This window comes from Caballeronia sp. Sq4a (genome assembly GCF_023170545.1).
GTDB lineage: Bacteria > Pseudomonadota > Gammaproteobacteria > Burkholderiales > Burkholderiaceae > Caballeronia.
Genome location: NZ_CP084250.1, coordinates 623203 through 679180, shown reverse-complemented (window position 1 = coordinate 679180; position 55978 = coordinate 623203). Strand labels below are relative to the sequence as shown.

53 protein-coding genes, 1 tRNA gene, 1 other RNA gene and 1 riboswitch (2 of these 56 running past the window's edge) are annotated in these 55978 nt (G+C 65.4%); of the genes, 22 read left to right on the top strand and 33 right to left on the bottom strand.

Features of this window, described 5'->3' with window-relative positions; genetic code table 11:
* The 9 genes from LDZ24_RS03135 to LDZ24_RS03095 all read right to left on the bottom strand — a co-directional run.
* On the bottom strand, positions 1 to 422 hold the beginning of the coding sequence (locus LDZ24_RS03135) for an MFS transporter (RefSeq protein WP_248321535.1). The gene continues 895 nt to the left of window position 1, outside the view; the window shows 422 of its 1317 coding nt (coding positions 1-422); it begins with the start codon at positions 420 to 422; its stop codon lies beyond the left edge, outside the window.
* Positions 423 to 436: 14 nt separating this feature from the next.
* A complete protein-coding gene (locus tag LDZ24_RS03130) occupies positions 437 to 1675 on the bottom strand; it encodes an MFS transporter (protein ID WP_248321533.1) in 1239 nt (412 codons plus the stop codon).
* Positions 1672 to 2946, bottom strand: coding sequence for an MFS transporter (locus LDZ24_RS03125; RefSeq protein ID WP_248321531.1), 1275 nt, complete (start codon positions 2944 to 2946; stop codon positions 1672 to 1674). Before LDZ24_RS03125 ends, LDZ24_RS03130 begins: the two co-directional genes overlap by 4 nt.
* A complete protein-coding gene (locus tag LDZ24_RS03120; protein ID WP_248321529.1) occupies positions 2943 to 4007 on the bottom strand; it encodes an amidohydrolase in 1065 nt (354 codons plus the stop codon). The genes LDZ24_RS03125 and LDZ24_RS03120 overlap by 4 nt, the downstream gene beginning before the upstream one ends.
* 13 nt (positions 4008 to 4020) lie before the next feature.
* Positions 4021 to 5172, bottom strand: coding sequence for a porin (locus tag LDZ24_RS03115; protein WP_371747381.1), 1152 nt, complete (start codon positions 5170 to 5172; stop codon positions 4021 to 4023).
* Positions 5173 to 5214: 42 nt separating this feature from the next.
* Positions 5215 to 6594: an MFS transporter gene (locus LDZ24_RS03110; RefSeq protein WP_248321525.1), complete on the bottom strand. Its 1380-nt coding sequence runs from the start codon at positions 6592 to 6594 to the stop codon at positions 5215 to 5217.
* An 84-nt stretch (positions 6595 to 6678) separates the two neighbouring features.
* On the bottom strand, positions 6679 to 7605 hold the full coding sequence (locus LDZ24_RS03105; RefSeq protein ID WP_248321523.1) for an SMP-30/gluconolactonase/LRE family protein: 927 nt from the start codon (positions 7603 to 7605) through the stop codon (positions 6679 to 6681).
* 20 nt (positions 7606 to 7625) lie between these two features.
* Entirely contained in the window at positions 7626 to 8573 is a 948-nt protein-coding gene (locus LDZ24_RS03100) for a hydroxyacid dehydrogenase (RefSeq protein ID WP_248321521.1), read from the bottom strand.
* On the bottom strand, positions 8573 to 9265 hold the full coding sequence (locus LDZ24_RS03095; RefSeq protein WP_248321519.1) for an RraA family protein: 693 nt from the start codon (positions 9263 to 9265) through the stop codon (positions 8573 to 8575). Before LDZ24_RS03095 ends, LDZ24_RS03100 begins: the two co-directional genes overlap by 1 nt.
* Before the next feature lie 166 nt (positions 9266 to 9431).
* Between LDZ24_RS03095 and LDZ24_RS03090 the strand changes: the two genes are divergently transcribed.
* The gene (locus tag LDZ24_RS03090; protein WP_206470315.1) at positions 9432 to 10160 is read left to right on the top strand and encodes an IclR family transcriptional regulator; all 729 of its coding nucleotides are present in this window, start codon (positions 9432 to 9434) and stop codon (positions 10158 to 10160) included.
* Between the two features lie 40 nt (positions 10161 to 10200).
* Here the strand turns inward: LDZ24_RS03090 and LDZ24_RS03085 are convergent, their stop codons facing one another.
* The 4 genes from LDZ24_RS03085 to LDZ24_RS03070 form a co-directional block, all read right to left on the bottom strand.
* Entirely contained in the window at positions 10201 to 10911 is a 711-nt protein-coding gene (locus LDZ24_RS03085; protein WP_248321517.1) for an IclR family transcriptional regulator, read from the bottom strand.
* Complete coding sequence (locus LDZ24_RS03080) at positions 10908 to 12140, bottom strand: alpha-hydroxy acid oxidase (protein ID WP_248321515.1); 1233 nt, start codon at positions 12138 to 12140, stop codon at positions 10908 to 10910. Before LDZ24_RS03080 ends, LDZ24_RS03085 begins: the two co-directional genes overlap by 4 nt.
* A gap of 380 nt (positions 12141 to 12520) precedes the next feature.
* Positions 12521 to 16627 carry a translocation/assembly module TamB domain-containing protein gene (locus LDZ24_RS03075; protein ID WP_248322260.1) on the bottom strand — a complete coding sequence of 1369 codons (4107 nt, stop codon included), beginning with the start codon at positions 16625 to 16627 and terminating at the stop codon, positions 12521 to 12523.
* Between the two features lie 34 nt (positions 16628 to 16661).
* Complete coding sequence (locus LDZ24_RS03070) at positions 16662 to 18389, bottom strand: autotransporter assembly complex family protein (RefSeq protein WP_371747405.1); 1728 nt, start codon at positions 18387 to 18389, stop codon at positions 16662 to 16664.
* 465 nt (positions 18390 to 18854) lie between these two features.
* Here LDZ24_RS03070 and LDZ24_RS03065 point away from each other — a divergent pair, with 465 nt between their 5' ends.
* From LDZ24_RS03065 to panD, 4 genes are all read left to right on the top strand, one after another.
* Entirely contained in the window at positions 18855 to 19043 is a 189-nt protein-coding gene (locus tag LDZ24_RS03065) for a DUF3460 family protein (RefSeq protein ID WP_175940608.1), read from the top strand.
* 83 nt (positions 19044 to 19126) lie between these two features.
* On the top strand, positions 19127 to 19954 hold the full coding sequence (locus tag LDZ24_RS03060; protein ID WP_175940607.1) for a ScpA family protein: 828 nt from the start codon (positions 19127 to 19129) through the stop codon (positions 19952 to 19954).
* A 72-nt stretch (positions 19955 to 20026) separates the two neighbouring features.
* On the top strand, positions 20027 to 20860 hold the full coding sequence (panC, locus tag LDZ24_RS03055; protein WP_248321513.1) for a pantoate--beta-alanine ligase: 834 nt from the start codon (positions 20027 to 20029) through the stop codon (positions 20858 to 20860).
* Positions 20861 to 20874: 14 nt separating this feature from the next.
* Positions 20875 to 21261: an aspartate 1-decarboxylase gene (gene panD / locus LDZ24_RS03050; protein ID WP_248321511.1), complete on the top strand. Its 387-nt coding sequence runs from the start codon at positions 20875 to 20877 to the stop codon at positions 21259 to 21261.
* Between the two features lie 57 nt (positions 21262 to 21318).
* Here the strand turns inward: panD and LDZ24_RS03045 are convergent, their stop codons facing one another.
* Entirely contained in the window at positions 21319 to 21945 is a 627-nt protein-coding gene (locus LDZ24_RS03045) for a ParA family protein (protein WP_248321509.1), read from the bottom strand.
* 177 nt (positions 21946 to 22122) lie between these two features.
* Here LDZ24_RS03045 and LDZ24_RS03040 point away from each other — a divergent pair, with 177 nt between their 5' ends.
* The gene (locus tag LDZ24_RS03040) at positions 22123 to 22539 is read left to right on the top strand and encodes a PaaI family thioesterase (RefSeq protein ID WP_248321508.1); all 417 of its coding nucleotides are present in this window, start codon (positions 22123 to 22125) and stop codon (positions 22537 to 22539) included.
* Between the two features lie 5 nt (positions 22540 to 22544).
* Here the strand turns inward: LDZ24_RS03040 and LDZ24_RS03035 are convergent, their stop codons facing one another.
* A complete protein-coding gene (locus LDZ24_RS03035) occupies positions 22545 to 24017 on the bottom strand; it encodes a cobyric acid synthase (RefSeq protein ID WP_248321506.1) in 1473 nt (490 codons plus the stop codon).
* A gap of 56 nt (positions 24018 to 24073) precedes the next feature.
* Between LDZ24_RS03035 and cobU the strand changes: the two genes are divergently transcribed.
* From cobU to LDZ24_RS03015, 4 genes are read left to right on the top strand one after another with little or no spacing between them, the layout of a single operon-like run.
* Complete coding sequence (cobU, locus tag LDZ24_RS03030) at positions 24074 to 24622, top strand: bifunctional adenosylcobinamide kinase/adenosylcobinamide-phosphate guanylyltransferase (RefSeq protein WP_248321504.1); 549 nt, start codon at positions 24074 to 24076, stop codon at positions 24620 to 24622.
* Positions 24623 to 24625: 3 nt separating this feature from the next.
* Positions 24626 to 25567, top strand: a complete 942-nt coding sequence (cbiB, locus tag LDZ24_RS03025) for an adenosylcobinamide-phosphate synthase CbiB (protein ID WP_248321502.1) — start codon at positions 24626 to 24628, stop codon at positions 25565 to 25567.
* On the top strand, positions 25560 to 26555 hold the full coding sequence (gene cobD / locus LDZ24_RS03020) for a threonine-phosphate decarboxylase CobD (protein WP_248321500.1): 996 nt from the start codon (positions 25560 to 25562) through the stop codon (positions 26553 to 26555). The genes cbiB and cobD overlap by 8 nt, the downstream gene beginning before the upstream one ends.
* Positions 26552 to 27445, top strand: a complete 894-nt coding sequence (locus LDZ24_RS03015) for a cobalamin-binding protein (protein ID WP_248321498.1) — start codon at positions 26552 to 26554, stop codon at positions 27443 to 27445. The genes cobD and LDZ24_RS03015 overlap by 4 nt, the downstream gene beginning before the upstream one ends.
* Positions 27446 to 27452: 7 nt before the next feature.
* Here LDZ24_RS03015 and cobC read toward each other — a convergent pair whose 3' ends face one another.
* From cobC to LDZ24_RS02985, 6 genes are read right to left on the bottom strand one after another with little or no spacing between them, the layout of a single operon-like run.
* The gene (gene cobC / locus LDZ24_RS03010; RefSeq protein WP_248321496.1) at positions 27453 to 28022 is read right to left on the bottom strand and encodes an alpha-ribazole phosphatase; all 570 of its coding nucleotides are present in this window, start codon (positions 28020 to 28022) and stop codon (positions 27453 to 27455) included.
* A complete protein-coding gene (locus LDZ24_RS03005; protein ID WP_248321494.1) occupies positions 28007 to 28768 on the bottom strand; it encodes an adenosylcobinamide-GDP ribazoletransferase in 762 nt (253 codons plus the stop codon). The genes cobC and LDZ24_RS03005 overlap by 16 nt, the downstream gene beginning before the upstream one ends.
* A gap of 1 nt (position 28769) precedes the next feature.
* Positions 28770 to 29822 (bottom strand): nicotinate-nucleotide--dimethylbenzimidazole phosphoribosyltransferase, encoded by a 1053-nt coding sequence (gene cobT / locus LDZ24_RS03000; protein ID WP_248321492.1) that lies wholly within the window; start codon positions 29820 to 29822, stop codon positions 28770 to 28772.
* Between the two features lie 12 nt (positions 29823 to 29834).
* Positions 29835 to 30614, bottom strand: coding sequence for an ABC transporter ATP-binding protein (locus LDZ24_RS02995; protein WP_248321490.1), 780 nt, complete (start codon positions 30612 to 30614; stop codon positions 29835 to 29837).
* Entirely contained in the window at positions 30611 to 31609 is a 999-nt protein-coding gene (locus LDZ24_RS02990) for a FecCD family ABC transporter permease (protein WP_371747404.1), read from the bottom strand. Before LDZ24_RS02990 ends, LDZ24_RS02995 begins: the two co-directional genes overlap by 4 nt.
* A gap of 35 nt (positions 31610 to 31644) precedes the next feature.
* Complete coding sequence (locus tag LDZ24_RS02985; protein ID WP_248321489.1) at positions 31645 to 33516, bottom strand: TonB-dependent receptor domain-containing protein; 1872 nt, start codon at positions 33514 to 33516, stop codon at positions 31645 to 31647.
* 84 nt (positions 33517 to 33600) lie between these two features.
* Positions 33601 to 33896: riboswitch (cobalamin riboswitch) on the bottom strand.
* 239 nt (positions 33897 to 34135) lie between these two features.
* On the opposite strand from LDZ24_RS02985, the gene LDZ24_RS02980 reads away from it, so the two are divergent.
* The 5 genes from LDZ24_RS02980 to LDZ24_RS02960 all read left to right on the top strand — a co-directional run bounded on the left by LDZ24_RS02980 (position 34136) and on the right by LDZ24_RS02960 (position 36479).
* Positions 34136 to 34525, top strand: coding sequence for an ATPase (locus LDZ24_RS02980; RefSeq protein WP_248321487.1), 390 nt, complete (start codon positions 34136 to 34138; stop codon positions 34523 to 34525).
* Complete coding sequence (locus LDZ24_RS02975; RefSeq protein ID WP_175939686.1) at positions 34522 to 34836, top strand: cell division protein ZapA; 315 nt, start codon at positions 34522 to 34524, stop codon at positions 34834 to 34836. The genes LDZ24_RS02980 and LDZ24_RS02975 overlap by 4 nt, the downstream gene beginning before the upstream one ends.
* Before the next feature lie 104 nt (positions 34837 to 34940).
* Positions 34941 to 35123, top strand: a non-coding RNA gene (gene ssrS / locus LDZ24_RS02970) — 6S RNA.
* Positions 35124 to 35215: 92 nt separating this feature from the next.
* Positions 35216 to 35674, top strand: coding sequence for an EVE domain-containing protein (locus tag LDZ24_RS02965; RefSeq protein WP_175939685.1), 459 nt, complete (start codon positions 35216 to 35218; stop codon positions 35672 to 35674).
* A gap of 79 nt (positions 35675 to 35753) precedes the next feature.
* On the top strand, positions 35754 to 36479 hold the full coding sequence (locus LDZ24_RS02960; RefSeq protein ID WP_248322257.1) for an SIMPL domain-containing protein: 726 nt from the start codon (positions 35754 to 35756) through the stop codon (positions 36477 to 36479).
* Between the two features lie 44 nt (positions 36480 to 36523).
* On the opposite strand, the gene lgt is transcribed toward LDZ24_RS02960, so the two are convergent.
* Together lgt and LDZ24_RS02950 are read right to left on the bottom strand one after the other, a co-directional pair.
* Entirely contained in the window at positions 36524 to 37420 is an 897-nt protein-coding gene (gene lgt / locus LDZ24_RS02955) for a prolipoprotein diacylglyceryl transferase (RefSeq protein ID WP_248321485.1), read from the bottom strand.
* Between the two features lie 36 nt (positions 37421 to 37456).
* Positions 37457 to 38413, bottom strand: a complete 957-nt coding sequence (locus LDZ24_RS02950) for a LysR family transcriptional regulator (RefSeq protein ID WP_175939683.1) — start codon at positions 38411 to 38413, stop codon at positions 37457 to 37459.
* Between the two features lie 106 nt (positions 38414 to 38519).
* Between LDZ24_RS02950 and ilvD the strand changes: the two genes are divergently transcribed.
* Positions 38520 to 40193 (top strand): dihydroxy-acid dehydratase, encoded by a 1674-nt coding sequence (ilvD, locus tag LDZ24_RS02945; protein ID WP_175939682.1) that lies wholly within the window; start codon positions 38520 to 38522, stop codon positions 40191 to 40193.
* A 79-nt stretch (positions 40194 to 40272) separates the two neighbouring features.
* Here ilvD and LDZ24_RS02940 read toward each other — a convergent pair whose 3' ends face one another.
* The 3 genes from LDZ24_RS02940 to LDZ24_RS02930 form a co-directional block, all read right to left on the bottom strand.
* Positions 40273 to 40623: a DUF2486 family protein gene (locus LDZ24_RS02940; RefSeq protein WP_248321483.1), complete on the bottom strand. Its 351-nt coding sequence runs from the start codon at positions 40621 to 40623 to the stop codon at positions 40273 to 40275.
* Positions 40624 to 40692: 69 nt separating this feature from the next.
* On the bottom strand, positions 40693 to 41109 hold the full coding sequence (locus LDZ24_RS02935; RefSeq protein WP_248321481.1) for a DNA polymerase III subunit chi: 417 nt from the start codon (positions 41107 to 41109) through the stop codon (positions 40693 to 40695).
* 7 nt (positions 41110 to 41116) lie between these two features.
* A complete protein-coding gene (locus LDZ24_RS02930; RefSeq protein ID WP_248321479.1) occupies positions 41117 to 42658 on the bottom strand; it encodes a leucyl aminopeptidase in 1542 nt (513 codons plus the stop codon).
* 160 nt (positions 42659 to 42818) lie between these two features.
* Between LDZ24_RS02930 and lptF the strand changes: the two genes are divergently transcribed.
* Genes lptF through LDZ24_RS02915 form a run of 3 tightly spaced genes read left to right on the top strand, consistent with a single transcriptional unit; the run spans position 42819 to position 45466 of the window.
* Positions 42819 to 43916 carry an LPS export ABC transporter permease LptF gene (gene lptF / locus LDZ24_RS02925; RefSeq protein ID WP_248321477.1) on the top strand — a complete coding sequence of 366 codons (1098 nt, stop codon included), beginning with the start codon at positions 42819 to 42821 and terminating at the stop codon, positions 43914 to 43916.
* Between the two features lie 4 nt (positions 43917 to 43920).
* Entirely contained in the window at positions 43921 to 45069 is a 1149-nt protein-coding gene (gene lptG, locus LDZ24_RS02920) for an LPS export ABC transporter permease LptG (protein ID WP_248321475.1), read from the top strand.
* A gap of 25 nt (positions 45070 to 45094) precedes the next feature.
* Positions 45095 to 45466, top strand: a complete 372-nt coding sequence (locus tag LDZ24_RS02915) for a sirohydrochlorin chelatase (protein WP_248321473.1) — start codon at positions 45095 to 45097, stop codon at positions 45464 to 45466.
* A gap of 63 nt (positions 45467 to 45529) precedes the next feature.
* Here LDZ24_RS02915 and cobA read toward each other — a convergent pair whose 3' ends face one another.
* The 6 genes from cobA to LDZ24_RS02885 all read right to left on the bottom strand — a co-directional run bounded on the left by cobA (position 45530) and on the right by LDZ24_RS02885 (position 51659).
* Complete coding sequence (gene cobA, locus LDZ24_RS02910) at positions 45530 to 46288, bottom strand: uroporphyrinogen-III C-methyltransferase (RefSeq protein ID WP_248321472.1); 759 nt, start codon at positions 46286 to 46288, stop codon at positions 45530 to 45532.
* 24 nt (positions 46289 to 46312) lie between these two features.
* Positions 46313 to 47626: a sulfate adenylyltransferase subunit 1 gene (locus tag LDZ24_RS02905; protein ID WP_371747380.1), complete on the bottom strand. Its 1314-nt coding sequence runs from the start codon at positions 47624 to 47626 to the stop codon at positions 46313 to 46315.
* A gap of 28 nt (positions 47627 to 47654) precedes the next feature.
* A complete protein-coding gene (gene cysD / locus LDZ24_RS02900; RefSeq protein WP_206467713.1) occupies positions 47655 to 48617 on the bottom strand; it encodes a sulfate adenylyltransferase subunit CysD in 963 nt (320 codons plus the stop codon).
* Positions 48618 to 48697: 80 nt separating this feature from the next.
* Positions 48698 to 49429 (bottom strand): phosphoadenylyl-sulfate reductase, encoded by a 732-nt coding sequence (locus LDZ24_RS02895; RefSeq protein ID WP_248321470.1) that lies wholly within the window; start codon positions 49427 to 49429, stop codon positions 48698 to 48700.
* Positions 49430 to 49432: 3 nt separating this feature from the next.
* The gene (locus LDZ24_RS02890; protein ID WP_248321469.1) at positions 49433 to 49972 is read right to left on the bottom strand and encodes a DUF934 domain-containing protein; all 540 of its coding nucleotides are present in this window, start codon (positions 49970 to 49972) and stop codon (positions 49433 to 49435) included.
* Between the two features lie 10 nt (positions 49973 to 49982).
* Positions 49983 to 51659, bottom strand: coding sequence for a nitrite/sulfite reductase (locus LDZ24_RS02885; protein WP_248321468.1), 1677 nt, complete (start codon positions 51657 to 51659; stop codon positions 49983 to 49985).
* Between the two features lie 217 nt (positions 51660 to 51876).
* On the opposite strand from LDZ24_RS02885, the gene LDZ24_RS02880 reads away from it, so the two are divergent.
* The 3 genes from LDZ24_RS02880 to LDZ24_RS02870 all read left to right on the top strand — a co-directional run bounded on the left by LDZ24_RS02880 (position 51877) and on the right by LDZ24_RS02870 (position 54198).
* Entirely contained in the window at positions 51877 to 52818 is a 942-nt protein-coding gene (locus tag LDZ24_RS02880) for a CysB family HTH-type transcriptional regulator (protein ID WP_175939669.1), read from the top strand.
* Between the two features lie 61 nt (positions 52819 to 52879).
* The gene (locus tag LDZ24_RS02875) at positions 52880 to 54049 is read left to right on the top strand and encodes an ABC transporter substrate-binding protein (RefSeq protein WP_248321466.1); all 1170 of its coding nucleotides are present in this window, start codon (positions 52880 to 52882) and stop codon (positions 54047 to 54049) included.
* Positions 54050 to 54113: 64 nt separating this feature from the next.
* Positions 54114 to 54198: transfer RNA gene (locus LDZ24_RS02870), tRNA-Leu, on the top strand.
* A gap of 1250 nt (positions 54199 to 55448) precedes the next feature.
* Here LDZ24_RS02870 and LDZ24_RS02865 read toward each other — a convergent pair.
* A protein-coding gene (locus LDZ24_RS02865; protein ID WP_248321464.1) for a hypothetical protein crosses the window boundary here: on the bottom strand, positions 55449 to 55978 show its 3' portion. 16 nt of this gene lie beyond the right edge of the window; 530 of the gene's 546 nt are visible here — the last part of the coding sequence; its start codon lies off the right edge, out of view — the gene reads right to left on this strand; its stop codon occupies positions 55449 to 55451.

The window sequence follows — 55978 nt, the reverse complement described above, 5'->3', positions numbered from 1 at the left end:
TACGCCTTCGGCACCCAGTACGACAGATAGAGCAGCACGCCCGGCGCAAAGCCGGCTTCGGCCGCGCCGAGCAGGAAGCGCAGGATATAGAACGTCGTGGCGTTGTGCACGAGCGCCGTCGCCGCCGAGACCAGTCCCCACGTAATCATGATCCGCGCGATCCAGACGCGCGCGCCGTACTTCTCAAGCGCGAGGTTGCTCGGCACTTCGCAGATGAAGTAGGACACGAAGAACAGACTCGCGCCGAAGCCGAACACCTTCGCGGACATGCCGATGTCGTGATTCATCTGAAGCGACGCCATGCCGACGTTGCCGCGATCGATGAACGCCATCAGATAACAGATCATCAGGAACGGCAGCAGCCGCCAGATGACCTTTCGCATCGTCTGCCGCTCGAGTGTCGTGGTGCTTGCAATTGACATGTTCGTCTCCGACTTTATGCGCCTTCGCGCTGTAGTTTGAATCGTTGCCACGCGACGATGGACAGGACGCCCACCGCGAGCACCACCGCCATCGCCGCGAATGTGTGGCGCACGCCGAGCGCCTCGGATATCGTGCCGACGAGCAGATAGCCGAACGGCATCGTCCCGTTGTAGGCCATGCCGTACATGCCGACGAGTCCCCCGCGAACGTGCTCGGGGCAGCGGCGCTGGATGGTCGCGTTCGTCGATGTCGCCGCGAATGTGAGGCTGAAGCCCAGCGCGTAGAACGCGGGCATCGATGCGCCTACCGCGCTCGTCGTGGCGAGCACCATCAGCGCGATGATCGCGGTCCACGGCGCCCATGCGATAAACCGCGCCGACGCGCGCGGACCCAGCGCCGACGAAAGCAGCACGGCCGAGCTCAGCGAACCCGCGCCCGCGCAGGCGAAGAACACGCCGGTGAAACGCGCGGCGTCGTGGAACGCGTGGTCCGCGAGAAGCGGCACGAGCGTCTGGTAGCTCGCCGCGAAAAGGCCGATGCATGCGAGGATCGGCAGATAGCGCGCGGAAAAGGCGTCCGACATCACATAGCCCACGGCGTCGCGCAAGCTGCTGTCCGCGCGAGAGGCGCGTGCCTCCGTGGACAGTCGAATGGACCGCACGCATATCGCCATGAAACACAGCGCGAGCGCGTAGATCGCAAACGATGCGCGCGGGCCGAGCGTCGGATAGACGAATCCCGCAATCGTCGGGCCGACCATGCGGCCGACGTTATAGACCATGGTGTTCATCGCGACCGCGTTCGATGTGAGGCTCGTATCGCGCAGGCTCGTCAGCAGCAACACCTGACGCGCGGGCACTTCGATCGCACTCGAAATGCCGATCGCCAGCGCATGCGCGAGAATCAGCGGCACATTCAGCAGATGCAATGCGGACAGCGTGATGAGACTGCCCGTCAAAATGAGCGACGCCGTGAGCACGCACAGCGTCACGCGACGCGCGTTCTCCGCGCGAATGCGCGATCCGGCGACGGGCGCGACGACCAGTTGCGGCCCGTACAACAGGAAGTTGAGCAGCGCGAGTATCGCCGCCGAACCCGACAGGTGATACACGAGCAGGTTCAGCGTCACGTTCTGCGTCCAGCTTCCCAGCACCGACGCGACCTGCCCGCTCAGATAGCGCCGCAGCGACGCTTCATTGAGGGCGGGAAAGAGCCTGCCGATCCATCCCGGCTGATTTGCGGCGGTCGTCATGCGAGCGTCTTGCCGCGCGTCTCGGGCGCGAAGAACACGACGATCGCGGCGGCGATGAACGCGACGATGGTCGTCGACAAGCCCAGCACGAAGCCGCCCGCAGTCGTTGCGAGTGTCCCGATGACGAGCGGCGCGATGAATCCGCCGAGCCGCCCGCCGTTGTACGCGAGACCCATGAGAAAGCCGCGCGATGCCGTATTGCCGATGATTTCCGCGAGAAACGGTCCCGCGCCCGCGAAGATGCCGTTCACGCTGAAGCCCGTGAAGAAGATGGCGACCATCAGCACGAGCGCATTCGACGACAGGATGTAGCCGAACACCGCCGCCGCGCCGACGAGCAGATACGCCATGAACATCGGCCGGCGGCCGAGGCGATCGACGAAAGCGGAAAACATCAGAAAGCCGGCGATTGCGCCGAATTGCAGCGCGAGCACGAACTTGAGGCTATGCACGAAGTCGAGTTGCTTCACCGTGACGAGGAACGTCGGCGTCCAGGTGAACACGCCCCAGTACAGGTATTGCAGAAAGAAGATGAACATGAACGCAGTGAGCAGACCGCGGACGTTCAGCTTCGCATCGACGGGAGCGGTCTTTGCCTGCGCCCTCGCGCGTTTGCGTTCGAGCCAGATGGGCGACTCGGGCGTCTTGCGCGCGACGAAGAACAGGATGAAGAACGGCAATGCGCCGATCAGGAACAGCACGCGCCATCCGTGGCCCGCGAGACCGTCGTTGACGCCGCTCACGATGCCCGAGATCGTGATCGCGAGAATCGCGCCGATGGGCAGTCCCATCTGCATCAGCGCGCCGCCCTTGCCGCGGCGGCTCGCGTGCCACGTTTCGGCAATGAGCGCCGCGCCCGCCGTCCACGTCCCGCCCATGCCGAGCGCGCCGAAGAAGCGGATCGTCGCGAACCAGTGCTCGTTCGGCGCAAACGCGAGCAGCCCCGAGAACAGCGAATAGATGCCGATGCAAAGCAGCGCCGTGCGCACGCGCCCCAGCCGGTCGGACACGTAGCCGAACAGGATGCCGCCGAGAATCTGCCCGGCGGCCGTGATGCTCGTGAAAAGCCCGAGCTGGGCTTTCGACAGACCGAATTGCAGCGCAAGCGTCGGCAGGAGAAGCGAGAGGAGGAACGAGTCATAGCTCTCGAACGTCCAGCCTAATCCCGCCAGCGACAGCGAGCGCCATTCGGCGCGCGTGATGTCCTTGTAACGCTTCCCTTCGGCGTCGCTCTCGATTGCGCCCGATGCAAGGCTCGCGCTGGTTTTCATGACTCGTCTCCTGGTAGCCGCAGGCAATACGTCGCCGCGGCGGTGCCGCTGAATAGCGCGGATTTCTCATCCGCTGACAATGACTGCGCCAGCCGCTTGAAGGCGTTCCACAGCACGCCGTAGCTGAACATGCCCTTGTCCACGGGGAAGTTGCTCTCGAACATGCAGCGCTTCGCGCCGAACAGTTCGATGCAGGTCTCGAAGTAAGGCCGCCACGCAGCGGCGAGTTCCTCCGACGAAGGCGGCGTTTCGCGCGACGCGAAGCCGAACCCGGAGCCGAACCCGAAGCCGAACACGGTCATGCCCGCGCCGCCGAGCTTCATGCGCGTGTTGGGCAGGCTCGCCAGCCGCGCGAGCCCCTGCCGCCATTCGGCGATGACCTGCTCGCGGCTGTTCGCGTGCGGTCCGACGCCGAGCGGGCCGCCGAAGTGATCGATGACCACGGTCACATCCGGCGCGGCGCGCGCGAGTTCGTACAGCTCCGCGAGTTGCGTGTGATAGACCCACGCGTCCAGCGACAGCCCGTAGCGCGCCAGCGTCTTCACGCCTCGCCGGAAGTCGGCGTTCGCCATCAGATCGCGCGGCGGCGTCACCGGGCTCGAAACCACGTCCGCGCTCGAATGCCACGCCAGCGGATTGCGGATGCCGCGCAAACGACCGCCCGTGACCTGAAGCATCGCTTCGAGCACGGGCGCGACCGCATCGCCCAGCGCGAGATCCGCGCCGCCGACGATTGCATCGCAGGCTCTCGTCCGTCCATACGCCCCGCTTGCGAACATCGCAGCGATGCCGTTGGCGAACTCCGCTTCGCCGACCGGCTTCATCGCTGCGGGACCGTGCTCGCGCAGCATCGAGCGGCATTGCACATACACGCTCGCTACGATGCGATGCCCGCTGCCGACATCGCGCGCGAACTCGTCGGTCAGATAGCGCCCGCTCTGCCGGTCCCACAGATGATGATGCGCATCGACGATGGGGAGATCCGGCTCCAGAATCGGCTCCTGACGGCGCGCGAGCCATTCTTCGCGGACGGGCAAATGAGGCGCATGGACGATCTGCACGGCGATTCCCTCGTCAGAACTTCTGGCGCAGGCCGACTGTGACGCCGGTCTGGTTGTACCCGGGCGCGACCGTGCCGTAGCCGTTCACGCCGAGCGCCGACTTGTCCTTGTTGTGCGCGTAGCCGACAGTCGCGTACAGGTCGGTGCGCTTCGACAGGAAGTAGTCGGCGTTGAGGACGGCCAGCCACGGATCGGCGCCGGTCGAATGAACGTCGTGGTAGTACCCGACCGCAGTCAGCTGAAACGACGGCGTGATCAGATATTGCGCGCCGAGCCAGTACAGGTTGGCGGCATTGGCGGCCGAACCGTTGGCGACGGCGATCGGATTGGCCGGCAGGAATGTGTTCGATGCCCGCAGATAGCGGTAGCCCGCATAAGCCGTCACCGGACCGAAGCTGTACGTCGCGGCGGCGAGCGCGCGGCGCTCGGTGCTCGTGTTCGTGGTCAGCGTGTTGCTGTTGCGCTGTTCGTAGACGGCGGTCGCCGCGATCGGGCCGCTCGCATAGGTCAACGCGCCGCTGAAGAACCGGCCGGTGATGAGCGCGCCCGGCACTTCCGAACCGTAGCCCGTGTCGTAGCGCGTGCTGTACATCGCCTGCGCGGTCAGCGGGCCGAACTTGCCCGTGTACTTCACCGAATTGTCGATGCGAGCGGCAAGCGCGTAGTCGAGCGACAGCGCCGAATACCGCGACGAGACGCCCATCGGATCGAACGTCACCGACTGTTCGTAGATCAGCGCGTTCTGGCGACCCAGCGTCAACTGCTGCCCTTTGTAACTGAGACCGACCCACGCCTGCCGGCCGAAGAGGCGCGAGGTCGTCGTCGGGTTCGTGCCGAGGCCGCGGGTCGACTGCGAGCTCGTTCCGTCGTTGATATTGAAGCCGGCCTCGAGGTTGAACAGCGCCTTCAGCCCGCCGCCCATGTCTTCGACGCCCTTCAGGCCCCAGCGTGAGCCGGAAAGATTGCCGGACACTTCTCTCACCTGAGATCCGCCGGCACTCGTGTTGTTCAGATACTCGACGCCGACATCGGCGATGCCGTACAGCGTCACGCTGCTTTGCGCGCGCGCCGCGCCGGACGCGAACGTCATGCTTGCGACTGCGACCGTCCCAAGCGCAAGACCGGTTCTAAGCTTGGCTTTCTTGTGAGCCTTCTTCACGGACATTTCGTCTCCGAACAGGGTTATGAATTTTGTTGTCGCAGCCTTTCACGACTTGCGCGCGGCGCTGGCTTCGCCGGCATTCGCGCCGGGATCGCCGAGCCATGCGATCGTCAGTGCGCCGATCAGCAGCACGGCGGACACGGCCAGCAGCGGCAGCGTGAAGCCGCCGGACATCTGCTTGAGCGCGCCGATCATCGACGGTCCCGCGAAGCCGCCGAGATTGCCGACAGACACGATGAGCGCGAGGCCGCCCGCCGCGGCGCGGCCGGTGAGAAAGCTGGAGGGAATCGCCCAGTACGTCGCCTGGAACGCGAGAATTCCGCTGACGGTGAAACACAGGGCGATGAGCTTGAGGAGCGGCACGTCGGTCAGCGCGCTGCATGCGAGCGCGGCGGCGGCGACCAGCAAAGCGCCGGCGACGTACGGCACGCGCTTTTGCGCCTTGTTCGCCACGCGCGCCCACCACAGCATCGCGAACGCGCCGATCAGGTAAGGAAGCGCCGTCAGCCAGCCGACGACCGAATGCGTGACGCCGAACTGCTTGATGATCTGCGGCATCCACAGGCCGACGCCCACCGATCCGACGATCCCGCAGAAGTTGATGAACGCGAGCACGAACACCCGCCAGTTGGTCATGGCGTCGCGCAACGTGCTGCCGTGCTTGCTGCCGATATCCTTCTGCTCCGCGGCGAGGCGCCGGGCGAGCGTGGCCTTCTCCTCGTCGCTGAGCCAGCTAGCCTTGTCGGGACGATCCGCGAGGATGAAGAGACACGCAACGCCGAGCAGCACGGCGGGCAGACCTTCGATCAGCAGAAGCCATTGCCAGCTTTTCAGGCCGTGCAATCCGCCCAACTGAAGCAGCGCGCCGGAGATCGGCGAGCCGATCATGTTCGCGACGGGAATGCCGACGAGGAACGCGGCCGTCACCTTGGCGCGCCAATTGCCGGGAAACCAGTGCGTGAAATACAGATAGATGCCGGGCGTGAATCCCGCTTCCGCGATGCCGAGCAGGAACCGCGCGCCGGCGAAGCTCTTCGGGCCGACGACGAACGCGGTCAGCATCGAGCACACGCCCCAGGTAATCATGATGCGCGCGATCCAGACCCGCGCCCCGACCTTCTGCATGATGAGATTGCTCGGAATCTCGAACAGGAAGTAGCCGATCGAGAACAGTCCGGCAGCCAGGCCGAACTGCTCGCCTGTGAGACCGAGGTCCTTGTTCATCGTCAGCGCGGCGAAGCCGACATTCGTCCGGTCGAGATAGCTGACGACGTAGCAGAGGAAGATGAACGGAAGAATGCGCCGGAACGCCTTCGCGAGCGTGCGTTCGCTGGCCGCGAAGTCTTCGCTGGCGAGCACGGTCCCGCTCGCCGCGTTCTTCGAACGCGCGCTGCGGGTTTCATCGATGGTTTGCGAGAGTTGCATGAGTGGCTCCTCCATCGCGCTGCTTGGGCGCAATGTCTCGACTTCTCGTCGCGCAGGCGTGCATGGCCCGTCGACGAGAAAGCCTCAGTGTTTTTTTGCTTGCTTGGGAAGCGGTCCGCAAACGCTCATGTCGGCCTTCAACACCAGACCGTTCGTCGATTCGGTCATGAAAAGCGTCTTCATGTCCGCGCCGCCGAAACACAGGTTCGTGAGCGACACGCCTTCCTGCGCGGTCAGAATCTCGACCGGCTCGGCGCGGCGATTGAGCACCCACACGCGGCCAAGCCCCGGATTCGCGATGAACAACCGGCCATCCGAGTCGATCGTGAGACCGTCGGGACCGCTCGGGCCGTAGGACGTGAAGAACTGCCCGACCTTGCTGACCGAGCCGTCCGCCTGCAACGGCACGCGCCACACGCAGTTGCCGCGCGTCATGCCGACGTAAAGCACCTTCTCGTCGGGCGACAGCACGAGTCCGTTCGGGCTCGGGCAATTACCGAGCAGCATGTCGAGCTTGCCGTCCGGCGACAGCCGATACACGCGGCCTGTCGGATCGTGAAGGCCGGACTGGCCCTGATCCGTGAAATACAGGTTGCCGTGCGAATCGAAGGTCAGGTCGTTCACGCCCTTGAAGCGCTCGGAGTTGCGGCGCTCGAGGTAAGGCTTCACTTCCCCGCGCTCGATGTCGAGCAACATGAGGCCGTTGCGATAGTCGGTGATGAGCAGGTGAGCGTCGTCGAACAGCTTCATCCCGTTGGGCTCGCCGTCGTACTGCGCGACGAGATCCCACTCGCCCGAAAGCGAAATGCGAAAGATGCGGCCGTAAGGAATGTCGGTCACGTAAAGGTGGCCGCGCGGGTCCCAGACAGGACCTTCGAGAAACGAATCGGTGGTCATGCCGCCGCGATTGGCGCGTGCCCAATCCGTTTGCACATCCGCCTTGCGGTACTTCTCCGGCATGCGCGTGAACACCTGCGCTTCGCGCACGTCGGGCGACGTGAGATAGAACATGCTCAGTATTCCTGCGAATGTCACGCCACCTTGCGGGCGTTTTCCTCGATGACCGCGAGCACGTTGGCCGCAGCGCCCTTGCCCATGTTCACGTAGGCCGCTTCGCTGACGCCGCCGACGTGCGGCGACAGAACTAGATTCGGCACGGACTGGAACGGGTGCGGATGCGTCATCGGCTCGACCGCGAAGCTATCGACGCCCGCCGAGCGCAACCGGCCGCTCGCGAGCGCCTCGACGAGCGCGGCTTCGTCGATCAGCCCGCCGCGCGCGGTGTTCACGAGAATCGCGCCCTGCTTCATGCAAGCAAGCGTGTCGCGATTGATCATGTTGCGGTTTTCGTCCGTCAGCGGGCAGTTGAGCGAGAGCACGTCGGACGCGGCGTAGATGTCGTCCATCGACGCGAGCGTCACGCCGTGCGGCGCTTCCTTCGCGAACGGATCGAAGGCGAGCACGTTCATGCCGAACGCGACGCCGATGGCCGCGACGCGCCGCCCGATCGAACCGAGCCCGACCACGCCAAGCGTGCGGCCGTCGAGTTCGAAGGACTTGTGCGTGGACTTGTCCCAGTGGCCGGCGCGCATGCGAACGTCGAGCTGCGGCACCGACTTCGCGCACGCAAGAATGAGCGCCCACGCGTGCTCCGCGACCGCCGCCGCGTTTGCGCCGACTGCCGCGCGCACCGCGATGCCGCGCGCGGCGGCGGCTTCCTGATCGATCACGTCGATGCCGCTGCCGTGCTTCGAGATGACCTGCAGGTCTTCCGCTGCATCCATGATGCGCGCGTTGATCTTGCCGTAACGGACGATGATCGCGACGGGCTTCGTCTTCTCGCACAGCGCGACGATGTCGTCTTCGGTCGGCTGCTTGCCGGCGAACACGACCTTGAACGCGTGCAGCATGTCGAGCGCTTGCGGCGCGAGATCGGCGGCCGTGACGAGAACGACGGGCTCCTGAGCAGTCGTGTTCATTACAGAACCTCGCCTTCGGCCAGCATGCCCGCCGCGCGCAGTTCCTTGTCGAGCCAGCCCGGACGCACATCGCCCTTGTGGATCGCCGCGATACGCGCCGTTTCCATATCCAGCTTCTTCTGCGCGAGTTCGACGATGCGCGCGACATCGGCGCGCGGAATCACGACGACGCCGTCGGCATCGCCGACCACGAGATCGCCGGGATTGACCGCCGTGCCGCCAGCGGAAATCGGATGGTTGACGAGACCGGCCACGCTCTTTGTCGGGCCGCACGGATTCAGGCCGGCGGAGAAGATCGGATAGTCGCCGTTCGCGAGTTCGTGCGCGTCGCGCACCGCTGCGTCGATGACGATGCCCGCGATGCCGCTGACTTTCGCCTGCGTCGCCATGATCTCGCCGAGCAGCGCGCAGCTCACGTCGCCCTTGCCGTCCACGACGATCACATCGCCCGGCTTCGCGACCGCCAGCGCGGCGTGGATCGCGAGGTTGTCGCCTTGTCGCACCTCGACGGTGATCGCCGGTCCCGCGACTTTCATCTTCGGCGACAGCGGCTTCACGCGGCCGTGCACGGTGCCGCGCCGGCCTGCGACGTCGGCGAGGATGGCGGCCTGGAACTTCGCCGCGGCTTGTACGAGTTCGGGTGAAACGCGGTCGATGTCGCGGATGATCGATTGATTCGTGTCGGTGCTCATGGACTAACCTCAGGGGAGAGTTGTACTGTGTGCAACAGTGGTGTACTAAGTGAAACCACTTTAACGCGCGCTCGATGTGCGAGCCAGTAGCGTTAACCCTTTTACGGTGCGCACCATCGTTTTACTGTGTACAATGCATCGAAACGACGAACGTCAAGGGGATGCGATGGGAAACGACGGTGTGGTCGCGGTCGAACGAGCGCTCGGCCTGCTCGACTGCTTCAGGCTCGGCAAGGAGAAACTCTCGCTTGCTGCGCTCGCAAGCGCGTCGGGCATGCACAAGACGACGGTTTATCGGCTAATGAACTCGCTCGAGCGCATGGGTTACGTCGTGCGTTCCGACGACGGCATGTACGGACTCGGCGCGCGCGTGCTTTATCTGGGCAAGCTGTATGAGCAGTCTTTTCATCTGTCGTCAGTGGTCGAGCCGATACTCTTCGCGCTCGCGGCGCAAACGAAGGAAAGCGCCTCGTATTACGTGCTCGAGAAAAACCAGCGTCTGTGCCTGTTCCGGGCGGAGCCGTCGGAGGGTCTGCGCGAGACCCGGCTCGCGGGAACATCGCTTCCGCTCGACGACACCGCAATCGGCCAGGTGATCCGTTACTGGGGACTGCGCGAACCCATCTTCTCCGAGCCGCCGCAGCTTCCGCTTTTCACATCGGGGGCGCGGGACGTGCATACGGCGGCATTCGCCACGCCGGTCTTCGGACCCGATGCCGAATTCATGGCCGCGTTGACGCTGTCCGGCCCGGCCTCGCGCTTGAACGAGGCGCGCGAAACAGGCGAGCTGATTGCGCCGCAACTTCAGGCTGCGTCCGATCTTTCACGACGGCTCGGGGCAAGCATGGCGTTTTGCGAGCGCATGTACGGCACGGGCGAGCGCCGTCAGGCTTGAGATCACGCAGCGGCCGACGCGGCAGATTCGTGACGCGGATTCACGGCGCCGCGCCAAGCAATGCGCTGGCAGCGAGCGCTTCGTCGAAGAGTTGCGAGCGGATACGCTCATCGTCCACATCGAAGTGACCGATCACGCCTGAAAGCGTCAGCACGCCGACGAACGCATCGGAGATACCGAAAAGCGGCGCGGCCATCGACGCGAGCAGCGGGTCACCGACGCCCGCCGACGAAACGATGCCCGCCACGCCGGCACTCGCGAATGCTTGCACGGTTTTGCGCTCGAAGTGTTTGAAAGCGAGACTCGACGCCGACTTGTCCATTGGACGCCGCGTGCCGGCGCGGATCGCCACGCGAACATCACGCTCGGGTTCCGCCCGCAGCAGACACAGGCGCGCGTCGCCGTCCCGCACATAGACTGACGCGCTCGCGCCGGTCTTGTCGCTGAGCCGCTGGACGACCGGCTGCAATGTCGTCACGAGCCCCACGCTGCTTTCGAATGCACGGCCGAGCTGGGCGGCCTTGTAGCCCAACCGGTACATGCCGTTTTGCTCCTTGTGCACGAAGCCGCGCGCTTCGAGCGAAAGCATGTATCGGAGAATGACGCTCTTGAAGAGCCCCGTTTGCTGTTCCAGATCCGACAGCGACCGGCCGCCAGGTTCGCCCAGAAACGCTTCGAGCAAGGAAAGCGTCCTGTCGACAGCGGCGACTGACCGGTCTATTTGTTCATCGTCTTTATTGCTGGACTTCATTGCCCGTACCTCTGGCTTGCAGCCACGCCTTCCGGCAACCTGATCAGGACGTCCGGCGTCAATTCGTCGATGCCGACGACGCCGAGCAAGCCGAGATTGCGTTGCACCTCTGCTTGCAGGATGGCGATTGCGTGCGCGACGCCCGCCTTGCCGGCCACCGAGGCGGCATAGTTGAACGGCCGGCCGACGAAGACGAAATCCGCGCCGAGCGCGAGCGCCTTCAGAACATCGGTACCCCGCCGGATGCCTCCGTCGATCATCACCGCGATGTCGTGACCGACTGCATTCGCGATTCCAGGCAGCACGCGAAGCGGCGCGGCGGTGCCGTCCAGCTGTCGCCCGCCGTGGTTCGAGATGATGATTCCATCGGCGCCATGATCTCGCGCGGCGATCGCGTCGTCGGTTGCCATGATGCCCTTGATCACCAGCTTTCCGGTCCATTGCGCCCGGATCTGACGCACATGGCTCCAGTTCAGATGGTCCTTCGCGCCGAAATCCCGCACCACGCGGCCCGAGAAGATGGGCGCGCCTCTCGTCGCATACGAGTTCTCGAAGTGCGGCATGCCGTGGTTGACGAGCGTTCTGAGCGCGGTGCCGAAGAGCCATCGGGGGCGCGTGACGCCGTCCCACGCGAGCCGCATGCTCGGCTTCAGCGGTGTCGAAAAGCCCGTGCGGATATTGTTCTCGCGATTGGCGAGCACGGCTGTGTCCACTGTCAGAACGAGCGTGTCGTAGCCGGCGCGTTCGACACGTTCGATCAGCGCGCGAATCTTCTCGGGCTCGCCGGGAAGATAGGCCTGGAACCATGTGCCGGACGCTTCCTTGGCCACTGTCTCAAGAGGAATGAGCGACGAGCCGCTCATGATCATCGGGATGCCGGCTTCGCGAGCGGCTTGTGCTTGCACGAGGTCGCCACGGTAAGCGGATAACGCGGAAATGCCCATCGGCGCGATGCCGAACGGAGCGCGATAGGTCTTGCCGAGCAGTGTCGTGGCTTGCGTGCGCCGGGACACGTCTCGAAGTACGCGCGTCACGAAGCGATATTCCGAATACGCCCGTTCGTTGTCGTCCAGCGATGCGTTGCGCTCGGCCGCACCCGAGATGTACCCGAATATGGGCCGCGGAAGATGCCGCCGCGCGGCGATCTCGAAGTCATCGAGCGACAAGTATCGCCGCAACGCCTTGGGAGCCGGCTGTGCCGGAGCTTGCTTGGTTGGTTCCGCTTTCATCGCCCGCCTCTCGGATGCACGCATGCCATCAGAGGCAAGACATCCATGCTGATTCGTGGACCGCTCCGCGTATTAATGACCGCGCCGTGGCTTTCGAAAAATCATAACGCCGTTATGAAAATCGAGCAACGACTCGCAGTCAGCGAAGCATTAGACGAAATGGGGTGATCAGCCGAAGCCACGTTTCAGGAAGCTGCGGCTGCTTGGTGGATCAACGATCACGAACATCGAGGCGATGGTCGTGTTTCGGTGGCAGGCGTGGGCGCCGCTGGGCAACTTGAGATGAGAGGGATGCGACTGAAAGTGGCCCGATAACCTGTCGCAAACGGTCCCCGGCGAATTCGCGGAGAGCTTCTTGTTCTCAGCGCGACGCGCGGCGCTCAATCCGAATCCACCGCCGTCGCCGATGCCCCGAACGGCGCCGACACGCCCGGCGCGCCCGATGCCGCCGAAGGCTGCTCCGCCGAACGCGAATCCGTCGAGCTCGACGCAAAGAGCCGCATCCACGAATTGAACCGCCGCGTGTACGACAGATCGACGCCCTGATACGTGCCGCCATACGCCGTCACGGACCAGAAGCGCGACAGGCTCAACGTCGCCTTGACCGCGTTGACCGCCGACTGCAGCCCCTGCTCGTAGCCGATCACGAGCCGCTCGTTGATCGCCTTCGAGACCAGCACGACCTGCTGATCCGTCAGCCCGACTTCGCTCGATCCGATGGAGAACTCGTCGAGCCCGAAGGTCTGCGCGATGCGCTTGCCGCTCGACCCGCCGAGGAGCGCGAGCGCGCTCGTCATCGCGCTTTGCTGGCCGATGTTGTTGCCCTGATCGGTGCCGTGGCCGAACAGCAGCCACGAGAGTTTTTCGTTGTCCGGCACGTTCGGCTCCGAGATGAGCTTCGCCACCGGGGACTGCACGGTGCCCGTCACCTGCACGCCCGCCTCGATTTCCTGATTGCGGCGCATCGCGAGAATATTGAGGCCGGGATTCGTCACCGGGCCGTTGAACGTGAAGAAGCCGTTCTCGATGTTCAGCTTGCGGCCGAACGCCGTGTAGGTCGATCCGGGCGTCACGCGCACGTTGCCGACCGCGCGCAGCGGCATATTCGGCGCGCTCATCGCGGTAATCGTGCCGGCGAGCCCGAGGTCGGCGCCCGCGCCCTTGAAACGGAACCGCTGCCCGAGGTCGATATCGATATTCGCGCGCGGCGTGAACGGCCCGACCGGCTTTTCCGTCGCGGCTTCGAACGACTTCGCGTTCTCGCCCTTCACAGTGCCGTCCGGACGCATGACCACGACGTCGTCGCCGAGCGCGGGCGCGGAGCTTTCCGGCAAGTCGAACAATCCGTGATCGACGGTGAACTTGCCGTTGATCGCCATGCCGCCCTGCAGGCCCGCATTCACGATGCTCGCGCTGCCCGAGAGCATGAGTTGCCGGTCCGGCGACGCGAAGAGTTCGAGCTTGTCCGCGATGATGCTCGCCGTCAGGTCGGGCTGCTGCTGGTCGAGCCGCACCTTGCCGGTCGCGCGCAAGGTGCCGCTCGCGCCGTGGAACTCCACTTGCCGGAAGTCGACGAGATTCTCCGACAGCGCAATCCGGATGATGCCGTCCTTCAACTGCACGCCCTGATCCACGACCGTCGCGGACACGTTGTCGCCCGTCAGCGAACCGGAGAGCGTCGGCTTCGCGACGATGCCCGCGATCGTCAGTTTCAGCGCGAGTCTGCCGCCGAGCAGATAGTTCGCGCCGAGCAGGCCGCCGGTCGTGCGCAGTTCGGGAATGTTTGCGTCGATGGCGCCGGTGAGCGGCGCTTCGTCCGCGACGGTGAGCGCGCCGTCGCGGGTGACGAGCGTCGTGTGCGCGTTCGCGTCGATCACGCCGATGCGGCTCGCCTGCGCATGCAGCGTCGCGTTCAGGCGATTGCCGCCGGTGAAATCCGCGCGCGCGACGATATCGGAAATGCCGAGCGCCGCGACGCCGCGCGTGCCGTCGATGGTCACGTCCCCGGCGCGGCGTTTGATCTGCGCGTAGCCGGTTGCCGTCGAGCCGAGCGAGAAGTTCCAGTCGCCGTCGAAAACGAGATCGGTGCGCAGCGACGATTCCTCGCCCGTCATCTCCCGCCGCACTTCCATCAAACGCGGCACCGAGAGATTCGTGAGCGTGCCGGCTGATTGCATGCGCCCGTTCTCCAGCGCGAACGACTTGAGATCGAGCACCGCGCCCTCCGCGACGAGCCGCGTCGCGCCGAGCACGATGCGCTTCGGCCCGTAGCTCACCGCGAGCGGCGCTTCGAGATTCACCGACGGCGTGCCCTTGTTCGACAGCTTCGTGATGGTGCCGTCCCAGTGCGGGCCGTCGGCGGCGTCGGTGAACTTGCCGTTCGCGCCGAGCGCCAGGTTCACGGCCTGACCCTGAACCTTGCCGGTGGCGGTGACAGCGAGCGTGTGCTGCATGCGCGTGCCGTTCAGATTGGCGTCGAGCGTCGCGACTTCGATGCCCGTCGTGCTCGCGTCGCGCGCCTTCAGCGTGAAGTTCAGCGCGCCGTTTGCGCCGTCGCGGATATCGGCGCGGCCTTCGGCGTGGCCGAGCCGATTCGCGCCGAACACCACGCCATCGGCCTGATAGTTCGCCGCGACATTTGGATGCGCGAGCGAGCCGGTGAGATCGCCGTCCGCCTTCACCGTGCCCGCGATGCCGAAGCCGAGCCGCTCCAGTTGCGGCGCGTCCACGCGAAAGCGCAGCCGGTCGCCGGGCGCGCCGAAACTGCCGTTCAGATCGACATCGTTGCCCGCAATCGAAAGCTGCGCCGTGCTCGGCAAGAGGCGCATGCCCGCCACCTGCAGCGTGCCCGCGCCGGTGAGCGGCAGGTTGTCGTATGTGCTGTCGTTCAGCTTGAACGTGGCTTTCGTCGTGAGCGTCGGCGCGAGCATGCCCGAGGCGGCGAGCGTGCCGTTCACGCGGGCCTCGATCACGCGCTGCGCCGGCGCTTTCTTCGCCGAGGGCTTCGGCTGAACGAGTTGCTGCGTCAGTTGCAGCGGATTGAAGTCGATGAACTTCGCTTTCACGTCGTAGCTTGAATTCGCGTCTTTCTTCAGCGCGCCGCTCGCCTCCACGCGGCCTTTCCCGACGATCAGCTTCACGTCGTCGAGCGTGGTCGCTTTCGGCTCGAGTTTCACCTTCGCCTGCGCGCGGATGGCGGCGCGTGGATCGTTGAGATCGGCGGTGACGGTTTGCGTATCGCCCGTCAGCACGACGCGCACCGGACCCGCGAAGTCCGTCGGCCGCACGCTCGGCTCGATGGCGTTCAGGTCGAGCTTCGCCACGTTCAGGTCGAACTGTCCGTTGCCGCCCGACAGCGCGCCGCCGCCCGTGATCGTCGCGTTCTTCAGAAGGCGCACGTTCAGATCCGCGATGCGCTGCGCCGACGCGTCGAGCCGCACGTTCGCCCGCGCGTCGATGAGCGGCAGCAGTTTCTTGTCGATGGAACCGGGCTTCGCGTTAACGATCGACACCGGCCCGCTCACCACGAAGGTTTTCGCGTCCGGCACCGGCTTCACTTCGGCGCGCACGGCGAGATCGGCGGCGGGCGCGCCCGCGCTGAACGCCTGCGGATTGATGTGATCCGCGGTGACGATGGCGAGCTTCAGCGGCACGTCGGCGAATGGCGTCGCTTCGACGTGCGCCTGGCCCGCGAGCTTCAGGCCGCTGGCATTCACGTCGGCGATGAGGTCTTCGAGCGAACCGGAAAGGCGCGCGCCGACCTGCACCGTCTCGCCGCTGACCTTGCCCGCGTAGGTCACGTCGCCCGTGAGCGGGAACGGCCGCGCGCCGCCGTCGAGCTTCGCGGCCGCCGTCACCGCGCCGAACGGCGTGTCGAGACGCTGCACCGCCGCCTCGTGATGCCGGCCGTCGCTGCGCCCGTTGAAGAGCAGACGCGAGAATTCGGTGGTCGTCGTCCCTTGATGCAGCCGCAGCTTTTCGACGCTCAGATCGCGGACCACGAGCTGGATCGGCAGGCGCAGGTCCTTCGGCAGTTCGGTCTTCTTGCTCGGCTCGTTCGATGGCACGATGCGCGCGTCGATGGTGCCGACATGCAGATAGTCGATCGTGAAGCGCAGCGGTTCGCGCGTGAGCGACCAGCGGCCCGACACGCTGTCGACGGCGATGTCGGTGCCCTTGCCGTCGAGACTCTTCCAGTGGACATCGCGCAGTTGCAGGCCCGTGGCGACCGCGCCGCCGTCCAGCTTGCCGGTGAGCCGGCCGCCGAGGAGCGAGGTCGCCGCCTGCCACAGATAGCGCGTGCCCGGCTCGGTCGTGAGCGCGAAAAACACCGTACCGAGCGCCAGCACGACGACGATCAGAACGACGAGCACCAGCGCCGCGAGCCAGCGCAGCGCGCGCCGACCGCCGCTGCGGCGCGGCGGCGTCTTCGGCGCTTCGCCGTTGCCGTTGCCATTGCCGGCTGCCTGCGCGTCGGGTTCCGTCATGCGTTCGTTGTCGGGAAGATCGCTCATGGCGTGCTCAGAACGCGATGCCGAGCGTCAGATACGGCTTGATGCTCTTGTTCTTCAGGCCGTAGGCGACGTCCACGTTGACCGGCCCGACCGGGCTGCGCCAGCGCGCGCCGACGCCCACGCCCGGCTGGAACACGCGCTCGTGCCACGTATCGGTCGCCGTGCCGATGTCGAAGAACACCGCGCCGCCCCAGTCGTGCGTGAACCAGTGCTGATATTCGCTGCTGCCCGTCACCATGTACTTGGTCGGCAACACCGAACCGGACACATTGTGGCCGATACCCAGATAGCTATAGCCACGGACCGAATTCGCGCCGCCCGCGCGGAACAGCAGCGACGCCGGCACGCCGCTCGACGGCCCGGTCGTGAACACGCCGCCGAACTCGGCGCGAAACACCAGCAAGTCGTTCTTGCCGAGCGGCAGGTATTGCTGCGCGTTCGTGTAGAGGCGCGCGAACGTCTGATCGGTCATGACGTTTTTCACGGCGAAGCCCGCTTCCGCCCGGATCACGTTGCCGCGGCGCGGGAACAGCGGATCGTCGACGTCGCGGCGCACCCACGTCCACGCGGGCACGAGCGCGCGCGCGGTCGACGGGTTCGGCTCGTTCTGCGTGAGACGGTCGTCGTAAAAGGTCAGCGAGTACGTGGTGTCGATGTTCTGCGTCGAACGCGAACGCTGCGCGCCGACACGCGCGCTGTAGATCTTCGTATCGGATACGTCCGTGATTGTGTACGAGCCGAACACCGCGTTGACCCAGCCGCGCGAATCCGGCGGCATGGCGAGCTGCACGCGGCCGTACTGCTGCGTCTGGTCGAGGCGTCCGGAGATGGTGAACGGATACGCCGCGCCGAACGTATTCAGATAGCTGTAAGCGCCCTGAATGTGGAAGCCCGTGTCCGTCGCATAGCCGACGCCGTAGCGCACGCTGTTGTACGGATACTCGCTCACCTTGATATGCAGCGGCGTCTCGATAGGTTTCGTGACGTCGTTGCTCGCGTCGATTGCGACGCTCGCGTAATACGGCGTGTTCTGCACCTGCCGCTGAAGCTCGTTCACGCGGGCGATGTCGTAGATTTCGCCTTCGTGGATCGGATTCACGTTTTCGATGATCTTCTGCGGATAACGCTTCGTGCCGCTGATATCGAGCTTGCCGAAGGTGAAGGTCGGGCCGCTGTCGAACGTCACCGAGAGATCCGCCATCTGCGTGCGCGGATTGATGCGCGCCTGCGAGCGCACGATGCGCGCGCCGAGATAGCGGCGCGATTGCAGCGCGCGCAGCGCCGCGCTCTTTGCGTCGTCCCAGGCGTGCTGGGAAAAGGCGTCGCCTTCGTTCACCGAAAACGCGAACCGCGCGGCGTTCTCCTGCTTGCGGTCTTCCGTCGTGACCGCGCCCGTGAACTTCAGGTCCACCGAAGCGACCTTCGTCTGCGGACCCGGATCGACGCTGACTTTCACCGAACGCTTCTCGCCCGCCGTGTTGACGTCCGTGCGCACGACCGGCGTGAAATAGCCCTCGGTCGCGACGAGATCGCGCACGTCTTTCGGCGTCGCGGTGACGAGGAACTGGAACTGGTCGTCGCTCACGTCGTCGCGCTTGGCGAACCGCGCGAGGTCGAGATGATCCTGCAGCAGCTTCTTGATGCTGCGCGGGGCGTCGATGTCCACGTCGTATTTCGCGAAGGCGGGCGTCGCGGCCGCAAGCAATGCAAGCACCGCGAGCGCAGCCGACGCCAGACGGAACCCGGCGACGGCGGCCGGGCGATTGCGGCCAGGAGGCGCAAACGGTTTCGCTGTGCGCGGTGTTGCGGCCAGGTTGCGCAACGCGCGCAGCGAATCAGACAAACGCCCCGCCAAACGTGACCTCCGGCATCGGGATGAGTGGGAATCGAAAGGTGAAGCGGTCCAGCGGGTGCGGCTTCGGTGCGGCTTCGATGCGGCTTCGGTGCGGCTCGCGCCGCACGGCGCAGGCGCTATTTCACCACATCGATGCGCGCGGGCGACGTAAAAAAGCACGGTACGGCGCGAGAGCCGTGCGCCGTTGGACGGCTCGAAGGCCCGGCGGGTTCCGTACGCGAGCGCAGCAAGCGCCGATATGCGTGGACCGCGCCTCTCCTTGCGGTAAAATCGCCGACGAACTCGCGCGCCCGTTTGCCCGGGCGCGCCGCCCTCATCGAACCGAATCGACTCAACGGAAGCCGGATCATGTATCAGTCGGACATCACCCAGTTCATCAATCAGCTGAAAGCGCAGAAACCCACGCTGGAAGACGAACAGCGCCGCGGCCGCGCGCTCTTGTGGGACAAACAGCCCGTCGATCTGGACGAGCGCGCGCGTCAGCAAACCTCGCGCGTGAAGCAGACGCCTTACGTGTACTACCAGAACTTCTGAACGTGAGCGCCGGCCAGGAGCCGCAAGCAGCGCGCGCCGGTAATCGGGAAGAGAGGCGGGAGGACGCACGCGAAACTCGCGACGTGGCGCTCGCCGCGCCCGCGACCGATTCGACGCCCGACACCATTGACGGCGTCGCGATCGCGCATCTGTACGGCGAGCCGCTCTGGAAGCTGCCGACGGATCTCTACATTCCGCCGGACGCGCTCGAAGTCTTTCTGGAAGCGTTCGAAGGCCCGCTGGACCTGCTGCTCTACCTGATCCGCAAGCAGAACTTCAACGTGCTCGACATTCCGATGGCGGATGTCACCGCGCAGTATCTCGGCTACGTGGACCAGATTCGCCAGTCGAATCTGGAACTGGCGTCGGAATATCTGCTGATGGCGGCCATGCTCATCGAGATCAAGTCGCGCATGCTGCTGCCGGTCAAGAAGGCCGACACCGGCGAGGACGCCGAAGACCCGCGCGCCGAACTCGTGCGCCGGCTGTTGGAGTACGAGCAGATGAAGCTCGCGGCGCAGCGCATCGACCAGTTGCCGCAACTCGGCCGCGACTTCCTGCGCGCGGAGGTGTATATCGAGCAGGCGTCGGTGCAACGCTTTCCGGATGTCGACATGAACGACCTGCGCGCCGCCTGGGCCGACGTCATCAAGCGCGCGAAGCTCGTGCAGCATCACAAGATTTCGCGCGAAGAGCTTTCGGTGCGCGAGCACATGAGCATCATCCTGCGCCGCCTGCAAACCGCGCGCTTCATGGAGTTCACGGAGCTTTTCGATACCTCGCGCGGCGTGCCGGTGGTCGTCGTGAACTTCATCGCGATGCTCGAGTTGTCGCGCGAATCGCTGCTCGAAATCACGCAGGCCGAGCCGTATGCGCCCATCTACGTCCGGCTGGCGTACTCTCCTGCCTAAGAACCCGCTTTTCTCCCACATTTGCCTCGGGGCAGCCGATTTTCACGCCGCCCGCCAGGAGACACCCGCTCGATGAAAGTCATCAGCTCGATCCATGAACTGCGCGACCAGTTGCGCGGCCAGAACCGAACCGCCTTCGTCCCGACGATGGGCAATCTTCACGAAGGCCATCTCTCGCTGATGCGGCTCGCGCGTCAGCATGGCGATCCCGTGGTCGCGAGCATCTTCGTGAACCGCCTGCAATTCGGGCCGAACGAAGACTTCGACAAGTATCCGCGCACGTTGCAGGACGACATCGAAAAGCTGCAGCGCGAGAACGTCTACGTGCTGTTCGCGCCGACCGAGAAGGACATGTACCCGGAGCCGCAGCAGTATCGCGTGCATCCGCCGCACAATCTCGGCGACATTCTCGAAGGCGAATTCCGCCCCGGCTTCTTTCATGGCGTGTGTACGGTCGTGATGAAGCTGATGTCGTGCGTGCAGCCGCGCGTCGCGGTGTTCGGCAAGAAGGACTACCAGCAGCTGATGATCGTGCGGCAGATGTGCCACCAGTTCGCGCTGCCGACGGAGATCGTCGCTGCCGAGACCGTGCGCGACGAAGACGGCCTCGCGCTGTCATCGCGCAACCGCTTTCTGTCGCCTGCTGAACGCGCGGAGGCGCCGCAGCTTGCCGCCCAACTGCAGCGCGTGCGCGAAGCCGTGCTGTCGGGCAATCGCGATATCGCCGCGCTGGAACGCGACGCCATGAACGCGCTGGCCGAGCGCGGCTGGAAGCCCGACTACGTGAGCGTGCGCAAGCGCGCCGACCTGCTCGCGCCGGGCGAGGCGGACGCCGATGCGCCGCTCGTCGTGCTTGCCGCCGCGAAGCTCGGCGCGACGCGCCTCATCGACAATCTGGAAATCTGAAGGAAGTCTGCAACATGCAACGCACCATGCTCAAATCGAAGATTCATCGCGCGACGGTCACGCACTGCGAGCTGCACTACGAAGGCTCGTGCGCCATCGACGAGGATCTGCTCGAAGCGGCGAATCTCCTGGAGAACGAGCAGATCGACATCTGGAACGTGAACAACGGCGAGCGCCTGACCACGTACGCGATCAAGGGCGAGCGCGGCAGCGGCATGATTTCGCTGAACGGGTCGGCGGCGCGGCGCGCGCAACTGGGCGATCTCGTCATCATCGCGGCATTCGCGCAGGTGGACGAAAAGGAGATCGCGGCGGGCTGGAAGCCGAATCTCGTGTTCGTCGATGAGGACAACCGCATCAAGGGCAGCCGCGACCACGTGCCGACGCAGAACTGGACGTAAATCGTCGGAGCTTTGCCCGCACGAAGCCGGCGCATCCGTCACGGAGCGCCGGCTTTTTCATTTCTTCTGCGCCCAGTCGATGATCGGCTGCCACTGCTCCAAGTCTTTCTCGACGCGGCTTTGCGCGACATCCCAGATGGTGAGACCGTGCGCGGCGAGTTGCACGTAGTTCTGCGTGTCGCGCAGAAACGCCAGCACCGGCAAATCGAGCCCTTCCACGAAACGATGCAACTGGTCCGCCGAGCGTGTGCGCGCATCGACCCGCATGCCGACCACGCCCACCTGTATCGAGCCTTTGCGCACCGCCTTTTCCTTCGCCAGCTTCGCGAGAAAATCCTGCGTCGCGAGAATGTCGAACATGGACGGCTGCAACGGCACGATGACCTTGTCGGCCAGTTGCAGCGCCAGCGCGAGCCGGTTGCCGTGCACGCCGGCCGGTGTATCGACGATGGCTTTTTCCAGACCTTTCGGCGGCTTCGCGGGCGCATCGGGATTCACGCCCCACTCCTCGATTTTCGGCAGCGTGTCGACGCGCAGCGAGAGCCAGCCGTGCGCCGAACGCTGTTTGTCGAGATCGGCGAGCGCGACCCATTCGCCGTTCGCGGCGAAATAGCCTGCCAGGTTCGTTGCGAGCGTGCTCTTGCCGACGCCGCCTTTCGGATTTGCCACCACGATCACGGTCATGGAATGTCCTGATATTTGTACGGCGCGCGAGAAAGCGCGGAAGCCGCGCGCACGGTTTCGTCGTTATAGAACGGATACATGATTCGAGCCGTTGATAATATCGGCAAACGACACGCGCGGCACGCTGGCCGGTTGGCCAATGGCGCGCGCTTTCTCTTCTCGACCGGATGACCGCTCATGCCCCTTCGCCCCGACGTCACGCTCGATTTCCTGCGCAACCGCCAAAAAGGCCGCCTGCCCGATCTGCTCGGCATCCAGTTGCTTTCGCTCGATGAAGGCGCGCTCACCGGCGAACTCGTGATCCGCCCGGAACTGCTCGCGCCGAACGGCTTTCTGCACGCGGCGACCGTCGTCGGGCTCGCGGATACGTGCTGCGGCTACGCATGCATCGCGCATCTGCCGGAGAAGGCGCACAACTTCACGACGCTCGAACTCAAGAGCAATCACGTTTCGACGGCGCGCGAGGGGAAGATCGTCGCGAAGGCGAGCGCCGTGCATCTCGGACGCAGCACGCACGTCTGGGACGCGACGGTGACGAACGGCGACGGCAAGCTGATCGCGATGTTTCGGTGTACGCAGATGATTTTGTACTGACGCGTCTAGGCGAACAACGCCGCGACCGCATCCATATCGAGCGACTTCGCGAACGCATCCGCGAGCCGTTCCAGCGACGCCTCGCGCAGCGCGGGATAGTCGAGCGGCGCGGCATCCTCGACGCCCGCCCACGCGAGCAGCGCGGCGCACGCTTCGGGCGTATCGAAGACGCCGTGCAGATACGTCGCGGCGATCTGTCCATCGTCCGATATCGCGCCATCGACGCGCCCCGAATCCAGCGCGACCAACGGCCGGTCCAGCGCCGAACCGCGCGTGCGGCCCATGTGAATCTCGTAGCCGCGCACGGGCGCGTTCATCGCGCCGATCAGGAGCCGTCCAGTGACGTTCTCCAGTTGCTTTTGCGGCGTGAGCACCGTGCACAGATCGAGCAAACCGAGACCCGCAACACGCCCCGCCGCGCTTTCCACGCCTTCCGGATCGTCGATCTCGCGGCCGAGCATCTGCATGCCGCCGCAAATGCCGAGCACTTTCCCGCCGTATCGAAGATGCCGGGTGATCGCGCGATCCCAGCCGTGCTCGCGCAGCCACGCGAGATCGCGCTGCACGCTTTTCGACCCCGGCAGCACGATCAGATCCGCAGGCGGCGGCGCGACGCCCGCGCGCACATACTCGAAATCGACTTGAGCATGCGCCCGCAGCGCGTCGAAGTCCGTGTGATTGCTGATGCGCGGCAACGCGGGCACGATCACTTTCAGCGCCGCGTTTTCGCTCGGCGTACGGGAATCACGCGGCAGCATGTCTTCGGCATCGAGCGTGAGGCCGTGCAGATACGGCAGCACGCCGAGCACGGGCTTGCCAGTCTGCGCTTCGAGCCAGTCGAGCCCCGGCTTCAAGAGGCCGATATCGCCGCGAAACCGGTTGATGACGAAGCCGCGCACGCGCGCCCGCTCGCTCTCCGACAGACACGCGAGCGTGCCGACGAGATGCGCGAACACGCCGCCGCGATCGATGTCCGCCACCAGCACCACCGGACAATCGACGCGCTCGGCGAAGCCCATGTTCGCGATATCGCGGTCGCGCAAATTGATCTCGGCGGGACTGCCCGCGCCTTCCACGATCACCGCGTCGAAGTCGGCCTGCAAGCGCGCGTACGACTGCAACACGGCATCGAAGGCAATGCTCTTGTACGCGTGATAAGCGCGCGCGTCGAGATTGGCATGCGCGTGGCCGTGGATGATGACCTGCGCGCCGCGATCGCTCGTCGGCTTGAGCAGCACCGGATTGAAGTCGATGCGCGCGGGCACGCCCGCCGCCACCGCCTGCAACGCCTGCGCGCGGCCGATCTCGCCGCCGTCGATCGTCACCGCGCTGTTGAGCGCCATGTTCTGCGGCTTGAACGGCGCGACGCGCGCGCCGCCGCGCCGCGCGAGACGGCACAGGCCCGCGACGAGCGTGCTCTTGCCGGCATCGGACGTGGTGCCCTGAATCATCAACGTGCCGCGCGGAGTGAAGGGCATCGGAGGATTCCCATGAAGAACGACGCGCTATCTTAGCCCGTCAGTACAATATTGCGATGATCCCCGACATCACGTTCATCCTCGGCGGCGCCCGCTCCGGCAAGAGCGCGCACGCCGAACGCCTCGCCGACGAAAGCGGCCTGCCCGTCACCTACATCGCGACGGCGCGTATCGGCGATGCCGAGTTCGCCGAGCGCGTGCGGCATCATCGCTTGCGCCGGCCCGCGCACTGGACGCTCGTCGAAGCGCCGCTCGACCTCGCGGGCGCGTTGCGCGAGGCGGATCGCGCGGGACACTGCGTGCTGATCGACTGCCTCACGCTCTGGCTCGCGAATCTGCTCTGCCCTTCCGATTCCACCTTCGAAGAGCCCGCCACGCTGCCGCCCGCCGCCATCGAAGCATTCGATGCCTTCGACCGCGCTCTCGCCGATGCGCGCGGCAAGGTCATCGTCGTGAGCAACGAGATCGGGCTCGGCGTGGTGCCGCTCGGCTCGGTCACGCGCCTTTACGTGGACGAGCTCGGCCGGCTGAACCAGCGCGTCGCGGCCGCCAGCACGCGCGCCATGTTGATGGTCGCGGGCCTGCCGCTCATCCTGAAGAACTGAAGCATGCTCCTTCTTTCCGTCTACGCGATGTCGCTGCTCGCCGTGCTCGGCGTGATCGTCGATCGCATCGTCGGCGAGCCGCGCGGGCGGCATCCGCTCGTCGCGTTCGGCCAGTTCGCGACGAGGCTCGAAGCGCGGCTCAACACGGGGCGTCGCGCGCGGCCGGCGGGGATTCTCGCGTGGATCGTCGCGGTCGCGCCGCCCGTTTGCATCGCGTGGCTCGTCGTGAGCGTGCTGCCGTTCGCGTATGCATGCATCGTTCACGTGATGCTGCTGTGGTTCGCGCTCGGCGCAAAGAGCCTGCGCGAACACATCGCGCCGATTGCGCGGGCGCTCAGTCTCGGCGATCTCGACAGCGCGAGAACGCTCACCTCGCGCATCGTGTCGCGCGATACGTCGCAGGCGGACGAGCTGGCGTTGTCGCGCGCGGCGGTCGAATCGGCGCTGGAGAACGGCAACGACGCGATCTTCGGCGCGCTCTTCTGGTTCGCGATCGCGGGCGGGCCGGGCGCGCTCGCGTTCCGGCTCGCGAACACGCTCGACGCGATGTGGGGTTATCGCACGCCGCGCTATCTGCGCTTCGGCTGGGCGGCGGCGCGCTTCGACGACGTGCTCAACTACCTGCCCGCGCGTCTCACGGCCGCGAGCTACGCGCTCACCGGCGACACCGGCATGGCGTGGCACTGCTGGCGCACGCAGGCGCGTTCGTGGGACAGTCCGAACGCCGGCCCGGTGATGGCCGCGGGCGCGGGCAGCCTGAACGTGCTGATCGGCGGCGCGGCGGTCTATCACGGCGTGCTCGAAGCGCGGCCGACGCTCGGCGCGGGCCACAACGCGACGCCCCGGCATGTCGTGGCGGCGCTGCGGCTCATCGACCGTTCGGTGCTGCTGTGGCTCGCCGTGTTTCTGGTCCTCGCCATCCTGAGTGTGACGACGAATGCCTGATCCGATTCCGCACGGCGGCAACTTGCGCTACGCCGCGCGCCGCTATTCGATACCGCTCGACGACTGGCTCGACCTCTCGACGGGCATCAATCCGCGCGGCTATCTGGTGCCGCCCGTGCCGCCGGACGCCTGGCGACGCCTGCCCGAAGACGACGACGGCCTCGCCGATTGCGCCGCGCGTTACTACGGCGCGCCGCTCGCGCTGCCGGTGGCGGGCTCGCAAGCGGCGATCCGCGCGCTGCCGTATCTGCTCGAGCGCGGCACGGTGGGCGTCGCGCCGCTGACGTACGGCGAATATGCGCCGGCGTTCGCGCGCGCGGGGCATCGCGTGGTGCCGCTCGATATCGCCTGCGCGGAGTTGCCTGCGTCGCTCGATCACGTGATCGTCGCCAATCCGAATAACCCGACGGCCGAGCGGCTCGACCGCGAAACACTGCTGCGCTGGCACGCGCGGCTGGCTTCGCGCGGCGGCACGCTCATCGTCGATGAAGCCTTCGCCGACGCCGATCCGGCCGCGTCGCTCGCCGATGAAAGCGCTCGCGATGGTCTCGTCGTGTTGCGTTCGGTCGGCAAGTTCTTCGGGCTGGCGGGCATCCGCGCGGGCTTCGTGCTCGCCGCGCCTGCGTTGCTCGACGCGTTGCGCGACATGCTGGGCGCGTGGACGGTCGGCGGGCCGGCGCGGCATGCGGTCATGGCCGCCTTTGCCGACCACGCGTGGCAGGCGGAGACGCGCGAGCGTTTGCAGTGCGACGGCGCGCGACTCGCTGCAATCCTCGCGCGACATGGGTTCGAGGTGCGCGGCACGCCGTTGTTCGCATGGACGCTAACGCCGCGGGCGCGGTCGCTGCAACAGGAACTGGCGACGCGCGGCATCTGGACGCGGCTGTTCGAGCGGTCCGATATGACGCCGAGTGTGCGCGTCGGTTTGCCGGGCAGCGAAGGCGATTGGGCGCGGCTCGAACGCGGGCTTGCGGAGATTGCGGGATGAACGTACGGCTCAATCTTTGCGCATGCGCCGCCCTCTTCGCGATGAATCACGCGCACGCGTCGCTGACCGTCACGGACGACGCCGGCGCTCCCGTCACGCTCACCGCGCCCGCGACGCGCGTCGTGAGCCTCGCGCCGCACGTCACGGAGTTGCTGTACGCGGCGGGCGGCGGCGCGCGCATCGTCGGCACGGTGAGCTATAGCGACTATCCGAAAGAAGCGCAGTCGATCCCGCGCGTCGGCGACAACAAGGCGCTCGATCTCGAGCGAATCGTCGCGCTGCATCCGGATTTGATCGTCGTGTGGCGGCACGGCAATGCGGCGCGTCAGACGGATAAGCTGAAGGCGCTCGGCATCCCGCTCTTCTTCAGCGAGCCGAAGCATCTCGCCGATATCCCCGCGAGCATCGACAAGCTGGGCGCGCTGCTCGGCACCGAAGACACGGCGCGGGCCGCTTCGACGGCTTTCACGCGCGATATCACGGCACTGCGCGCGCAGTACGCGCAACAGCCGCCGGTGCGCGTGTTCTATCAGGTCTGGGACGATCCGCTGATGACGCTCAATCGCGACAACGTGTTCAGCGAAGTGATCGGGCTATGCGGCGGCGTGAACGTGTTCGCTGCCGAAGCGCCGCGCGTGCCGACCGTCTCGACCGAAGCCGTGCTCGCCGCGAACCCCGAGGCGATCGTGACCGCGACGCCCGGCGCGACGAAGCCCGACCGCCCATTGCCCGCGCTCGACCGGTGGAAGCAGTGGACGTCGCTGACGGCGGTCGCGCGTGGCAATCTGTTCGGCATCGACGGCGATCTGATCAATCGACCGACGCCGCGTCTGGCGCTCGGGGCGGCGCAGCTTTGTCGTGATCTGGATTTGGCGCGGAAGCGGCGTTAGCGAAGCGCTACGCATTCCACCTCACGAGCCCCCACCCCGTACCGAACCGCCGAAGCTGCACGATCCCACCGAACGCGATCGGCCATTGCAACACGCTCGCCCGATCCACGCGCAGCAAATACGCGGCGAGCACCCGCACCACGCCCGCATGCGCGACCACATGCACCGCATTCGACGCGTTCGCGAACGTCTCATCGAACCACCCCGTCACACGCTCGCCGAACTGCGCGAGACTCTCGCCGCCGTGCGGACGCGCGTGCTCGATATCGGCGGCCCACGCGTCGATGAGCGCGCGGTCGATATCGTTCCACGCGCGGCCTTCCCATGCACCGAAATGCAGTTCGGAGAGCCGCGCGTCGATGCGGGCCGTGCCGAGCGCCTGGGCCAGCAAAGCGCATCGGCGCAAAGGACTCGTGTGCCATCCATCGACGCAAGCGGGAACATCGAGCGAACGCATGCGCGCGTCGATCTCATGCGCCGAAGCGCGCGCATCGCGGGCAAGCGGCACATCGGTCTGGCCGTAGCAGACGCCTTCATCGACGGCCACAGCCGGGTGACGTATCAGGACGAGGTCCATGCGAGCCCGACGAGATAGATCGCAATTTCGAAAACCTGCTGCGCGCAGCCGAGGCAATCGCCCGTATAACCGCCGATGCGCCGCACGAAGTAACGCCCGGCGACCACGCGCAGCAACGCGAGCAGGGAAATCGCGACGCAGGCGAACCTCCAGCCGAAGCAAAAGAGCCACGGCAAACCAAAGAGCATCGCGATCGCGAAGGACATCGCGCTCATGCGCTGCGCGACCGGCTTCGCCTTGCCTTCGGCGCGCACGTAATCGAGCGTCAGGAGATAGCTGATCGCGAACGCGCGGCTCGCAGCGTGCGCGGAAATCATCAGGACTACTGCGCGCATCGGCGGCAACGCGGCGAGGCTTTGCCACTTCAGCGCGAGCGCGATGACGAGCGCAATGGCCCCGAACGCGCCGATGCGCGAATCGTGCATGATGCGCAGCACGTCGTCGCGCGTGTAGCCGCCGCCGAAGGCATCGGCGCAATCGGCGAGTCCGTCTTCGTGGAACGCGCCGGTGAGCAGAAGCGTCGCGGCCATCGAAAGCAGCACCGCGATGCCTGCGGGAAACACGCGCAGCGCGGCGAGATAGACGAGCGCCGCGACGCCGCCGACCATCGCGCCGACGAGCGGAAAGTAGCGCGCCGCCGCGTTCAGATAGTCGCGCTCGAAGCCGACCCAGCGCGGCACCGGCACGCGCGTGAAATAGCCGAGCGCCGTGAAGAAATAGCGCACTTCGTCGAGCGGCCGGTTCATGTCAGGCTTGTTTGTTCGAGACGCCCGCCGCATCGAAGCTCGCCATTTCGTCGACGAAAGCCACGGCCGCGCGCAGGATCGGCAGCGCGAGCGCCGCGCCCGTGCCTTCGCCCAGACGCATGTCGAGTTGCAAGAGCGGCGCGGCGTCCAGATGCGCGAGCATGCGCTGATGCCCCGCTTCGTTCGATGCATGCGCGAACACGCAGTACTCGCGCACGTCCGGCGCGATTCGCGACGCGACGAGCAGCGCGGACGTCGCGATAAAGCCATCGACGAGAATGGTCATGCGCGCTTCTGCCGCCGCGAGATACGCGCCCGTCATCATCGCTATTTCGAAGCCGCCGAAGGTGGCGAGCGTGTCGATCGCGTCGCCGCTCGCCGCATGCGATGCCAGCGCGCGCCCGAGCACGGCGCGTTTATGCGCGAGGCCGCGATCGTCGAGGCCCGTGCCGCGCCCGACGCATTCGTCGATAGGCAGCGCGCACAAGCGGCTCATCAGACACGCCGCCGCCGATGTGTTCGCAATGCCCATTTCACCGAAGCCGATCACGTTCGTCCTGAGCGACGCGTGGTGTCGCACGCGCGCCGCGCCCCGCGCGATGCCTTCGAGCGCCGTCTCGCGCGACATCGCCGCCTCGCGCGCGAAGTTGCGCGTGCCGAGACCCAGCGACAGGCGCTCGTAACCGTGATCGACCGGAATGGGCGTCGCGACGCCCGCATCGACCACTTCGAGCGCCATGCCGACGGAGCGCGACAACGCATTGATCGCCGCGCCGCCCGCCAGAAAATTCGCGACCATCTGCGCCGTCACTTCCTGCGGATACGGGCTCACGCCTTCGGCCGCGATGCCGTGATCGCCCGCGAAGACGATCATCGCGGGACGCTCGATGCGCGGCTTCGTCGTCTGCTGGATCAGCCCGATTTGCAGCGCGAGCGTTTCGAGCCGGCCGAGGCTGCCGGGCGGCTTCGTCTTCATGTCGATGATGCGGCGCAGCTCCGGTTCGATGCTGCGGTCGAGCGGCCTAGGCTTGGGCAGCGCGTGGGCGGTGGACATCGGCGTTCCTCGTCAGAAAGTGTGAAGCGAAGGCACGAGCGCTTCGTGCTCGCCATCGCGGATCAGGACCAGCGGGTAGCCGAACGCCGCGCTCGCGCGCGCGGGCGTGAGCACGTCGGCGACAGCACCGACATGCGCGCCGCCCTGGCCGTCGAGTAGTAGCGCGTGCGTGGCGAAGCGGCGCGCGAGATTCAGGTCGTGGCACGAAAAGACGACGGCGCGTCCCTCGTCGCGCGCCGCGGCGGCGAGCGCATGCAGGCAGTCGATCTGATGATGCAGGTCCAGATGCGCGAGCGGTTCGTCGAGCAGCACGAGCGGCGCTTGCTGGCATAGCGCGGCGGCGAGCGCCACGCGCTGCCTTTCGCCGCCCGACAACGTGAGCACGTCGCGCGAAGCCAGGTCGGCGAGACCGAGCGCCGCGAGCGCGTCGTGCGCGGCGGCGCGGTCGTCTTCGCTTTCCCAGCCCCAGCCCGTCAGATACGGAAAGCGGTTGAGCAGGACGGTGTCGAGCACGGTCGCGCTGAAGGCGTCGTGCGTGCTTTGCGGCATCAGCGCGCGTTCGCGGGCGAGGTCCGCCGCGCGCCATGACGCGAGCGCGCGGCCGCCGAGCGTGATTGCGCCGGACGCCGGCTTCGCGAGTCCCGCCAGCACGCCGATGAGCGTGGTCTTGCCCGCGCCGTTCGGCCCGGCGATACACCACACTTCGCCCGCCGCGATGGTCGTAGAAAGGCCATCGACGAGCGTTCGGGCGCCCGCGCGCAAGACGAGATTGTCGACAGATAGCGGCTTCATCGCGGCCTTCGCAGCAGCATCCACAGGAACATGGGCACGCCGATCAGCGCCGTGACGACGCCCACCGGCAACTGCGCGGGCGCGATGACCGTGCGCGCGGCGAGGTCCGCGCTCATCACGGCGAGGCCGCCCGCGAGCGCGGCGGCGGGCACGAGCATGCGCTGATCGTTGCCGAACGCGAGCCGCAGCAGATGCGGCACCACGAGCCCGACGAAGCCGATGGTTCCCGCCGTCGTGACGGCCGCCGCAGCCGCGAGCGATGCCACGAGATACACGCGCAGCCGCACGCGTTCCACCGGCACGCCGAGCGAACGCGCCGTGGCTTCGCCGCGCAGCAGCACGTTCAACTGCGGCGCGCACGGCACGATCAACGCGAGCGCCACGCCGAGCGCGAGCATCGCGGGCCACGGCGTCGATGCGCCGTTGAGGTCGCCGGTCAGCCAGAAGATCATGCCGCGCAGCCGGTTCTCCGGCGCGATGCTGAGTATCAGCGTGATGAGCGCGCCCCAGCCCGCCGCGACCACGACGCCCGTGAGCAAGAGCCGTGGCGATGCGTCCTGTTCGCCGTGCCACACGTGCGTGCGAGCAAGGCCAAGCACCAGAACGATGGATGCGAGCGCGCCCGCGCACGCGGCGAGATCGACGCCCCACCACGGCATCGACGCGAGCATCGCGGAAAGCGCGAACGCCGCCGCGCCGCCGGATACACCGAGCACGTACGGTTCGGCGAGCGGATTGCGCAGCAGCACTTGCAGCAGCGCGCCGGCGAGCGCGAGCAGCGCGCCCGACGCGAAGCCCGCGAGCGCGCGCGGCAATCGCAGGTTCAGCACGATCTCATCGGCGATATCGGGCGTGGCCGCATGCGCATGCAGCAGCGCGGCGATGGCGCGCGATGGCGGCAGCGCGACGCTTCCGAGCGCTAGCGACGCCGCCAGCACGCCAAGAGCCGCCGCCGCGAGCGCGAGCCAGATCGCGGTGGCGCGCGTTGCGTGCATCGCCTTCATCGGGCGGCGCGCGTCAGCGGCGTGGCTCACGACGGATGCCAGCCGACCGTGACGTAAGCGCCGCGACGCGGCGTGTTGTACGAGTAAGCCAGTTCATAGTTGCGGTCGAACAGGTTATCGATGCGCGCATTCACGTACCACGACTTCGTGATGTCGTATTGCGCCGAAAGATTGACGACGCCGTAGCCCGCGAGCGTCGAATCGTAGTCGCTGCGCGCGCCGCTCACGATCCATTCGCCGCCCACGCGCCAGCGCCCGATCGAGCGATGCGCCGACAGCGACGCGAAGCGCCGCGCGCGACGCGTCAACTCTTCGTGATTCGTCTCGTCGACCGGATTCTGAAACGTCACACTCGCGCGCACGTCGGTTGCGCCCACGTGCCCCGCCCACGATCCCTCGACGCCCTGCACCTTCGCGCGCCCGACGTTCTGCGCGGTGTAGAAGCCGCTGCTGTCGCCCACGTAGTCGATCAGATTCGAATAGCGCGTCTCGAACGCCGTCACGCGCACCACGCCGATCTTGTCCGATGCGTACTGCAACGCGGCCTCGGCCGAATGGCTGCGCTCAGGCTGTATCGACGGATTGCCGCTGAACGGATAGTAGAGATCGTCGAAGCTCGGCGCGCGAAACGCCGCCGCGTAGCTCGCGCTCGCGCGCCAGTGCGAATCGAAGTTGTACGCGTAGCCCAGATAGTAGCTGTTCGCGCCGCCGAAGTCGGAATACTGGTCGCGGCGCACGTTGGCCTGCACTTCGCTCGGACCGAAGCGGCCGACATAGCCCGCGAAGACGGAGTTCACATGCCGGTCGGGCGCGCTGAACTGATCGGAGTCGAGCGATTGGTCGAGATGCTCGTAGCCGAATACGAGCTTGTGCGCCTCGGTGAGCCGAAAGTCGTTCTGCCACAGATACTGATGGTTCTCCGAGTCGAAGCGGCTCGTGTAGACGCCGTTGTGCTCGATGTTCGCGCGGTCTTGCCCCTGCGCGACGGTGAAGTGCGTCGTCCAGTTGTCGGTCAGCTTGCCGTTCGCGAACACCGACGCCGAGCGCACGCGATCATGCGATTCGTTGAGATCGGTCGGCACGCCGTAGGGATCGTCGAAGCTGTTCACGCCGTTCGATTGCAGAAAGCGCACGCCTGCGTCCCACTTGTCGCTGAACTTGTGGCGCAGCGTCGCGGCGACGCTTTCGTTCAGATAACCGTTCGCGTTCGGATTCGCGGCGGGCGCGCGCGCGGGATCGATCGACGAGAAGCCGTCGGTCTTCTCGCGCGACACGTTCAGGCTGAACGTGGTGCGGCCATCGGCATCGAGCGCGCCGTCGACGCCCGCCGACTGCCGCTGCGTGTGATAGCTGCCGTATTCGGCTTCGAAGTGAAAGCGCGGCGGATGTGCTTCGCCCTCCTTCGTGAAAATCTGCACGACGCCGCCGATTGCATTCGATCCATACAGCGCCGACACGTTGCCGTTGACCACTTCCACGCGGCCGGTCTGATCGAGCATCAGTTGCGACAACTGCGCCGCGCCGAGCGAGACCGATTCGACGCGCACGCCGTCGATCAGCACCAGTGATTGCGTCGACGACGCGCCGCGTATGAAGACGCCCGAGGTCGCGCCCGGCCCGCCGTTGCGCGTGATCTGCACGCCGGGCGCAAGCGCGATGAGCCCGAGCACATCGTTTGCATTGCTGTCGGCGATGTCTTGCGCGTCGAAGAGCGTTGCCTGCGGGATGGAATCGGCGAGCCGTTGCGCGCCGCGCGTCGCCGTGACGACGACGGGCGCGAGTGTCTGCGACGGAGAATCGGAATCGGCGTGCGCGGCCTGGACAAGCGGCGCACTCGCGGCGGCGCACATCACGACGCGCGCCGCGCGACGAATGAGGCCGGACGAAGGCAAAAGCATGTGTGGAGCGTTCCCGTTGGAGACTGGCGCGTGCCCCGCTCCCCGCGAGGTCTGTGCGCGACGCGCGCGCCGTCTTGCAAGGCATCGGCGCGCTGGACGATTGGCCGGTATCCGGGCTGGCGACGCATCGTCCCGCCTTCCCACGCATGAAAGCGCAGTGGCGCCGACACGTTTCTTGCAGTCGCGTCTCTGATGGCGAACGACCACGGAGCAACACGAAGAAACGCGCGAGGGACGACTTGCAACTTGCGTTGCGGTCGCTTACCGTTGCGGGGGCAGCACAGGTTGGCGAGCCGCGCGAGGCGAGACGACGCTTCCTGTTTCCCGTTTGACTGCGCCGCAAGAAAGGCGGCGCGAGCACCAAAAGTGCGGCAAGTGTAGGAGCGCGCATGGGGGCCGTCAAGAAGGCGCGCGCCCCGTCATCGCGAGGCTTGAGCGACGAGCGAGCGACGAGCAAGCGTCGTCAGCCGCGCATCCGAGTGCGTCACGCGCGGCCATTCCGCACATGAATACGCGGCGATGCGCGCAAGATCGCGTGTTGTTACGTCTCGAAACGAGACAATTATCGGAAGCACCGTTGAACCGCGCTAAAATGCCAGGTCTTTAGAGGACGCAGCACATGCTCAACGAACTCGAATCACTGTCAGGGAACATCGGCCGGCTGATCAAGATCAGCGAGCGCCACAATCAGGCGCGTCTCGCGCTCGAAGCACAAATCGAACAGCTGCGCGCCGATTACGCCAGCGTTCAGGCCGAACTCGCGCAGGTTCGCCACGAGCGCGACACGCTGCAAGGCGAACGCGATTCGCTGTCCGCGAAGATCGACGACGCGCAAGTGCGCCTCAACGCGATCCTCGAAAAGCTGCCGCGCGGCAAAGCGCATCATGCCGAAAGCGACAATCAGCTCGATCTTCTGAACGCCGAATCCAGCGCGTCGCGCGAAGCGCAGCACGAACATGCGCACGCGGAAGAAGTGCACGGCGAGCATCATCAAGGAGAGAAGGCATGACGACCACGCAGATCGAAGTATCCATTCTCGGCCAGCAGTATCGCCTCGCGTGCTCGCCGGAAACCGAGGCCGCGCTGCGCGAAGCCGTGGCCCGCGTCGATGCCGAAATGAACAAGGTACGCAACGCAAGCAGCGTGCGCGGCACGGACCGCATCGCGGTAATGGCCGCGCTTTCGCTGGCGTCCGAATTGCTCAAGCTGCAGGAAAGCGTGCGCCACGGCGAAGCGTTCCCCGCCGAGGAAATCCGCCGCACCATGCATTCGATGAACGAGCAGCTCGGCGCTGTCATTGCGCAATATGAAGCGCACTGACGGTCATGCGCTGATCTAATCAGCGTCGCGATATCCATCAAAAAAAGATACCGCGAGAAACGCAGGCAAGGGCTGCAAGGACCAAACGTTTGGTGTACAGTGAGGTCTCCCTGCCTGGTACGCCAAGGTCATATATTCCTTGAACCAATGCTACATTGGCACGGTTGCGGAACGTTGCAGCACGGGCGCGCGCGTCACTCTGTCTGATGTACCCGAAGTGTTGCTTACCGCGACCAATCTTGAACCCAGGTTCAGGATGCCGGCCTAGCGGCTGAGGCGGGGACCTTATTTCTGGAAGCACGAACGGCATCGGTTCTTACCGGTGCCGTTTTTGTTTGCATCGCCCAAAACCGCACGCACACTCCTTCACGCCGAACTCATGCGCTACTGGCTGATGAAGTCCGAACCGGACGAAGCGAGCATCGATCATCTCGCGCACGCGCCCAAGAAGACGCTGCCGTGGACCGGCGTGCGCAACTATCAGGCTCGCAACTTCATGCGCGACCAGATGCAAATCGGCGACGGCGTGCTCTTCTACCATTCGAGTTGCCCCGAGCCCGGTATCGCGGGAATCGCGAAGGTCTGCTCGACGGCGTATCCCGACCCCACGCAGTTCGATCCCAAGAGCGCCTACTACGATCCCAAATCCAAGCAGGACACGCCGCGCTGGATGCTCGTCGATGTGCGCTTCGTGAAGAAGACGCGGCTCATTCCGCTCGCCGAACTTCGCGAGCACGCGGAACTCGCCGGCATGCAAGTGCTCGCGCGCGGCAACCGGCTGTCGATCACGCCGGTCACCGAGGACGAATGGCGCTTTATTACCGAACGCCTCGTCTAGAGCAGGAACTAAGGGCTGGAGGCCGACGCCTAAGTGCGGTCGCGAATCACGCGACGCCTTGCGTTGGAGTCCTTCGATGATGAACAAGAAAACCGCCGCCGCCCTCGCCCTCGCGATGTCGAGCGCCACTCTCGCCTATTCCGCCTCGGCCGCTGCGCAGACGGTCATCGCCAATCCGCAGCCCGCGGGCGTGCTCTCGCTTTCGGCGCAGGCGAGCGCGCAGGTGCCGCAGGATGTGGTCACCATCACGCTCTTTTACGAGCAGGAAGCCGCCGATCCTTCCTCGCTCACCGCGACGCTCAATCAGCGCGCCGAAGCCGCATTGCGCGAAGCGAAGGGTGTCGATGGCGTGACCGCGAAAAGCGGCTCGTTCACGGTGTATCCGTCCACCGACCGCGACGGCAAGATATCCGCATGGCGCGGACGCACGGAGATCGTGCTCGAATCGCACGACTTCGCGGCGGCCTCGAAGCTCGCGGGCAAGATGAGTTCGTCGATGCAAGTTGGCAACGTCACGTTTTCGCTGTCGCCGGAAGCGCAGCGCGCCGCGGAGCAGAAGCTCTCGACGCAGGCCATCGATTCGTTCCGCAAGCAGGCGCAAGCCGCCTCGCAGGCGTTCGGCTACAGCAGCTATTCGATTCGCGAGGTGAACATCGGGCATAGCGGCGTGGCGCCGCGCCCGGTGATGATGATGCAATCGCGCGCCATGGGCGCGGATGCCAAGATGGCCGCGCCGATGGCGCTCGAAGCCGGCACGACGACGGTGACCGTCGATGTATCCGGCTCGGTGCAGATGGGCCGCTGATCGGCCGAGGTCAAGCGGGACCGCAAGCGCGGCCCCGCGCGAGATCACGCCGCGTTCGCCGCCACGCGACGATGCCGCTTGTACGCCCACACCATCATGATGACGCCGGCGACGATCATCGGCAGCGAAAGCCACTGGCCCATCGAAAGGCCGAGCGCGAGCAGGCCGAGATAGTCGTCCGGTTCGCGGGCGAATTCGACCGTGAAGCGCGCGAGCCCATAGCCGATCAGAAAGAGCGCGGAAATGGCGCCGACCGGGCGCGGCTTGCGCGAGAACGTCCAGATCACGATGAACAGCACGATGCCTTCCAGCGCAATCTCATACAACTGCGACGGATGGCGCGGCAGCATGTGATAACGCTGGAAGATCTCCATCAGATGCCACTTGGCGTCGAGTTGCGGGTTCTTCGCGAGCCAGATGGCGTCGTCGTTCGTCGAGTTTTGGAACAGCATCGCCCAGGGCGCGGCAGGATCGGTCACGCGGCCCCACAGTTCGCCGTTGATGAAGTTGCCGAGACGCCCCGCCGCGAGGCCGAGCGGCACCATCGGCGCGACGAAATCGGTCACTTGCAGCCACGTGCGTTTGCGCTGGTACGCGAACAGCACCATCGCGAAGGTCACGCCGAGAAAGCCGCCGTGAAACGACATGCCGCCTTCCCAGACCTTGAAGATATCGAGCGGATGCGCCGCGTAATAGCTCGCCTTGTAAAACAGCACATAGCCGATGCGCCCGCCGAGGATCGTGCCGAGCACGCCGTAGAACAGCATGTCGTCGATGTCCTTCGCGCTCCAGCCTTGAGCGGCCACGAACGGCAGCCGTAGCCGCAGCCGTCCGATGACGATGGCGGAAATGAACGCGACCAGATACATGAGGCCGTACCAGCGCACGGCGAGCGGTCCGAGATGAATCGCGACGGGATCGAAATTGGGGTGAATGAGCATCGTAGAGTTCTAGAGCCAAGCGAAGTCAGGCACGAATCATAAAGCAGAGACGGCGGCGGCCCGCGCGCGCACGATCTCGATGAAGCCGGCGAGCACCGGGCTCACCTCGGCCGCGCGCCACACGAGTCCAGTTTCGACGACGGGCGCATCCGCCACCGGCCGCAGCGGACGATACACCACGCCCGTGCGCCGCAAATGCCGCAGCGACTGCGGCACGAGCGCGACGCCCATGCCGGCGGACACGAGGCTCACGATGGTCTGCATCTGGATCGCCTCCTGCCCGATGCGCGGCGTGAGTCCCGCCGCGCCGTAGCAGCCCATAATGATGTCATACAAACCCGGCGCGAGACGCCTCGGAAACACGACGAGCGGCGCGGCGGCGAGATCGCGCAGATCGACGGGCGTGTCGGCCCATTCGGCCGTGCCCTGCTGCAATTGCTCGGCGGCGTCCGAGGACATGGCGACGACGAGCGGCTCGCGGGCAATCGCGAGATACGACAGCGACATCGCGTGGCGCGGCGGCAGCGGCGGAATGACGAGCCCCGCGTCCACGCGCCCGGCGACGAGTTCTTCGATCTGCACGTCGCTCGTCGCTTCGGTCAGTTGCAACCGCACGCCGGGATAGCGCGCGCCGAAATCGCGCAGCAGCGCGGGCAACAAGCCGTAGTCAGCGGTGGATACGAACGCGAGCGACAGCACGCCCGCCTCGCCGCGCGAAAGCGACTGCGCGAGCGGGCGTAGCGCATCGGCGGCGGCGAGAATGCGCCGCACTTCCGGCAGCAGATCCTTGCCGACCGGCGTCAATTCGACCGTGCGCTTCGTGCGCGCGAACAGCGCGACGCCGAGCGCGTCTTCGAGCGCGCGAATCGCCTGCGAAAGCGGCGGCTGCGTCATCGCGAGACGCGCGGCGGCGCGGCCGAAATGCATCTCTTCGGCCACGGTCACGAAATAGCGCAGCAGACGCAGTTCGATCGGCGCGTTTCGCTCGTCCATCAATATCTTCTCCGACCTAATAGACCTTGAATAATATATTGGACAGATACAAGCCGACGCTGCATTCTTGCGCCACTAGACAAAAGAATCTTCAAGGAGCCCCAACATGGCCTTCAATCGCCGCTCGAAAAACGTGACGCAGGGCGTCGCGCGTTCGCCCAATCGTTCGATGTACTACGCCCTCGGCTACAAGGAAGAGGATTTCGACAATCCGATGATCGGCGTCGCCAACGGCCACTCGACGATCACGCCGTGTAACGCCGGCCTGCAGCGCCTCGCCGATGCCGCCATCGCGGCGATCAAGCAGTCGAACGCTAATCCGCAGGTGTTCGGCACGCCGACGATCTCCGACGGCATGTCGATGGGCACCGAAGGCATGAAGTACTCGCTGGTGTCGCGCGAAGTGATCGCGGACTGTATCGAGACGGCCGTGCAGGGCCAGTGGATGGACGGCGTCGTCGTGATCGGCGGCTGCGACAAGAACATGCCGGGCGGCATGATCGGTCTCGCGCGCATGAACGTGCCGGGCATCTACGTCTACGGCGGCACCATTCGTCCGGGCAACTGGAAGGGCAAGGACCTGACCATCGTGTCGTCGTTCGAGGCGGTCGGCGAGTTCACGGCGGGGCGCATGTCGGAAGAAGACTTCAAGGGCGTCGAGAAGAACGCGTGCCCGTCCACCGGCTCCTGCGGCGGCATGTACACGGCCAACACCATGAGCTCGTCGTTCGAGGCGCTCGGCATGTCGCTCCTGTATTCGTCGACGATGGCGAACCCCGACGACGAGAAAGTGGACTCCGCCGCCGAATCGGCGCGCGTGCTCGTCGAAGCCGTGAAGAAGGACCTGAAGCCGCGCGACATCATCACGAAGAAGTCGATCGAGAACGCGGTCGCGCTCATCATGGCCACGGGCGGCTCGACCAACGCCGTGCTGCACTATCTCGCTATCGCGCACGCGGCGGAAGTGGAATGGAGCATCGACGACTTCGAGCGCATGCGCAAGAAAGTGCCGGTCATCTGCGATCTGAAGCCTTCGGGCCAGTATGTCGCGACGGACCTGCACAAGGCCGGCGGCATTCCGCAAGTGATGAAGATCCTGCTCGACGCGGGCCTGATGCACGGTGACTGCATCACGATCACGGGCCGCACGCTCGCGGAAGAACTCAAGGACGTGCCGAGCAAGCCGCGCGCGGATCAAAAGGTGATTTTCCCGATCGAGCAGGCGCTCTACAAGGAAGGCCACCTCGCCATTCTGCGCGGCAATCTTGCGGAAGACGGCGCGGTCGCGAAGATCACGGGCCTCAAGAACCCGGTGATCACCGGCCCGGCGCGCGTGTTCGACGACGAGCAAACCGCGATGGAAGCGATTCTCGCCGACAAGATCAAGGCCGGCGATGTCGTCGTGCTGCGCTATCTTGGCCCGCAGGGCGGCCCGGGCATGCCCGAGATGCTGGCGCCGACGTCGGCGATCATCGGCAAGGGGCTGGGCGAATCGGTCGGGCTCATCACCGACGGGCGTTTTTCCGGCGGAACGTGGGGCATGGTGGTCGGCCACGTCGCGCCCGAAGCGTACGCGGGAGGCACGATCGGACTGGTGCAGGAAGGCGACTCCATCACCATCGACGCGCACAAGCTGCTGCTTCAACTGAACGTGGACGACGCGGAAATCGCGCGCCGCCGCGCCGCCTGGAAGAAGCCCGCGCCGAAGTACACGCGCGGCGTGCTGGCAAAGTTCGCGGCGCTGGCGCTCCCGGCGAATCGTGGGGCGGTGACGGGCTGAAGCTGATCGACAGTCTTCGCTAATTAAAGCAAAAGGGGCGCTCGATGCGCCCCTTTTGTCGTTCCCGGCAACGCGAGACTCAGCCGCCCCGCTGCCGCTGCAACTCTTCCTCGACCGCAACGGCCACCCACTCGCGCATCTTGCTTTCGAGCGCCAGCGACACTTCGCGCGTGATCTCCTGCACCATCTTCGCCGAATGCTCGCGCAGCACGTCCTGACAACGCGCCTCGATGATCGCGCGGGCATCGCCGGTCAGAAACTGCGTGACACGGCCTTGCAGCCGCTCGCCGACGCGTTGCGCCTCGTAAGCGGCCGCCGCGTCGTTGACGCCCGGGGCGCGCGCGAACTCCGGCTTGCCGGGCACGACGACATCGGTGAGAACGGGAATGGACGAATCGAACGATTCGGGCGTGTGCGTGTTGTCGGTCATGATGTCGGATGGTCTCTCAGTGGTCTCCACCGCCGATGCTAACGCGGCGCGAGGTTACGCACTGTTCGCTCAACCGCCTTGTCTGTGCGTTTCGATGGCGTAGCCGCGATCGCGATAGAAGCGAAAGCGCTCGCGCCCCGCCGCGAGTTCGTCGGCGTCGTCGCCGATGATTTCCACCAGACGCTCGAAGCGCGCGAACTGCGCGGGCACCGGCGCGCCCAGATTCACGAGCACCTGATGATGCGGCACGTCGTCGAGATCGGCGGCGAGGACGACCGGCGTTTCCTGCGCGAGCGCGCTCTTCGCCATGCAATGCGGCACGAACTCGAGCGGCGCGAAGGTCCACAACTGTTCGTCGAACGCGGCGAGGCGCGCCGGGTCCGCGAGCACGACGACCGAGCGCCCGCTCGCATACGCCTTGCGCGCGAGGCGGCAGGCATAGGCGAGCGGATCGCCGACGTTCGTGTGAAAGTCGATGCGCGTCATGGCGCGATCACTGCCCCGCGCGGTCGATCAGGAACTGCGAGAGGAGCGGCACCGGACGGCCCGTCGCGCCCTTCGCCGCCCCGCTCTTCCACGCGGTCCCGGCGATATCCAGATGCGCCCACGGATAGTTCTGCGCGAAGCGCGACAGGAAGCACGCCGCCGTCACGCTGCCCGCCGGACGCCCGCCGATGTTCGCGACATCCGCGAAATTCGACTTCAGCTGATCCTGATATTCCTCGTCGAGCGGCAGACGCCATGCCGGATCGACCGCCTCGCGCGATGCGTCGAGCAGCTCGCCCGCGAGCGCGTCGTCTTTCGAGAAGAGGCCCGTGTTGTGATGGCCGAGCGCGATGATGCACGCGCCCGTCAGCGTGGCGATGTCGATCACCGCAGCCGGCTTGAAGCGCTCCGCGTAGGTGAGCGCGTCGCACAGAATGAGGCGGCCTTCGGCGTCCGTGTTCAGCACTTCGATGGTCGTGCCGTTCATTGCGGTGACGATGTCGCCCGGCTTCAGCGCATTGCCCGCGGGCATGTTCTCGCACGTCGGCACGATGCCAATCACGTTCAGCTTCAGGCCCATTTCCGCGACCGCGCGCAGCGTGCCGAAGACCGAGCCCGCGCCGCACATGTCGTACTTCATCTCGTCCATCGCCTCCCCGGGCTTGATCGAGATGCCGCCCGAGTCGAACGTGATGCCCTTGCCGACGAGCACGATCGGCGCGTTCTTGTTCTTGCCCTTGCCCGATTCGCTCGATGCCGCGCCCGCGCCCTGATACTGCATGACGATGAACTGCGGCGGCTGCACCGAGCCCTTCGCCACGGAAAGGAACGAGCCCATGTTGAGCGCTTCGATCTGCTTGAGGCCGAGCACGTCTACTTTCAGCTTCCAGTCGCGGCCGAGCTGCTTCGCGGTTTGGCCCAGATAGGTCGGCGTGCAGACGTTGGGCGGCAGATTGCCGAGATCGCGCGTCAGGTCCATGCCGTTCGCGATCGCGACGCTCTGCTTGATCGCGATGCGGCCGGCTTTCTCGTCCGCCGGGTCGATGCTGAAGACGATCTTCTTCAGCGAGCGCGCGCCGTTTTCGGGCTTGCTCTTCATCTGCGTGAACTTGTAGGTGAGCTCGCGCAGCGCGAGGATGGCGGCGCGCACCGCCCAGTCGCCGCTGCGCTCCTGGATAGGCAGTTGCGCGAGCGTGAAGGTGACTTGCGCGATCTTCGTGCCGAGAATGACGCGCCACGCCGCGCGCACGGCTTCGCCATACGCTTTCTGATTGAAGGCGTCCTGCTTGCCGAGGCCGACGAGCAGCACGCGCGCCGCGCCGATGCCCGTGACTTCCGGCACCAGCAGCGTGGTGCCCGCGCGACCGCTCATGTCGCCTGCCTTCACAATGCGCGAAATCAAGCCCTTCGTCGCGAGATCCAAGGCGAGGGCCGCGCCCGAGAGCGTCTGTGCTTCGAAGACGCCGAGCACCACGACATCGGCCTTTCCGGTCAGGAAACCATTTGACTCGCCTTTGCTCCAATCACAGGCTTTTATGCTAAAGTCCATCGCGCTTATCCTCGGTAAAATCCAGGCTGAAGGATGAAAGCCGCAATTATCCGCTATTTTTACCGCGGCGGTCACAGGCTCGCGGCGCCGGGGAACGAAGCTGCGTTTCCCGGGTCAGTCAACGCGTAGCCGCATCGCCGCCGGCCTCAAGCAGAAATCAATGATCTTCGAACGCTCCCTGCAGCGCGAACTCGCGTATACGGCCGGCGCCGTATTCATGGTGCTGCTCACGATCATGCTCACGACGATGATGATCCGCATCGTCGGCTTCGCGGCGCAAGGTCAGGTCGACCCGCGCGATGTCGTCGTGCTGATCGGGCTCACCGTCATCGGCTATCTCGCCGTCATGCTGATCGTGACGCTCTTCGTCTCGATTCTTTTCGTGCTCACGCGCTGGTATCGCGATTCGGAGATGGTGGTGTGGCTCGCCTCGGGCGTGAGCCAGACGCAGCTCATCAAGCCGATCGCCGTGTTCTCCACGCCGATCATCATTCTCATCATCTTCTTCGCGTTCATCGGCTGGCCGTGGTCGAACCAGCAAAGCAAGCTCATCAAGGCGCGTTTTCAGCAGCGCGACGAAGTGTCACTGCTCGCGCCCGGCCAGTTCCGCGAATCGCCGTCGAGCCACCGCGTGTTCTTCATCGAGAAGATGTCGCCGGATCAGGGGCACGTGGAGAACGTGTTCGTCACGAGCACCGAAGGCGGCAAGGTCAACGTCATCGTGTCGAAGAACGGCCACACGGAAACGCGCGCGGACGGCGACCGCTTCATCGTCTTGGAAGACGGGCGGCGCTACGACGGCACGCCCGGCCAGCCGAACTTCCGCATCATGGAGTTCGCGCGGTATGGCGTGAAGATCATGAGCCATCAGGTGGTCAATACGCCGACCACGACCGGCATCTCCACGCCCGACCTGCTTGCTAATCCGACCAAGGAAAATCTCGCGGAATTCGCCTGGCGCATGGGCCTGCCGCTCATCGCCATCAACCTGATGCTGCTTGCCATTCCGCTGTCTTATCAGAATCCGCGCCGCAGCCGGACCATCAACCTCGTGATGGCCGTGCTGATCTATCTCACATATTCGAACCTGCTGAACGTGGTGCAGTCGTGGATCGAACAGGGCAAGCTCTCGTTCGGCGTCGGCATCGTCGGACTGCATGTGCTGGTGCTCGCGCTCGTCGCATTTATTTTCTGGTTGCGCGTGCGCAACCGGCCGCTCTTCACGCGAGCGAGCTTCACGCGCTCGAAGGGAGCCTGAGCCCATGCGCATCTACGAACGATACTTCGCGCGCCAGATTTATATCGCCTTCATCTTCATTCTGTTCGCGTTCTCGGGCCTGTTCTTCTTCTTCGACCTGATCAACGAACTGAACACGGTCGGGCACGGCAACTACAAGTTCACGCTCGCGGTGTTGCGCGTGGCCTTGCAGACGCCTTCGCGCTTCTACGAAATTATTCCGGTCGCCGCGCTCATTTCCGCCATCTACGTGTTCGCGCAGATGGCGGCGGCCTCCGAGTTCACCATCTTTCGCGTGTCCGGGCTCTCGACCGGCGCGGCGCTGCGCTCGCTGCTGAAGATCGGCGTGCCGCTCGTGCTCGTGACGTACATCATCGGCGAAGTGGTCGGGCCTTACGCCGATCAATTGTCCGAGCGCGTGCGGCTGGAGGCGCTGGGCTCGTCGGTGTCGTCGAATTTCGAATCGGGCGTATGGGTGAAGGACACGCTCTCCGCGAAGGAAAACGGCGAACAGGTCACGCGCTTCGTCAATGTCGGCACCCTGAACCCGGACACGACGATCGCGAACGTGCGCATCTACGAATTCGATTCGAAGTTCCGGCTCTCGAGCGTGCGCATTGCGAAGAGCGGCGTGTACCAGCCGCCGGGCCACTGGAAGCTGACGGGCGTGACGGAGACGCAACTGGTCGATGCGCAGCCGCAGACCGCGAACTCCGCCGATGCGCTCAACCCCGTGTATCGCGCGAAAGAGACGACGCTGCCGCAGTTCTCGCTGCGCTCGGAGCTAACGCCGCAGATTCTTTCGGTGCTGCTGGTGTCGCCGGATCGTATGTCGATGTTCAATCTGTTCCGCTATATCCAGCACTTGACGGAGAATCATCAGGACACGCAGCGGTATCAGATCGCGTTCTGGCGCAAGATTCTGTATCCGTTCGCAGTGTTCGTGATGCTGGTGCTGTCGCTGCCGTTCGCGTATCTGCATACGCGCGCGGGCGTCGTGGGCGTGAAGGTGTTCGGCGGCATCATGATCGGCATGAGCTTCCAGTTGTTCAATACGCTGTTCTCGCATATCGGCACGTTGAACACATGGCCCGCGCCGATCACGGCGGCGGCGCCCGCGCTGGCTTATCTGGCAATCGGCTTGCTGGGTCTCAAATGGGTCGAGCGGCACTGACGGCCGCTTAGCGGAGGACAACGCGATGAGCAGACACGGCATCATCCTTTTCGGACACGGCGCACGCGATCCGCGCTGGGCCGAGCCGTTCGAACGGCTCGCCGCGAAGCTGCGCGCGTTGCGTGGCGATCCGGTGTCGCTCGCGTTTCTCGAACTGATGACGCCGGATTTGCCCGCAGCGGTCGCCGCGCAAGCCGCGGACGGCTGTGATGCGATCACCGTCGTTCCGGTGTTCTTCGGGCAAGGCGGACATGTGCGGCGGGATTTGCCCGAAGTGGTGGCGAAGTGCCGGGAGGCGCATCCGCATGTGGTCATCCACTGCGCGACGGCGGTCGGCGAGGATGATGCGGTGCTGGATGCGGTGGCCGCGTATTGCGTGCGGCAAACGGGCGATTAACGCGCATGAAAACAAAAAGCGCATCGTTTCCGATGCGCTTTTTTGTCTTCGCGAGCCTGAAAATCAAGCCGCCGCCTGCATCCCCTTAAGATGCACCTTCGGCTTTCCCGCCGACGCCCTTTCCTTGAACGCCTCGCCGATCATCAACAGACTCGGCTGCGACGGGTCCAGCCACGCCTGCGCCTCGCCGCGGGCCATGCGCGCGAGCGTCAGCGTGAGCGTGCGTTCGCGCGGCGTGCTGCACGCCTCCACGATCGCCACCGGCGTCGAGCCGGGCCGTCCCGCGTCGATCAACTGCTGCGCGATATCCGCCGCGCTGTCGCGGCCCATGTAGAAGACGAGCGAATCGGCCTTCGCCTGCTCGCGAATGTCCTCGCTGTCCGCCGCGCGGCTGTGCGTGGCGAGCGCGACACTGCGCGATACGCCGCGCAAGGTGAGCGAGCGCCGCAGCGTCGCGGCACTCGCGAGCGCCGCCGTGATGCCCGGCACCACTTCGTACTCGATGCCCGCCGCTTCCAACGCGCGCATTTCCTCGTCGGCGCGGCCGAACAGCATCGGATCGCCGCCCTTCAGCCGCACGACGACGCCATGCTCGCGCGCCGCATCGACGATCTGCTTGTTGATGAAATGCTGGGCGGTCGAACGCTGTCCGCAGCGCTTCCCGACCGCGATCCGCTTCGCGTTCGGCGCGTAGTCGAGCATCGCCGGCTCGATCAGCGCGTCGTGCAGCACGACATCCGCCTGTTCGAGCAAGCGCATGCCGCGCACGGTGATGAGATCCGCCGCGCCCGGTCCCGCTCCGATCAGATAGACCTTACCCATGTGCATTCCGTCCGTCATCAAGCTTTACGCCGCGATTTCGCGAATCATACCGGCCGCAACCGTGTGATGCGTCGCCTCGTCGATCAGCACGAACGCGCCGGTGCCCTGATGCGTATCGTACTCGTCCGCGACGATCGGCTTTTGCAGCGTGAGCGCCACGCGGCCGATGTCGTTCATCGCGAGCGTCGTGCGGTCCACCGAATGCGACAGCGTGTGCACGTCCAGCACCTCTTTCACCGCGCCGATGCGCGCGAACACGGTATTGGTCGTCTGCTTCAGCAGATACTTGCGCTGCGGCGAAAGCGGCTCTTCGTCGAACCAGCACAGATCGGCTTCGAGCTTCTTCGCCGGGGCCACCGTCGCCGTCGCCGGCACGAACGTATCGCCGCGCGACACGTCCACGTCTTCGGTCAGGCGAATGGTCACCGTCTGGCCCGCGAACGCGCGATTCACCGACGCGACGCCGCCCGGCACCGGCGCGATTATCTCCGCGACCGTCGCCTGGCGATTCGCCGGCAGCACGCTTATCGCATCGCCCACGCGCACCTCGCCCGCTTCGACGCGGCCCATGTAGCCGCGGAAGTCGTCGGCCTGCGAGCCGTCCTGACGCGCGACCCATTGCACCGGGAACCGCAGCGCCTGTTCGTTCGGCTGCGCGACCGGCAGCGATTCGAGCAGATCGAGCAGCGGCTCACCCGCGTACCACGGCATGCGCTCGCTCGCGCTCACGATGTTGTCGCCCTTCAGCGCCGACACCGGCACGAAGCGCACATGCTCGAGACCGAGTTGACGCGCGAGCGCGACATACGCATCGCGAATCTCGTTGAAGCGCGTCTCGCTGTACTCGACCAGATCCATCTTGTTGATCGCGACGATCACGTGCTGCAGGCCGAGCAGCTTCACGATGGCGCTGTGGCGCTTGGTCTGCGGCAGCAGTTGCGCTTCGCCGTTCTCGAACGTGACGCGCGTCGCGTCGACGAGAATGATCGCGGCGTGCGCCGTCGATGCGCCCGTCACCATGTTGCGCGTGTATTGCTCGTGGCCCGGCGTGTCCGCGATGATGAACTTGCGCTTGGCGGTCGCGAAGTAGCGATACGCGACGTCGATGGTGATGCCCTGCTCGCGCTCGGCTTCGAGACCGTCCGTGAGCAGCGACAGATCGATTTCATCGCCGACGGTGCGCTTGTTCTTCGCGCGCGAGATGGCCGACAACTGGTCGGACAGAACCGCCTTGCTGTCGTACAGCAGGCGGCCGATCAGCGTGCTCTTGCCGTCGTCGACGCTGCCCGCCGTGATGAAGCGCAACACGCCCAGGTCTTCCGCTTGATAGATGCTCATGATTCGTTGGTTCCTCGGAGCGTGATGCTTAGAAATAGCCTTGCTTCTTGCGCTGTTCCATCGCGGCTTCGGACGCTTGATCGTCCATGCGCGTGGCGCCACGCTCGGTAATCTCGGTCACGGCCGTTTCGGCGATGATCTTCTCGACGTCGTCGGCGTCGCTCGCCACCGGGCACGTGCAGCTGATATCGCCGACCGTGCGGAAACGCACCTGCGCAATCTCCGGCGTCTCGCCTTCGCGCACCGGCGTGAGCGGCGTCACCGGCACCAGCAGCCCATTACGGCGCACGATTTCGCGATCGTGCGCGTAGTAGATGGACGGCAGTTCCAGCTTCTCGCGCGCGATGTACTGCCACACGTCGAGCTCGGTCCAGTTCGAGATCGGGAACACACGCAGATGCTCGCCCGCATGCAGACGTGCGTTGTAGATGCTCCACAGTTCCGGGCGCTGCGCCTTCGGGTCCCACTGGCCGAATTCGTCGCGGAACGAGAAGATGCGCTCTTTCGCGCGCGCCTTCTCTTCGTCGCGGCGCGCGCCGCCGATCATCGCCGTGTAGCCGTATTGCTCGATGGTTTCGAGCAGCGTGACCGCTTGCGCGGCGTTGCGCGAATCCGTCTCGCGGCGCAGGCGCACGGTGCCCTTCTTGATCGAATCCTCGACGTGTCCGACGACCAGTTCCGCGCCGATTTCGGCCGCGCGACGGTCGCGGAAGTCGATCACTTCCTGGAAATTGTGGCCCGTGTCGATATGCACGAGCGGGAACGGCAGCACCGTCTTGCGGTTGCCGCCGAGGCCGAACGCCTTCAACGCGAGCGCCAGCACGACGACCGAATCCTTGCCGCCCGAGAACAGTAGCGCGGGCTTGCTGCACTCCGCGACGAGTTCGCGCAGGATGTGGATCGACTCGGCTTCGAGCCAGTCGAGGTGGTCCATCCGCGTCGCCTGATTGACGATCGGGGCGGTGACGTTGGGGTCGAGCGTGGTGCTCATGTTCGTCGATCCTTTTTTGTGCGGCATGGTTCGCCAAGCCGCGTTCAGTAACAGGGTTCAGGCGGCGTCTGTGCGCCTTGTCAGATCGCGGAGCTCGGCGCTTCCTGGACGATCTTGATGCTGCTGATGTTGGTCATGTGCAGGCCGCATTCCTTCGTATCGCGCGATTCCCACCACCAGCGGCCCGCGCGGCTGTCCTCGCCGGGACGCACGGCGCGCGTGCACGGCTCGCAGCCGATGCTCGGATAGCCGCGCGCATGCAGCGGGTTCACCGGCACGTCGAAGGCTTTCAGGTAGTCCCACACGTCCGCTTCGGTCCAGTCGGCGAGCGGATTGAACTTCGCGATGCCGCGCGGCGCGTCGTGCTCTTCTTCGTGCAGTTCGGCGCGCGTCACCGACTGCTCGCGGCGCTGGCCCGTGACCCACGCGGAGACATCGGCGAGCGCGCGGTTGAGCGGCTCGACCTTGCGGATATGGCAGCAGCCCTTGCGCAGGTCGATGCTCTCGTAGAACGCATTCAGGCCATGATCGCGCACGTATTCATCGACAGCGGCTTGCTGCGGATGAAACTGTTCGATGTCGTAGCCGTAGCGTTCCTTCACGCGGTCGATCATGCCGAGCGTTTCCGCGTGCAGACGCCCCGTGTTCAGCGAGAAGATGCCGATGCCGACCTTGCGCGAAAGAATGGCGTGCGTGAGCACCATGTCTTCGGCGGCGAGGCTGCTGGCTAGCTTGACGCGCTCGTGGCGCGCTGCGATCGAATCGAGCAGCGCGTCGAGGCGTTCAACCTTGGCTTGCAGTTCTGGCGTCATGCCTCAGGCTCCGAGCGTGGCGAGCACCGCGGCGCGGCGGCGGAAGAGCGGTTCCGGGTTGTCGGTCGCGCCTTGGTACAGCTCGCTGAATTCGTTGAACGCGTTGAGCGCGTCGTTGATGTCCTTGTCCGCGCGCACGGCGAACGCGTCGAAGCCGCAGCGGTAGTGGAAGAACACCTGATCGCGCAGCACGTCGCCGATGGCGCGCAACTCGCCCGTCCAGTGGTAGCGCTCGCGCAGCAGGCGGCCGATGGAAAAGCCGCGGCCATCGCGAAACACCGGGAAATCGACCGCTATCACCGCGATCTTGTCGAAATCCGGCGCGAGGTCGGCGGGTTCGTCGTCAGGCGCCAGCCACACGCCGAGCGACTCCTTCGCGCGCGATGCCACGAGCGCGTCCTTCGCGCCCTTCCACAGCGCGAAGGGCACGATCACCTTGCCTGCGGGAAGCGCATCGGCGGCCGGGAGCACGCCGTCTTCGCCCGCGCGCACGACGGTGAAATCGTCTTCGACGACCGCGCGGTTTTTTATAATCAACGTCATCTGCAGATCCTTAAGCGTGGGCTTGGCGCGATGCGTACACGCGCTCCTTGAACGGCGCGATGCCGATGCGGCCGAACGTCTCGATAAAACGCTCGCCTTCCAGGCGGTTCTCGACGAAGGTGTCGATCACGCTCGAGACGACGTCCGGCATTTCGTGCGCAGAGAACGACGGTCCGATGACCTTGCCGAGATGCGCGCCGGTCGCGCCCGAGCTTTGCTCGCCGCCGAGCGTCACTTGATACCACTCGGAGCCGTCCTTATCGACGCCCAGCACGCCGATGTTGCCGACGTGGTGATGACCGCACGCGTTCATGCAGCCCGAGATGTTGATCGACAGGTCGCCGAGGTCGTAGACATAGTCGGCGTTGTCGAAGCGTTCCTGAATGGCTTGCGCGATCGGAATCGACTTCGCATTCGCAAGCGAGCAGAAATCGCCGCCCGGGCACGAGATGATGTCCGTCAGCAGGCCGATGTTCGCCGCCGCGAGGCCGATCGCCTTCGCGCGCTCCCAGACGGCGTACAGATCGCGCTTCTTCACGTTCGCGAGAATCAGGTTCTGCTCGTGCGAGACGCGGATTTCGCCGTACGAGAACTCATCGGCCAGATTGGCGACTTCGTCCATCTGCTTGTCGGTGGCGTCGCCGGGCGCGACGCCCGTCGGCTTCAGCGACAGCGTGACCGCCGCGTAGCCGGCAATCTTGTGCGGGCGCACGTTGCGCTCGACCCAGCGCGCGAACGGCTTGCTTTCGATCAGATGCTTCTCATACGAGGCGTCCGTGTCCGGCAGCTTTTCATAGACGGGCGGCGCGAAGAACTTGGACACGCGGTCCACTTCGTCCTGCGTGAGCGTCGAGGGACCATCCTTCAGATGCGCCCACTCTTCTTCGACCTGCTTCGCGAACTTCTCGGGCGACAGCGCCTTCACGAGAATCTTGATGCGCGCCTTGTACATGTTGTCGCGGCGGCCGTAGCGGTTATAGACGCGCAGCACGGCTTCGCAGTACGTGAGCAAGTGCTGCCACGGCAGGTCTTCCTTGATGACCGCGCCGATGATCGGCGTGCGGCCGAGCCCGCCGCCCGCGAGAATGCTCGCGACGACTTCGCCCTGCGCGTTCTTCTTCAGATAGACGCCGAGATCGTGGATCTGCACGGCCGCGCGGTCTTCCGCCGAGCCGCAGACGGCGATCTTGAACTTGCGCGGCAGCCACGCGAATTCCGGGTGGAACGTGGACCACTGGCGCATGATTTCGGCCCACGGACGCGGATCGACGGTTTCGTCCGGCGCCACGCCCGCGAACTGGTCCGCCGTGATGTTGCGGATGCAGTTGCCCGACGTCTGGATCGCGTGCATCTGCACCGACGCCAGCTTGCGCAGGATTTCCGGCGTTTCTTCTAGCTCGATCCAGTTGAACTGGATGTTGGTGCGCGTCGAGAAGTGGCCGTAGCCGCGGTCGTGCTCCCGCGCGATGGTGGCGAGCATGCGCAACTGGTCGCTGCGCAGGTTGCCGTACGGAATCGCGATGCGGTGCATGTATGCGTGGCGCTGCATGTACAGGCCGTTTTGCAGCCGCAGCGGACGGAATTCTTCCTCGCTCAACTCGCCCGACAGACGCCGGCGAACCTGATCGGCGTACTGCGCGACTCGTTCGTCAACGATTCGCTGGTCGATCTGATCGTATTGGTACATTCGGGGGCCCCAAGTTTTTGTTTAGCCGCCGGCGCCCTAGGTTGCGCCGCGCGTCAGATATCCATTGATTCGCCGGCGCGCACAGCGTTCAGACGGAACGCTCATTTGCTAATGACGAAAACAGCTATCGATATTGGAAAAATTGGACTGATAGTAATAAACCTGCTATATATTGCAAACGACTGAAAAATTACTTTGATATGCGCGTGGGTTATAAATGAATCTGCATCAGTTCCGCTTCGTGCGGGAGGCCGTGCGGCAGAACTTCAACCTGACCGAAGCCGCGAAGGCGCTGTACACATCGCAGCCGGGCGTGTCGAAGGCGATCATCGAGCTGGAAGACGAGCTGGGCGTCGAAATCTTCACGCGGCACGGCAAGCGCGTCCGGTCGCTGACCGAGCCGGGGCGCATCATTCTCGCTTCCGTCGAGAAAATCCTGCAGGAAGTGGAAAGCCTCAAGCGCGTCGGCAAGGATTACGCGGCGCAGGATCAGGGCAATCTCGTGATCGCGGCGACCCACACGCAGGCGCGCTACTCGCTGCCGTCGGCCATCGCCGAATTCAAGAAACGCTTCCCGAAAGTGCATCTGTCCATTCTGCAAGGCAGCCCGACGCAGGTTGCCGAGATGGTCATTCACGATCAGGCGGACATCGCCATCGCCACCGAAGCCATCGCCAACTATAAGGAACTGGTCTCGCTGCCCTGCTTCCAGTGGCAGCATCTGGCGGTCATGCTGCCCGAGCATCCGCTCCTGGAACGCAAGCTTCTCACGCTCGACGATCTCGTGCAGTACCCGCTCATCACGTACGAAGCGGCGTTCGCCGGGCGCACGAAGATCAACCACGCGTTCCAGTTGCGCAATCTGACGCCGGATATCGTGCTCGAAGCCATCGACGCGGACGTTATCAAGACTTACGTCGAACTGGGGCTCGGCGTCGGGATCATGGCAGATATCGCGTTCAATCCCGAGCGCGACCGCCATTTGCGCGCGATGCCGGTCGGGCATCTGTTCGGCACGAACGTCACGCGGCTCGCGCTCAAGCAAGGCGCCTATCTGCGCAGCTATGTGTATACGCTCGTCGAGCTGCTTTCGCCCTCGATGAACCGGAAGCTGATCGAACAGGCGCTCTCCGGCGAGCACGAAAGCTACGAACTCTGACTCTGAAGGCGACGGCGCAACGCCGATCACAAAAACACGAACTTCCCTGGAGAGCTTTCCGATGACGTTGTCGAAAATTACGCGCCGGCTCGCCTGCGGCGCCGCGCTGGCTGTGCTGTCGGTGTTGCCCGCCGCCGCGCACGCGCAGATCAAGGTGGGCGTGGACTTGTCGAGCACGGGGCCTGCCGCCGCCATCGGCATCACGAGCAAGAACGCGATGCTGATGTGGCCGAAGACCATCGCGGGACAGGACGCGCAGTACATCATTCTCGACGACGGCTCGGACCCCGGCGCGGCAGTGCGCAATATCCGCAAGCTGATTACCGAGGACAAGGTCGACGTGATCGTCGGGCCGAACATCACGCCGGCCGCGCTCGCGGCGCTCGATCCCGTCGCCGAATATCAGACGCCGATGATTACGCTGATCGGCTCGGCGTCGGTGGTCGAACCGCAGGAAGGCAAGAAGGTCTGGGCGTTCAAGATGGCGCAGACCGACCGCGCGATGGCCGACGTGATGACGCGCTACATGTCCAACCACGGCGTGAAGACGGTCGGCTTCATCGGTTTCGCGGACAGCTACGGCGATAGCTGGCTGTCCGAATTCACGAAGTTCGCCGATCTTCGCCATATCAAGATAGTCGCGACCGAACGCTTCAACCGGACGGACGCGAGCGTCACCGGCCAGATTCTCAAGCTGATGGCCGCCAAGCCCGACGCCGTGCTGATCGCGGGCGCGGGCACGCCGACGGTGCTGCCGCAACGCACGCTCGTCGAGCGCGGCTACAAGGGCGCGATCTACCAGACGCACGGCATCGCGACGCCGGAGTTCATCAAGCTCGGCGGCAAAGATGTGGAAGGCACGCTCTTTCCGACGCAGCCGGTGGTCGTCGCGCGCACGCTGCCGGCCGATCACCCGTCGAAGAAGGCGGCGCTCGCATTCGTCGATGCTTACGAGGACAAGTACGGCAAGGGCACGGTGACGCAGTTCGCTGGCGACGCGGCGGGCGTTTATCCGCGCTTGCAGGACGCGGCGACGCGCGCGCTGAAGGCGGGCAAGCCGGGAACGAAGGAATTTCGCGTGGCGTTGCGCTCGGAACTGGAGCACGCGCATGAGCTGGTGGTGCCGAACGGCGTCGTCAATACGAGCGCGAGCGACCACGTCGGCCTCGATCAGCGCGCGAGCGTCATGGGCATCGTCCGCAACGGGGCGTTCACGTATCTGAGCCAGTAATTCGCGGACAACCGGCGCTGCTTGCCGAGCGCGCGGTTTTGGGTCATAATCGCCGACTCAGCATGCCCAGGTGGTGAAATTGGTAGACGCAGGGGACTCAAAATCCCCCGCCGCAAGGCGTGCCGGTTCGATTCCGGCCCTGGGCACCACGGATTTTTCGAAGAAGCCGCTCATCGAGCGGCTTTTTTGCGTTTGGGCCGCGCGTCTGGCCTTCGCGCTTTGTATCGCGGACACTCGGCGCACGGACGAAAGCGCCGAGCCCACGCTCACGTTGCCTTGCGCATTGCTTCGCGGTCCTTACCGATCCCGACACGTTCGATCTTCAGGCTGTCCGGTCCGGCACCGATCGACGGCGTTACCGCGCCTATCGCCCTATTGGCGCGCGGAGCCGTCCGACAAAGCACAGGCGTACTCATCGTTCCGCCCGCTCCCGAACGCACGACAGCACGTGCGTTCGTCGTGAGATGCCGAACGCACGCACCCCGCGTTTTCCCTGACGCGATGATGACGCGAATGTGCGCAATCGCTTAGACGCGTTGCCGCTTGCGTCGCAAGAATGGGCTCTGCATCGGCGTCGCGGCATCCCGGCGCGGGGCGTGTCACGAGGGCACGCGCCTGCGGGCAACCGGCTTTCGGTTGCAATGGATACACCGCTGCCGTGATCTCGCTTCGCGCGTTGCGCGAGCCATAACTCGAACGAGCGCGCCATGACGCAATCCGAATCTTCGCTGACGCTGGACGCCGTCATCTGCGGCCGCTGCCACGCCATTTCGCCTACCGGCGAGGCGACCTGCCCGTACTGCGGCGCGGATCGCCACGGTGCCGTCTTCACGACCGTCGCCGACGCGGCGGCCGTTGCGCCCATCGAGGAGACATACGATATCGTCGATCTGCGCAACACCAACTGGCTCACGCGGCTCGCGCGTCGAAAGATGGTGACGTCTTATCCGAGCCTCGTCGAGCCGGGCGACGAGCCTGCCGCCCCGGCGCGACGGCCGGCGCGCAAGATGCTGGCGGTGCTGGTGAGCGGCGTCGTCGCGGGCGCGGCGGCAGGCGGGTACTTCTATGCGCAGCAGGACGCGGACGTCGCGCCGGCGAAGTCGGCCAGCGCGGCGGGATTGGTCGGCGATCGAGCTTCGGAAGCGCACAGCCATGCCGACGCGGAGCGTCCGGCGCTGGAGCGTCGCGGGAGCGATGCATCGAGCGACGACGCGCCGGCGCACGCCGCGACTGGGAGCGCATCGCGCAGTGGATCGGCGGCGGATTCTCTCGGGCAAGGTCAAGCGTCGTTAAAGGGTGACACTGCGGCCGGACCCGTCGTTTCGCAGCGACGGTCGGCGGATGTTTCATCCGCGGCAGGTTCGCATGCACGCACGTTCGCGTCCGCGAGCGCGACGGCTCAACCTACGGTTGCGCCATCGACGGATAAAAGGGCTATGACGTCGGGATCGTCGACTTCGGCGCAAGCACGCGCTTCCGCGACGGTACCGCCCACAGTCGCGCGGTCGACGGACAGCGCCGCGACGTCGACGTCGGCGACTTCGGCGCAACCGCGCGCCTCCGCGTCTGCAAGCGCGGTCGCGCCGGCCGCACCCACAATCGCGCGATCAACTGACAACGCCACAGCATCGTCAACGTCGGCGACTTCGATGCAAGCGCGCGCTTCCGCCTCTGCAAACTCGGTCGGGTTAGCAGGCGCGGCGGTCCCGCCAGCAGCGTCGGCGACTGCTGCGCACGCGCGCACGTCTGCGCCTGCCAACGCGGTCGCGGCGGTCGGGCCTACGGTCGCGCCGTCGACGGACAATACTGCGTCGAAGAATGGCGCTGCGCCGCGCTCGTCGACGCCAACGGCGGTAGCCGATGCCACTGCAGCAGCCGGTGCAGGCTTCTCCGCGTCGGCAGCAGCAGCTCCGCTCACTGGCGCCGCGC

Excerpts from the sequence above, each read along its gene's own strand:
- LDZ24_RS03130 (WP_248321533.1), bottom strand. The coding sequence starts at position 1,675 with ATGACGACCGCCGCAAATCAGCCGGGATGGATCGGCAGGCTCTTTCCC.
- LDZ24_RS03125 (WP_248321531.1), bottom strand. The coding sequence starts at position 2,946 with ATGAAAACCAGCGCGAGCCTTGCATCGGGCGCAATCGAGAGCGACGCC.
- LDZ24_RS03115 (WP_371747381.1), bottom strand. The coding sequence starts at position 5,172 with ATGTCCGTGAAGAAGGCTCACAAGAAAGCCAAGCTTAGAACCGGTCTT.
- LDZ24_RS03110 (WP_248321525.1), bottom strand. The coding sequence starts at position 6,594 with ATGCAACTCTCGCAAACCATCGATGAAACCCGCAGCGCGCGTTCGAAG.
- LDZ24_RS03105 (WP_248321523.1), bottom strand. The coding sequence starts at position 7,605 with ATGTTCTATCTCACGTCGCCCGACGTGCGCGAAGCGCAGGTGTTCACG.
- LDZ24_RS03100 (WP_248321521.1), bottom strand. The coding sequence starts at position 8,573 with ATGAACACGACTGCTCAGGAGCCCGTCGTTCTCGTCACGGCCGCCGAT.
- LDZ24_RS03095 (WP_248321519.1), bottom strand. The coding sequence starts at position 9,265 with ATGAGCACCGACACGAATCAATCGATCATCCGCGACATCGACCGCGTT.
- LDZ24_RS03090 (WP_206470315.1), top strand. The coding sequence starts at position 9,432 with ATGGGAAACGACGGTGTGGTCGCGGTCGAACGAGCGCTCGGCCTGCTC.
- LDZ24_RS03085 (WP_248321517.1), bottom strand. The coding sequence starts at position 10,911 with ATGAAGTCCAGCAATAAAGACGATGAACAAATAGACCGGTCAGTCGCC.
- LDZ24_RS03080 (WP_248321515.1), bottom strand. The coding sequence starts at position 12,140 with ATGAAAGCGGAACCAACCAAGCAAGCTCCGGCACAGCCGGCTCCCAAG.
- LDZ24_RS03075 (WP_248322260.1), bottom strand. The coding sequence starts at position 16,627 with ATGACGGAACCCGACGCGCAGGCAGCCGGCAATGGCAACGGCAACGGC.
- panC (WP_248321513.1), top strand. The coding sequence starts at position 20,027 with ATGAAAGTCATCAGCTCGATCCATGAACTGCGCGACCAGTTGCGCGGC.
- panD (WP_248321511.1), top strand. The coding sequence starts at position 20,875 with ATGCAACGCACCATGCTCAAATCGAAGATTCATCGCGCGACGGTCACG.
- LDZ24_RS03045 (WP_248321509.1), bottom strand. The coding sequence starts at position 21,945 with ATGACCGTGATCGTGGTGGCAAATCCGAAAGGCGGCGTCGGCAAGAGC.
- LDZ24_RS03040 (WP_248321508.1), top strand. The coding sequence starts at position 22,123 with ATGCCCCTTCGCCCCGACGTCACGCTCGATTTCCTGCGCAACCGCCAA.
- LDZ24_RS03035 (WP_248321506.1), bottom strand. The coding sequence starts at position 24,017 with ATGCCCTTCACTCCGCGCGGCACGTTGATGATTCAGGGCACCACGTCC.
- cobU (WP_248321504.1), top strand. The coding sequence starts at position 24,074 with ATGATCCCCGACATCACGTTCATCCTCGGCGGCGCCCGCTCCGGCAAG.
- cbiB (WP_248321502.1), top strand. The coding sequence starts at position 24,626 with ATGCTCCTTCTTTCCGTCTACGCGATGTCGCTGCTCGCCGTGCTCGGC.
- cobD (WP_248321500.1), top strand. The coding sequence starts at position 25,560 with ATGCCTGATCCGATTCCGCACGGCGGCAACTTGCGCTACGCCGCGCGC.
- LDZ24_RS03015 (WP_248321498.1), top strand. The coding sequence starts at position 26,552 with ATGAACGTACGGCTCAATCTTTGCGCATGCGCCGCCCTCTTCGCGATG.
- cobC (WP_248321496.1), bottom strand. The coding sequence starts at position 28,022 with ATGGACCTCGTCCTGATACGTCACCCGGCTGTGGCCGTCGATGAAGGC.
- LDZ24_RS03005 (WP_248321494.1), bottom strand. The coding sequence starts at position 28,768 with ATGAACCGGCCGCTCGACGAAGTGCGCTATTTCTTCACGGCGCTCGGC.
- cobT (WP_248321492.1), bottom strand. The coding sequence starts at position 29,822 with ATGTCCACCGCCCACGCGCTGCCCAAGCCTAGGCCGCTCGACCGCAGC.
- LDZ24_RS02995 (WP_248321490.1), bottom strand. The coding sequence starts at position 30,614 with ATGAAGCCGCTATCTGTCGACAATCTCGTCTTGCGCGCGGGCGCCCGA.
- LDZ24_RS02990 (WP_371747404.1), bottom strand. The coding sequence starts at position 31,609 with ATGCACGCAACGCGCGCCACCGCGATCTGGCTCGCGCTCGCGGCGGCG.
- LDZ24_RS02985 (WP_248321489.1), bottom strand. The coding sequence starts at position 33,516 with ATGCTTTTGCCTTCGTCCGGCCTCATTCGTCGCGCGGCGCGCGTCGTG.
- LDZ24_RS02980 (WP_248321487.1), top strand. The coding sequence starts at position 34,136 with ATGCTCAACGAACTCGAATCACTGTCAGGGAACATCGGCCGGCTGATC.
- LDZ24_RS02975 (WP_175939686.1), top strand. The coding sequence starts at position 34,522 with ATGACGACCACGCAGATCGAAGTATCCATTCTCGGCCAGCAGTATCGC.
- LDZ24_RS02965 (WP_175939685.1), top strand. The coding sequence starts at position 35,216 with ATGCGCTACTGGCTGATGAAGTCCGAACCGGACGAAGCGAGCATCGAT.
- LDZ24_RS02960 (WP_248322257.1), top strand. The coding sequence starts at position 35,754 with ATGAACAAGAAAACCGCCGCCGCCCTCGCCCTCGCGATGTCGAGCGCC.
- lgt (WP_248321485.1), bottom strand. The coding sequence starts at position 37,420 with ATGCTCATTCACCCCAATTTCGATCCCGTCGCGATTCATCTCGGACCG.
- LDZ24_RS02950 (WP_175939683.1), bottom strand. The coding sequence starts at position 38,413 with ATGGACGAGCGAAACGCGCCGATCGAACTGCGTCTGCTGCGCTATTTC.
- ilvD (WP_175939682.1), top strand. The coding sequence starts at position 38,520 with ATGGCCTTCAATCGCCGCTCGAAAAACGTGACGCAGGGCGTCGCGCGT.
- LDZ24_RS02940 (WP_248321483.1), bottom strand. The coding sequence starts at position 40,623 with ATGACCGACAACACGCACACGCCCGAATCGTTCGATTCGTCCATTCCC.
- LDZ24_RS02935 (WP_248321481.1), bottom strand. The coding sequence starts at position 41,109 with ATGACGCGCATCGACTTTCACACGAACGTCGGCGATCCGCTCGCCTAT.
- LDZ24_RS02930 (WP_248321479.1), bottom strand. The coding sequence starts at position 42,658 with ATGGACTTTAGCATAAAAGCCTGTGATTGGAGCAAAGGCGAGTCAAAT.
- lptF (WP_248321477.1), top strand. The coding sequence starts at position 42,819 with ATGATCTTCGAACGCTCCCTGCAGCGCGAACTCGCGTATACGGCCGGC.
- lptG (WP_248321475.1), top strand. The coding sequence starts at position 43,921 with ATGCGCATCTACGAACGATACTTCGCGCGCCAGATTTATATCGCCTTC.
- LDZ24_RS02915 (WP_248321473.1), top strand. The coding sequence starts at position 45,095 with ATGAGCAGACACGGCATCATCCTTTTCGGACACGGCGCACGCGATCCG.
- cobA (WP_248321472.1), bottom strand. The coding sequence starts at position 46,288 with ATGGGTAAGGTCTATCTGATCGGAGCGGGACCGGGCGCGGCGGATCTC.
- LDZ24_RS02905 (WP_371747380.1), bottom strand. The coding sequence starts at position 47,626 with ATGAGCATCTATCAAGCGGAAGACCTGGGCGTGTTGCGCTTCATCACG.
- cysD (WP_206467713.1), bottom strand. The coding sequence starts at position 48,617 with ATGAGCACCACGCTCGACCCCAACGTCACCGCCCCGATCGTCAATCAG.
- LDZ24_RS02895 (WP_248321470.1), bottom strand. The coding sequence starts at position 49,429 with ATGACGCCAGAACTGCAAGCCAAGGTTGAACGCCTCGACGCGCTGCTC.
- LDZ24_RS02890 (WP_248321469.1), bottom strand. The coding sequence starts at position 49,972 with ATGACGTTGATTATAAAAAACCGCGCGGTCGTCGAAGACGATTTCACC.
- LDZ24_RS02885 (WP_248321468.1), bottom strand. The coding sequence starts at position 51,659 with ATGTACCAATACGATCAGATCGACCAGCGAATCGTTGACGAACGAGTC.
- LDZ24_RS02880 (WP_175939669.1), top strand. The coding sequence starts at position 51,877 with ATGAATCTGCATCAGTTCCGCTTCGTGCGGGAGGCCGTGCGGCAGAAC.
- LDZ24_RS02875 (WP_248321466.1), top strand. The coding sequence starts at position 52,880 with ATGACGTTGTCGAAAATTACGCGCCGGCTCGCCTGCGGCGCCGCGCTG.